Here is a 57,488-nt window from a genome sequence, read left to right as displayed (position 1 = left end):
GCGCCGAATACGAACTGCATCACCGTCAGCCAGAACAGAATCGACAGGACCGTGACATCACGTGCAAGGCGCTTGGTGGCGATATTGGTCGCGGCAAAACAGACCGCCGCCCCGGCGGCCGCCAGAACGCCCAGGTTCAGCGCGTTGAAATCCGGGCGCACCACGATCAGGATGCCGACAAATCCCAGAGCGGCCGCAAAGGCCCGCGGGCCGGTGATCCGTTCGCCCAGCAGCAGCGGTGACAGCAGAATGACCCAGAGCGGCGAGGTGAATTCGATGGCGATCAGTTGCGCGAGGGGGATCAGGGTCAATGCCCAGAACCATAGATTCTGGCCGGTGAAATGCACTGCATTGCGCAGGGCATGCCCGCCCAACCGCGCCCCGCTGATCTCGCGCAGCTTGCCCATGGCCGCTGCCGCCGCGATCACCAGAAAGAAACTGACAAAGGAGCGCGCCGCCATGATCTCGAACGTGTCATGCGCGCCCTGCAACTGCCGACCGGCAATCGCCATGCCGGTAAACGAGACGACAGAGCCCAGCATCCAGAGGACGGCGGCAAGCGGGCGATAGGGGGCGGTTGTGTTCATGCGCCTGTTCTGGCCGCTGGCGTGCCGACTGTCCAGAGCGCTTAGTCGGGCAGATCCTCGACCCGGAAATCGCGCAGGATCTGGCGGGTCGCCTCAAACCAGCGGCTTTCGCGGGTGCGGGTCTGATGGGCATCAAAATCGTCACGGGTGCGGAAGGATTCGTGCACATCCCAGATCAGCGGATCATCGGTCTGGGCCACGTCAAATGACAGACAACCGGGTTCAAGCCGGGTCAGCCGGATATGCTCGGGCAGGTGATCGCGCACGGTCTGCGCCTCGGCCTCGGTCATGCAGATCAGATGGCCTTTGAGCCGGATCATCCCGTCACCCTTTTGGTTCCGGACCAGAGGGTGACGCTGATCGGTGATGCGGGCAAGAGACGATTTTTCGGCGAAAAATCGTGCCTGTCCCCGTCACTCCAGCTCGATGGTGCCCGGTGGTTTGCTGGTGCAGTCGTAGAACACCCGGTTGATGCCCGGCACCTCGTTGATGATCCGGGTTGATGTCTCCCCCAGAAAATCATGGGTGAACGGGTAGTAATCTGCGGTCATGCCATCCACCGATGTCACCGCGCGCAAGGCAAGCGCGAAATCATAGGTGCGCCCGTCGCCCATCACGCCGACGGTGCGCATCGGCAGGATGGCAGCAAAGGCCTGCCAGATCTCATCATACAGCCCGTGCTTGCGGATCTGGTCGATATAGACCGCATCCGCCTTGCGCAGGATGTCGAGCTTTTCGACCGTGATCTCGCCGGGGCAACGGATGGCAAGACCGGGGCCGGGGAAGGGGTGGCGGCCGATGAAGCTGGCAGGCAGGCCAAGCTCGCGGCCCAGGGCGCGAACCTCATCCTTGAACAGCTCGCGCAGCGGCTCGACCAGTTTCAGCCCCATCTTTTCCGGCAGACCGCCGACATTGTGGTGCGACTTGATGGTGACCGAGGGGCCGCCGGAAAAGCTGACCGATTCGATCACATCGGGATAAAGCGTGCCTTGGGCCAGAAACTTTGCGCCGCCGACTTCGGTGGCATGTTTCTGGAACACGTCGATGAACAGCCGGCCAATGGTCTTGCGCTTGATCTCGGGGTCGGAGACCCCTTCAAGCGCGCCGAGGAACAGCTCGGATTCGTCGGCATGGATCAGCGGCATGTTGTAGTTGTCGCGGAACATGGTGACGACCTGTTCCGCCTCACCCAGCCGCAAGAGACCGTGATCGACGAAAACGCAGGTGAGCTGGTCGCCGATCGCCTCGTGGATCAGCACGGCGGCGACCGAGCTGTCGACCCCGCCCGACAGACCGCAGATCACCTTGGCATCGCCGACCTGTTCGCGGATCTTGCGGATGGCCTCCTCGCGGTAGGCCCCCATGGTCCAGTCGCCCTTGAACCCTGCCAGTTTCACGAAATTCTCGTACAGTTTCGCGCCCTTGGGGGTGTGGTGCACCTCGGGGTGGAACTGGACGGCGTAGAAATGCCGCGACGGATCGGCGGTGATGGCAAAGGGCGCATTGGGCGAGGTGCCGAACACCTCAAACCCCGGCGCGATTTTCGACACATGGTCGCCGTGCGACATCCAGACCTGTTCGCGGCCTGCGGTGGTGTTGGGATCAAACCAGCCGTCGAGCAGCGCCAGACCCGTGCCGCTTGGCGTGACATAGGCACGGCCGAATTCGGCGGTGCCATGGCCGCGTTCGACCAGACCGCCCAGGCAATGCATCATCACCTGCTGGCCATAGCAGATCCCCAGGATCGGCACGCCCATGGTAAACACCGTCTGCGGGGGCATCGGCGCACCGGGCGCAAACACCGAAGACGGCCCGCCCGAAAAGATCACGGCCTTTGGCGCAAACGCGGCCAGAAAGGCATCGTCAACCTTGTTGAACGGATGGATTTCGCAATAGACGTTCAGCTCGCGCAGGCGGCGCGCGATCAGCTGCGTTACCTGAGAGCCGAAGTCGATGATCAGAAGGCGGTCATGATGGGTCATGCGCCCGCATACGAAGCGTTGTGCAGAATCGCAAGAGGGGAAAGCGGTGCCAGAGCGGTCTGATGCTGTCGCGGGGTGAGATCAGGAAGATGAGTATTTGGGCCAAGATGAAAGCGGAGGTGCAGGAGCCCTGGAGCGGGCGCATGTCGTTTTTCGGCACGAAGTGACGGAAACGGGGGCCGGGTCGCCCGACAATGGCGGCATAAGTGCGGCAAACAGGCTTTGGAGGGTTCGACATGAGCGAAGTTGCGGGTGAGGGGCGCCGGGCACGCGGCGGCGGCGGGTCGGCACGGCGCGCAGAGCGCACGGCGGTCTCGCTGGAGACGGCAAAGTTCATTCAGCGCAACATTCCGAATTTCGAGATCCTGAACGCCGAGGCGCTGGAGATCATCGAGTGGAATGCCGACACGGTTCTGGAAGAGATCGGCGTCAATTTCGTGGAAAACCCCGGCGCTCTGGCGCTGTGGAAGGCGGCAGGCGCAGATGTTCAGGGCGAGCGGGTGCGGATCCCGCGTGGTCTGGCGCGCAAGCTCTGTGCAACGGCCCCCTCCAGCTTTACCCAGCACGCCCGCAACCCGGCGCGCAATGTCGAGGTGGGGGGGCGCAATCTGGTGCTGGCCCCGGTTTACGGCCCGCCCTTTGTGCGCGATCTGGAAGGCGGACGGCGCTATGCGACGATTGCCGATTTCCAGAACTTCGTGAAGCTGGGCTATATGTCGAAATGGCTGCACCATTCCGGCGGCACGGTCTGCGAGCCGACCGATGTGCCGGTGAACAAGCGCCATCTGGATATGCTGCACGCCCATATGGTGCTGTCGGACAAGCCCTATATGGGCTCGGTCACCGAACCCAGCCGGGCCGAGGATTCGGTCGAGATGTCGAAGATCCTGTTCGGGGCGGATTTCGTTGACCAGAACACGGTGATGACCTCGCTCATCAACATCAACAGCCCGCTGACCTTTGACGGCATTATGATGGGCGCGCTGGAGGTGTTTGCGCGGGCAAATCAGGCGTCGATCATCTCGCCCTTTATCGTCGGTGGCGCCATGGCCCCGGTGACGGTGGCCGGCACGCTGACGCAGGTGCTGGCCGAGGTGCTGGCCGGTGTGGCCTATAGCCAGCTGGTGCGGCCTGGTGCACCGGTGATCTTTGGTGCCTTTGTGACCTCGATCGACATGAATTCGGGCGCGCCAACCTTTGGCACGCCCGAAGCCGCGCATATCACCTATGGCGCGGGTCAGCTGGCACGCCGGCTGAACCTGCCGTATCGCTCGGGCGGGGCGTTTTGCGGATCAAAGCTGCCGGATGCGCAGGCGGCTTATGAGACCGCCAACAGCCTGAACATGGCGCTGCTGGCCGGGGTGAACTTCATGCTGCATTCCTGTGGCTGGCTTGAAGGCGGGCTGGTCAGTTCCTACGAGAAATTCGTGATGGATGCTGATCAGCTGGGCACGCTGCACCATCTGGCGCAGGGCGTGATGATGGACACCAACGGGCAGGCGATGGATGCGCTGCGCGAGGTGGGGCCGGGCGGCCACTTCCTGGGCTGTGAGCACACGCAGGCCAATTTCAAATCAGCGTTCTGGCGGTCGGATCTGTTCGACTACAAACCGTTCGAGACCTGGGCCGAAGAAGGGGCGCGCGACACGCAGGCCCTGGCAGCAGAGCGGGTGAAAAAGCAGCTTGGCGATTATCAGCAACCGGCGCTGGATGCTGGCACGCGCGAGGCGCTGGATGCCTATGTGGCGCAGAAAAAGGCGTCGATGCCCGACGCGTTCATCTGAACGGCAAAGCATCGGCGGGCTGACCGCGATGAAACGGACCAACGGCCCGTCACTTTGGTGACGGGCCGTTTTTCGGTTCAGGCGCGGGGTGTTCAGGCGCGGTCAGGCCCCGCGCAATACCACCGGGATTTCGGCCAGCAGCGCGATCAGCACCTCGATATGACGGGTGATCGAATAGGCCGCATCGCCGCGCTGCCGGTTCTGTTCCAGTTTATCTTCTTGCGTCAGCAGCTGACGCATCGTCGCTTCGGGGGATGCGGGCAGGCTGATCAGCCGTTTCAGATCGCGGTCGCGCCGGTAGTCGGCCACACCGAAACGGGCCGCGTGCATCAGCAGGCGGGGGCGGCGCAGATCGGCCAGCAGGGTGCGGAAATCTGACATGGAACAGCTCCTCATTGTTTCCATGTCAGCATAAATGTCTCAACCTTGCGTTGCGTTTTATGTGGATAACCGCGCGGTCGGTTCGAAATCGTTTCATTTTCTTCATCAATTATCCACAGGTCCGCCGCGATCGACCCGTTACATTAACCAATGCGTAACCGACTCCGTTCAGGTTGTATTAACCATGACTGGGTCAGGAAACCGCACGGCGGCACCGGAAACGCAGATGACATCGAACCTGTCCGCCGACTTCAGTTTGCCCGAGTGGTTGCCCGCCGACGTGAGACACTATCTTGACCACACAGGGGTCGGGGTAACGTTCCGGGAGCTGGCGCGTCGCAGCGGGGGCCACGCCTCCACCGTGATGCGTCAGGTCCGCCGCTGTGAAGCGCGCCGCGAAGACCCGCTGGTGGATGAAGCTCTGGCCCTGTTGGGCGGCAGGACGATGGCTCCAGACAGAGAGGAAGCCACGCCCATGACCGTTAATCCCAGATCACTGCACCTTGACGAAGCCACGCTGTCCCGTGAGGGCCGCCGCATTCTGCGCCGGCTGGCCGAACCGGGGGCGGTGCTGGCCATCGCCCCCGATCTGGAAAAGGCAGTTGTGCTGCGCGAGTTTCCAGACGGCCAGCAGGCGCGGACCGGCGTGCTGGACCGGGCCGTCGCACAGGCCTTTGCGGTCAAAGACTGGATCAGCTGCCGCAAAAAGGGCCGGGTGACGACCTATGAAATCACCACCGCCGGGCGGGCCGCGCTGAAACGGATGATCGACGACAGTGATCTGGCCCGGCAGGCGCATCAGACCGGGCTGGCCGAGGCACCGATGCCCTTTGCCAACCAGCACCGGATCTGGGACGACCGCCAGATCGAAGAGGGCGGTGCCTCGCGCAAGATCCGCTACAATCTTGCCGAAAGCCCGCTGGCCGTGCTGGGGCGGCGGCGCGACAAGGATGGCAAGCCATTTCTGGAAAACGATCTGATCCGGGCCGCCGAACGCCTGCGCGAAGATTTCGAGCTGGCGCAGATGGGGCCGCGCGTGGCGCAGAACTGGGAGCGGTTCCTCACCGCCGGCGACCGGGGCAGCTTTCGCCCCGATGCCGGGCACGGCGAAGGGCCGGGCCGCGCGCGCGATCGGGTGGCGGCGGCGCTGCGCGATCTTGGCCCCGGTCTGGGCGATGTGGCGCTGCGGGTGTGCTGCTTTCTCGAAGGCATCGAGACGGCGGAAAAGCGGATGGGCTGGGCCGCCCGCTCGGGCAAGATCGTGCTGCGCATCGCGCTGCAACGCCTGCGCCGGCATTATGAGGAAAACGGAGGCGAGGGGCGCAATTTCATCGGCTGACCCTGGCGGCATCTTTCGCACGCTGCCATGCACAGCACGCAAGGCCCTGCAGCTGCAGGGCCGGTTGTGCGCGGCCCCGGTTCGGGCTAATTGTGACAAACAGCATGGTTTGGCGGAGGACCCTATGCGCGATCTGACAGTTCCCGATCAGCGGCACCCGGAAAAGGCGCACCGCCCAGACAATGCCCAGCCGAAAAAGCCGGACTGGATCCGGGTGCGCGCCCCCACGTCCGAGGGCTACAAACGCACCCGTGACATCCTGAAAGAGAAAAAGCTGGTGACCGTCTGCGAAGAGGCGGGTTGCCCCAATGTCGGCGAATGCTGGTCGCAGGGCCACGCCACCATGATGATCATGGGCGAGATCTGCACCCGTGGCTGCACCTTCTGCAACGTCGCCACCGGCAAGCCGCAAACCCTTGACGCGTTCGAACCGGGCCGGGTGGCCCATGCGGTCGCCGAATTGGGGCTGAACCATGTGGTGATCACCTCGGTGGACCGCGACGATCTTGATGATGGCGGGGCGGAACATTTCGCGCAAACCATCCGCGCCGTGCGCCACCGCGCGCCCAACACCACGATCGAGATCCTGACCCCCGATTTCCTGAAATGCCCGCCCTCGGCGCTGGAAAAAGTGGTCGAGGCGCGGCCCGACGTGTTCAACCACAATCTGGAAACCGTGCCGGGTCTTTATCTCGAAGTGCGCCCCGGTGCGCGCTATTTCCACAGCTTGCGCCTGTTGCAGCGGGTGAAAGAGCTGGACCCGACCCTGTTCACCAAATCCGGCATCATGGTCGGTCTTGGCGAAGACCGGGCCGGGGTGCTGCAGGTGATGGATGACATGCGCAGTGCCGATATCGACTTTCTGACCATCGGCCAGTATCTGCAACCAACCCCGAAACACCACCGGGTTGATCGCTTCGTCACCCCGGATGAGTTCAAGAATTATGAGACCGCCGCCTATGGCAAAGGGTTCCTGATGGTCTCGGCCACCCCGCTCACCCGGTCCTCCTACCATGCGGGCGATGATTTCGCGCAGCTGCGCGCCGCGCGTCTGGCCAAACTCGGCCGGGCCTGAGTCTGACAGCAACAGCTGCAAAGCCCAACCCGGCTTTGCAGCTTTCCCAAATACTCCCGCGCGGCGCGCTCTTGCCCCGAGGAGACACGCCCCTTGGCGTGCGACGAGATAAAAACAATGCGCCGCAGGCGCTCAATCAGATCAACGTTGGCCCTCAGCGCCGCCCGTACAGCTCTGCCGCCCGGCGTTCAAAGGCCCGCACGATCCGCTGCATCGCCTCGTTGAACACCACGCCGATGATCCCTTGCAGGATTGCGTTGCGGAATTCGAAATCGACAAAGAAATCGACCTCACAGCCGCCCTCTGCCTCGCGGAACCGCCAGGTTGACCGCATGTGGCGGAACGGGCCGTCCAGATATTCGGTCTCGATCCGCTGCTCTGCCGGCCATAGCACCACCCGGCTGCCAAAGCGTTCGCGGAACACCTTGAAGCTGATCACCAGATCCGCCTCCATCACCTCGGACCCGTCGGGCTGCATTTCGCGCGACCGGATGCGCGCCGCGGAATTCCACGGCAGAAACTTCGGATAAGACCCGACATCGGCCACCAGATCATACATCTGGTGCGCGCTATAGGGCAGAAAACGGGTTTCGTTATGGGTTGGCATCAGCAGTATCCGTGACTCGGTCCGTGCTTTTCGATAGAAAGCGCACAGAAATCAAGGGGACGCCATGACGCAACGACCTTATGTGATCGACCAGATGATCAGTGCCAAGTCCATCGCCGCCCGGGTCGAGGCGTTGGCGCGCGAAATCACCACACATTTTGCCGGCACCGACAAGCTGGTGGTGGTCGGTCTGTTGCGCGGATCCTTCGTGTTCATCGCCGATCTGGTGCGCGAACTGGACCTGCCGGTAGAGGTCGATTTCCTGGAGGCCTCCAGCTACGGCGACTCAATGCAGTCGTCGCGAGAAGTGCGCATTCTCAAGGACTTGCGCGGTGAGATTGCCGGGCGCGATGTGCTGTTGGTTGAGGATATCGTCGACACCGGCTTTACGCTCAGCCATGTCATCCACCTGCTCAAGGCGCGCGAACCGGCGCGGCTCAAGGTCTGTGCGCTGCTCGACAAACCCACGCGGCGCGAGGTGGCGGTCAAGGCCGACTGGACCGGATTCGAGATCCCCGATGAATTTGTCGTGGGCTATGGCATCGACTTTGCCCAACGCAACCGCAACCTGCCGTACATAGGCAAGGTGCGCTTTACCGAGGATGCGCCATGAATCCGATCTGGTTCCTGCGCATGGCCAAATGGGTGCGGCATCCGCCGTCCTGGGCGCGGGTCAAGCTGGTGGTGGGCGTGGTGCTGGTCTGCTTCGTGATCTTCGGGTTTGAATATTTCTGGGGCTGGCCCGAGGCGCTGACACCGCAAAGAGTGCGGCCCTGACGGTACTCGCAAAACCGGGTACTGGCAAAAAGGTGATGCCTGCCGGGTCACAAATCCGCTAGCGTGGCCGTTGACCGCCGCAAAGCGAAGGAGTTGCCATGCGCCGCCTGTTCCTCTTTGTCCTCGCCGCTGCTGTGGTCGGGGGGGCTGCGTTCTGGGCCCTGACCCGACCTGCGCCCTTGCCCGCCGATACCTTTGCCGGTCTGACCGGCGATGCGGGCCGGGGCGAAGCGGTGTTTCACGCCACCGGCTGCGCCTCGTGCCACATGGCACCGGGCGCCACGGGTGAGGCGAAACTGGTGCTGGCGGGCGGGCAGGCGTTCCCGTCTGATTTCGGCACCTTCGTGGCCCCCAACATCAGCCCCGACCCGCAGCAGGGCATCGGCGGCTGGTCGCTGATGGACGTGGCCAATGCCCTGCAGCGCGGCGTCTCGCCCGGCGGCGCGCATTACTATCCGGCCTTGCCCTATTGGTCCTATGCCCGGATGCAGCCGCAGGACGTGGTCGATCTTTACGCCTTTCTGCAAACCCTGCCTGCCGATGCCACCCCCAGCCAGCCGCATCAGATCGGCTTTCCGTTCAGCCTCCGCAGGCTGGTTGGCGGCTGGAAGCTCCTGAACAGCGACGCAGAGTTCGTGGTGCAGGGCGATCTGACCGAGGCCGAGACCCGGGGCCGCTACATCGCCGAGGCGATGGCGCATTGCGGCGAATGTCACACGCCGCGCAACGCCCTTGGCGGTCTGGACACCAGCCGCTGGCTGGCTGGCGCGCCCAATCCCTCGGGGCAGGGCACGATTCCCAACATCACCCCGGCAAAGCTGGACTGGAGCGAGGGCGAGATCGTCGCATACCTCACCAGCGGCTTTACCCCCGACTACGATTCGGCGGGGGGCCATATGGTGCCGGTGATCGAGAACATGGCGCAACTGCCCGAAAGCGACCGGGCGGCGGTGGCGGCCTATCTGAAAAAGGTGCCGGGCGTGGAGTAGCTCCGCGCTCCCTGCGGGCGCTTGTCGCAGCGATGACGCCCGGACGGGGGGAAGAGCAGCCCGGTCAGGCCCGCTGCAAGGCCCGTTCCAGCAAGCCCAGCGCATGGGCGACCGTCGCCTGCCGCACCTGCGCCCGCCCTATTGCGCCAAACTCCACCGTTTCCGTCATCACATCGCGCCCTTCCAGCGAGAGGCCAAAGCACACCCGGCCTTCGGGCTTGAACTCTGACCCTCCCGGTCCGGCAATGCCGGTGACCGACACCGCCAGCCCGACGCCCGCCCGCAGCTGCGCGCCGGACGCCATTTCCCGCGCGACCGCTTCACTGACCGCGCCAAAATCGGCCAAGGTCTGCGCCTGCACCCCCAGCATCTCTTGCTTGGCCCGGTTGGAATAGGTGACAAAGCCCCGGTCGAACACATCCGACGACCCCGCCACCTCGGTCAGCGACCCTGCGATCAGCCCGCCGGTGCAGCTTTCTGCGGTGGCGATATGAATGCCCTTTGCCCGCGCCAGTGCCAGAACCCGCTCTGCCGTCATCGCATCAAGACCCCATGCGCCACGCCCGCAGCCGCCAGCACCGCAACACCCGCAAACACGCCGGCCAACAGGTCATCCAGCATCACCCCTGCCGGATCGCCGCGCCGGTCGGCGCGGCCGATGATCCAGGGTTTCCAGATATCGAACAGGCGGAAAAACAGGAACGCCGCCACCCAGCCGGGATAGGCAGCCAGCGCCCAATCCTCCATCCCGCGCGACCAGAACGCGGCGGCGGGGAACAAAAGCGCGATCCATTGCCCCGCCACCTCGTCAATCACGATCTCGGACGGGTCATCGCCGGGCCGGTCGCGCAGCGCCTGTGCGCAGGCCCAGAACCCCAGCAGCGTCACCGCGACCGTGGCCACGACCAGCGCCGGAAACCCCAGCAGATGATCAATCGCAAGGCCCAAGCCCACAGCCACCGCAGATCCCCACGTTCCCGGCGCAGGCCGCAGCAGGCCGACATAGCCGAAGGTGGTGATGGCCCGGATCGCCTGCGCGTTCATGCCCGCACCAATGCGCAGGTGGCCAGCGCCGCGATACCCTCTTCGCGGCCCGTAAACCCCAACCGTTCCGATGTTGTGGCCTTGACGCTGATCCTGTCCATGTCGAGTCCCATGATCGCGGCCAAGGCCGCCCGCATTTCTGCCTGATGTGGCCCGATCTTGGGCCGTTCGCACACCAAAGTCACATCGCAATTGGCCACGCTATAGCCGCGCGCCGTGACCCGGCTCATGGCGTGGCGCAGAAAGATATGACTTTCTGCGCCTTTCCATTGCGGGTCACTGGGCGGGAAATGCACGCCGATATCCCCCTCGGCCAGCGCCCCATAGATCGCATCGGTCAGCGCATGCATGCCGACATCGGCATCCGAATGGCCCAGCAGAGCGCGCGCATGCGGGACCCTGACCCCGCAGAGCCAGACATGATCGCCTGTCGTAAAGGCATGCACGTCATAGCCATTGCCCAGCCGTATATCCATGTCCCGCCCCTTCAGAAGTCTGGCCGCGCGGGTGAAATCCTGCGCGTAGGTCAGTTTCAGATTGTCCTCATCACCCGGCACGATGGCGACGGTGTGACCGGCCCAGCGCGCCACCTCGACATCATCCGCCGCATCGCCCGGATGGGCGCGGTGCGCGGCAAGGATGGCGTCAAAGCGAAAGCCCTGCGGCGTCTGTGCCCGCCACAAGCCATCGCGCGGGGCGGTGCCGTCCACGGTGTCGCCGCCGCGCCACAGCGCATCGGTCACCGGCAGGGCAGGGGCCGCGCCCGTGGCCCGGTCCAGCGCCTGCAGCACCGCGCCGATCACCGCGCCTGACACCAGCGGCCGCGCGCCATCATGGATCAGCACCTTGGTGACGCCCTGACCCTCCAGCCAATCGAGGGCATTGCGCACCGAGCCTGCCCGCGTCGCAGCGCCCTCGACCATCGGCAGGCCAAAGCCGGCGGCGCGAGTGCGGTCGTCGGGGTGGATCACCAGCACCAGACGGTCAACTTGCCCGGCAAAGGCGCGGATGGTATGGGAAAGCACGGGTTCGCCCGCCAGATCCTGCCATTGCTTTGGCAGATCCCCCCCGGCCCGGGTGCCCCGGCCTGCGGCGACAATGATGGCGGCTGTGGTCATGGCACCTCTCTTCGCCTCCTGCTTAAATCAGGGGAAAGACTTGCGCAACGTGCGCAGAAACCACGCGGCAATGCCTAAATTTCAGGCATTGCATGTTTTTCAACCGTTTTATTGACGCTGCGGCTTTGTGATCCCGGTCAAACAGGATTACCTCGTCCTCAGGCGCATAAGGATTGTGCAATTGGCTCTCTCGCTCGACAGTCTTACCATCGACCCTCCGGTGCTGCTGGCCCCTTTGGCCGGGATCACCGATCTGCCGTTCCGCCGGGTTGTCGCCCGGTTCGGGGCCGGTCTTGTCGTATCCGAGATGATCGCCAGCGAAGACGTGATGCGCGCCCAACCCCTGGCGCGGGCCAAGGCCGAGCTGGGATTTGGCGAGGCGGCAACCTCGGTGCAACTGGCGGGGCGCGATCCCTATTGGATGGCCGAAGCCGCGCGCTATGCCGAAGGGCAGGGCGCGCAGGTGATCGACATCAACATGGGCTGCCCGGCCAAGCGGGTGACAGCCGCAGGCGGCAACGGGGCCTGCGGGTCGGCGCTGATGCGCGAGCCGGATCTGGCGGTCGCGCTGATCGAGGCGGTGGTGGGCGCGGTCAAGCTGCCGGTGACGCTGAAAACCCGGCTGGGCTGGGACCATGACCACCTCAACGCGCCCGAGATTGCAGCGCGGGCCGAGGCTGCGGGCATCCGCATGATCACCATTCACGGCCGCACCCGGAACCAGTTTTACAAAGGCAGTGCCAACTGGGCCGCGATCCGCGCGGTCAAGCAGGCGGTGCGTATTCCGGTCATCGCCAATGGCGACATCACCGACGCGGCCTCTGCCGCCCGCGCGCTGGAGCAGTCGGGGGCCGATGGCGTGATGGTCGGGCGCGGGGCCCAGGGCGCGCCCTGGCGGCTGGCCGAGATTGCCCATGCGCTCTACGGCACACCCGCGCCACAGGTGCCGCAAGGCGCTGCGCTGGCCGAGTTGATCGCCGGGCATTACGAGGCGCAACTGTCGTTCTATGGCCGCGCCCTTGGCATCAAGACCGCGCGCAAGCATCTGTCCTGGTATCTGGAAGCGGCGGGCGCGTTGACCCATCGCACCGCCATCGTCACCAGTGACGACCCGGCGCAGGTGATCCGCCTGATCCACGCCAGCTTTGCCGAACACCCGGAAGCCAATGTGCACGGGGCCGCCGCATGACCGGGTATCGCACGCCATACCCGGTGCCGGGGGTGATCTGGGCCAGCCTGCCTATTCCGGCGCTGCTGCTGGGTCTTGACGGGTGCATCACCGAGGTGAACCCGGCGGGCGAGACGTTTTTCAACGCCTCATCCCGCTCGCTGATGGGCCAGCCCGCGCTGGACCGGCTGTCGATAGACGCCCCGATGGAAGAGGCGTTTTCGCGCGCCCGCGCCAATCAGTCGACCATCTTCATCAATGATGTCGATGTGACCACGGGGGAACGCGCGCCGGTGCAATGCAACGTGCAGGTCGCGCCCATGCACGACAATTCCGACTACCTGATGCTGCTGATCAGCCCGCGCGACATTGCCGACCGTCTGGGCCGGTCGATGAGCGTGAAATCAGCCGCCAAATCCGCCATCGGCATGGCCGAGATGCTGGCGCATGAAATCAAGAACCCCCTCGCCGGCATTTCGGGCGCGGCGCAGCTGATCAGCATGAATGCCAATGCCGAAGACCGCGAGCTGACCGATCTGATCGTCGAAGAGACCCGCCGGATCGTCAAACTGCTGGAACAGGTCGAGCAATTCGGCAACCTGCGCCCGCCAGACCGGCGCGCGGTCAACCTGCATGACGCGCTGGACCGGGCCCGCAAATCCGCCATGGTCGGCTTTGCCGCCCATATGCAGATTGTCGAGGATTACGATCCGTCCTTGCCGCTGACGCTGGCCGATCCCGATCAGCTGATGCAGGTGTTCCTGAACCTGATCAAGAACGCGGCCGAGGCCAGCAAGGGCCAGCCGGGCACCATCCGCCTGCGCACCTTTTATGACCTGTCGCTGCGCCTGCGCCGCAAGTCCGGCTCACCTTCGGTGCTGCCGCTGACGGTTGAAATCATCGACGACGGCCCCGGCATTCCGCCGGAAATCGCCACCGATATCTTTGAACCCTTTGTTTCGGGGCGTGAAAACGGCACCGGGCTGGGCCTTGCTCTGGTTTCAAAGATCATTTCCGACCACGAAGGCTGGGTTCAGGTTGACTCGGTGCCAGGGCGCACCGCGTTTCGTGTCTCGCTTCCCGTGGCCCCCAAGAAGATGGAGAGCAACTGATGGACGGCACTGTTCTGGTCGCAGATGACGACCGCACGATCCGCACCGTGCTGACGCAGGCCCTGACCCGGGCGGGCTGCAAGGTTCATGCAACCTCCAGCCTGATGACGCTGATGCGCTGGGTCGAAGAGGGCAAGGGCGATCTGGTGATCTCTGACGTGATCATGCCCGATGGCAACGGTCTGGATGCGCTGCCGCGCATCGGCAAGATGCGCCCCGGCCTGCCGGTGATCGTGATCTCAGCCCAGAACACCATCATGACCGCGATTCAGGCCGCCGAGGCCGAGGCCTATGATTACCTGCCCAAGCCGTTCGATCTGCCCGACCTGATGAAACGCTCGGCCCGGGCGCTGGAGCAGAAACGCCGGGCGCCGAAAATTCCGGTACAGCCGCTGCGCGAGGCGGGCGATGATCTGCCGCTGGTCGGGCGCACGCCTGCGATGCAGGCGCTGTACCGGCTGGTGGCGCGGGTGATGAACACCGATCTGGCGGTGCTGGTCACCGGCGAGTCGGGCACCGGCAAAAGCCTGATATCGCGCGCGATCCACGATTTTTCTGACCGGCGCAGCCAGCCCTTTGTGGTGGCGCAGGCCGGTGATCTGCAAGGCGTCGATGGCCCGTCCACCCTGCTGTCGCGCGCAAGGGGCGGCAGTCTGGTGTTTGACGAGGTGGCCGATTACGACGACGACACTCAGGCCCGGATCGTGCGGATGCTCGATCTGATGGGCGATGGCGCGCCGCGCATCATGGCCACCAGTCAGGTCGATCTGTCGGCGCGGATGGAGGCGGGGGCGTTCCGTCAGGATCTGTATTACCGCCTGTCCGGCGTGACCCTGCATGTGCCGTCGTTGCGCGAACGCGTCGATGACATTCCGCTGCTGGCCGACCACTTCCTGACGCGCGGCGAGCGTGATGTCGGCACGATCCGGCGGCTGTCAAACGAGGCGCGCGATCTGGTGCGCGGCTATTCCTGGCCGGGCAATGTGCGCCAGCTGGAAAACACCCTGCGCCGGCTGATGGTCACCTCTTCCGAGGCCGAGATCACCCGCGCCGAAGTCGAATCGGTGCTGGGCAATCAGCCGGTGATGGAGCCGCTGAAGGGCGGCGGCGAGAATGAAAAGCTGTCGGCATCGGTGGCGCGGCATCTGAAGCGGTATTTCGATCTGCACGGCGGCCATCTGCCCCCCGCAGGCGTTTACCAGAGGATCCTGCGCGAAGTGGAGATGCCGCTTATAGAAATCGCGCTGGATGCCACGGCGGGAAATCAGGCAAAATGTGCCGATCTGCTGGGCATCAACCGCAATACCTTGCGCAAGAAGATCACCGACCTCGATATCCGCGTGACACGGAGGCGCAAGCTGATGTAAAACCGCAACATCAAGCGTGTCGTTCCCGCCCCATGGCGATACGGCACCAGATGTGGCGGAATGGGCACGGATGACGCGCCCGCATCGGGGGTCGGGGACGAGTGCAGCGCGCGTTGGGATCAGCAGCCTGGGAACGGCTGGCGCGCTTGCGCAGGCAGCGGCGCGTGCAGACCGCCACCACGTTCGGGCTGGTGTTTCTGGGGCCGTTGCTGGCGGTATTCACCTTCCTGACACTCGGTCCGTTCAGTCAGGGCTCCAACAGCCCGGCGCTGCGTCTGATCCTGCTGGCCGATCTGGTCTATATTCTGGTGGTTGCCGCCCTGGTGCTGGCGCGGGTGGCGCGGCTGGTGGCAGACCGGCGCAGCCAGTCGGCAGGCTCGCGTCTGCACCTGCGGCTGTCGGGGGTGTTTGCGCTGGTCGCGCTGGTGCCGACGGTGCTGGTCGCGGTGTTTGCGGTGCTGACGGTCAACATCGGGCTGGAGGGCTGGTTTTCCGACCGGGTCCGCTCGGTGGTCGGCACCTCGCTGTCGGCGGCGCAGGCCTATCACCGCCAAAGCCGCGATGACCTGATCGAGGATGCCACCTCGCTGGCGGCCTATCTGAACGTGGCCAAGCAATCGACGTTTTTCCTGCCCGATGACGGGCTGCGCCCCTTGCTGTCGCAGGGACAGGCGGCGGTGCAGCGCGGGCTGAAAGAGGCGTTTCTGATCGACGGCAGCGGCACGTTGCTGACGCGTGGCCAGCGGTCCTATCTGTTTGATTTCGAAACCCCGCCCACCGACGTGCTGACCCGCGCCCGGACCGAAGGGCCGCAGGTGATCGAGGATTGGGAGAACGACGAATTCCGCGCTGTCGTCGCGCTGGAGGCCTATGTCGACCGGTATCTTTACGTCAGCCGCACTGTCGATGGCGAGCTGTTGTCGCTGCTCGATTCCACCCGCGAAACCGTGCGGCTTTATAACCAGCTGGAGGCGGACCGGGGCAGGGTGCTGCTCAACTTTGGCCTGATCTATCTGGGCTTTGCCATCATCCTGATCCTGGCCGCCACCTGGCTGGGCCTGTGGTTTGCCGAGCGGCTGTCGAAACCCGTGGGCCGTCTGGCCGGGGCGGCGCAGCGGGTGGGCGGCGGCGATCTGGATGTGCAGGTCAAGGAAGAGCCGGGCGATGATGAAATCGCCATGCTGGGCCGGTTGTTCAATCAGATGACCCGCCAGCTGAAAGGCCAGCGTGAGGCGCTGGTGGAAAACAACCGCCAGACCGAACGGCGGCGGCGGTTGTTTGATTCCGTGCTGTCGAACGTCACCGCCGGGGTGATCGGGCTGAACCCTGAAGGCCAGATCGACTTTGTGAACCGCGCCGGAGAGCGGTTGCTGGATATGATCAAGGGCGTCGAAGACATGCCGCTGGCCGAAGCGGTGCCCGAATTTGCCCAGGTGTTCGACCGTCTGCGCGACAGCAACAGCGGCGGCGTGCAGGAAGAGGTGCGGCTGACCCGCAAGGGCAAGCTGGAAAGCCTGCTGGTGCGGATGAGCGTGCGGCGCAGCGACACCGGGCGGCTGGAAGGCTATGTGGTGGCCTTTGACGACGTGACCGATCTGGTCAGCGCGCAGCGCATGGCGGCCTGGGGCGATGTGGCCCGGCGCATCGCGCATGAAATCAAGAACCCGCTGACCCCGATTGCGCTGTCGGCCGAACGGATCAAGCGCAAGTTCCGTGATCAGGTGAACGAACCCGCCGATCTGGAGCAGTATACGGACGTTATTGTCAGGCAGACCAATGACTTGCGGCGCATTGTTGATGAATTTTCCAAATTCGCCCGCATGCCCGAACCTGATCGCCGCGAAACCGACCTGACCCGGTTGCTGCGCGATGCGGTGACCCTGCAGGAAAGCGGCCAGCCGCTGGTGCGCTTTGTCTCTGACATTCCCGATGGGCCGCAGGTGATGGAGCTGGATGCGACCATGATCAATCAGGCGCTGACAAACCTGATCAAGAACGCTGGCGAAGCCATTGAAACCTTGCAGGAAAAGGGCGCGCCCGCCGGGCATGTGCCCGAAATCCGCGTGCAGATGGCCCCGGATGACGACGGCGTGACCATCCGCATCATGGACAATGGCATCGGCCTGCCGCCAGACCGCGCCCGCCTGTTCGAGCCCTATGTGACCACCCGTGAAAAGGGCACCGGGCTTGGGCTGCCGATTGTGAAAAAGATCATTGAAGAGCACGGCGGGACGCTGGCACTGCTGGATGCCCCGGTTTTTAAAGGAAATGCCCATGCGGGCGCGATGGCAGAACTGCGTCTGCCGCGCCTGACCCGCAAACGGGCGCGCAACAACATGGTCGCACAGGGCCAGGGAGGCTGAGATGAGCATTCTGATCGTTGATGACGAAAAAGACATTCGCGAGTTGATCGGGGACATTCTGAAGGACGAAGGCTATGCCATTCGTCTGGCAGGAAATTCCGACGATGCCATGGCCGAGATCAACGCCGATCCGCCCAGTCTGATGATCCTCGACATCTGGCTGAAGGACAGCCGGATGGACGGGATCGACATTCTGAAGACCGTGAAACGCGACAACCCCGATGTGCCGGTGGTGATCATTTCGGGGCATGGCAATATCGAGATTGCGGTCGCGGCGATCAAACAGGGCGCCTATGACTTCATCGAAAAGCCGTTCAACATTGATCAGCTGATGGTGGTGGTCAGCCGCGCGATGGAAACCAGCCGGTTGCGCCGCGAAAACTCCGATCTGCGCCGGAGAGAGGTGACGAGTTCGGAAATGCTCGGCTCCAGCCCGGCGTTTCGCGCGCTGAAAGCACAGCTGGAAAAGGTCACCAAGTCGAATGGCCGGGTGATGCTGACCGGGCCATCCGGCAGCGGCAAGGAAATGGCGGCGCGTTTCATCCATTCCAACTCCAACCGTGCGAGCGCGCCCTTTGTCAGCGTGTCCTCGGCGACGGTGGAACCGGACCGGATGGAAGAGGTGTTGTTCGGGCGCGAGACCACCGAGCGTGGTATCGAAAAAGGCCTGTTGGAACAGGCGCATGGCGGCGTTGTCTACTTCGATGAGGTGGCCGATATGCCCGTCGGCACCCAGTCGAAAATCCTGCGCGTGTTGGTGGAGCAGCAGTTCACCCGCGCCGGTGGCACCGACAAAGTGCGGGTGGATCTGCGGGTCATTTCCTCGACAACCCGCGATCTGCGGGCGGAAATTGCGGCGGGGCGCTTCCGGCAGGAACTCTATGACCGGCTGAACGTGGTGCCGATCCCGGTGCCCAGTCTGGAGGAACGGCGCGAGGATATTCCCGAGCTGACCCGGCATTTCATCGACCTGTTCCACCGCACCCAAGGCCTGCCGCTGCGCCAGCTGACGCAAGAGGCCGAGGCGATGCTGCAGACCACCGCCTGGCCCGGCAACGTGCGCCAGTTGCGCAACGTGATCGAGCGGGTGCTGATTCTGGGCGAAGCCCATGGCGCGATCGAGGCCACCGAACTGCCGGGACAAGAGGCGGTGGTGGAGGGCAACGGGCGGCTGGTGCTGGGCGGGGCAATGGCGACCCTGCCGCTGCGCGAGGCGCGCGAAGTGTTTGAACGCGAATATCTGCTGACCCAGATCAACCGCTTTGGCGGCAATATCAGCCGCACCGCCAATTTTGTCGGGATGGAACGCTCTGCCCTGCACCGCAAACTGAAATCGCTGGGCGTGGTCACTACCTCGAAATCCGGCGGCCGGTCGGCGCATTTCGACGAGGTGGAGGACGAAGACGAAGGCTGATCCGGCCATCATTGACCCCGCGATTGACCCCGGCGCCGCCTTCTGCGATGCAGGGGCGGTGTGGCGGGGCCAATGTTTCACCCGCCACCCTATAAGGGGCTGACATGAAGGTCATCATCTGCGGCGCGGGTCAGGTCGGCTGGCAGATCGCGCGTCAGTTGTCCAATGAGCGCAACGATGTGACGGTGGTGGACGTGAACCCCGATCTGGTGCGCCGCGCGACAGATACGCTGGATGTTCAGGGGATTGCGGGCTTTGCCTCCTACCCCGATGTTCTGGAGCGGGCGGGCGCGCGCGATGCCGATCTGATCATCGCCGCCACCCATTCCGACGAGGTGAACATGGTTACCTGTCAGGTGGCGCATTCGGTGTTCTCGGTCCCGCGCAAGATTGCGCGGCTGCGGGCGCAGAATTATCTGGATGCGATCTATTCCGACCTGTACCGCCGCGACCATCTGCCGATTGACGTGGTGATCAGCCCCGAACGCGAGGTGGCCGAGGCCGCCTTGCAGCGGTTGGCGGCACCATCGACCTTTGACACCGAAAGCTTCATGCTGGGCCGGGCGCAACTGTTGGGCATCGCGCTGGACGAAGACTGCCCGGTGCTGAACACGCCGTTGCGCCAGCTGAACGATCTGTTTTCCACCCTGCGCGCCATCGTCGTCGGTGTGCGGCGCGAGGGGCGGCTGTTTTCGCCCGATCCGGGCGATCAGCTGTTTGCGGGCGATCAGATTTACGTCTTCACCCATTCCGAAGATGTGAACCGCACGCTGGAAATCTTTGGCAAGAAAACCAAAAAGCAGGAACGCATCGTCATCATCGGCGGCGGCAATGTCGGCCTTGGCGTTGCCCGCGCGCTGGAGGCGCGCAGCGACCGGGTGCGCGCCAAGATCATCGAGAAATCGCGCCCCACCGCCGAACGCGCTGCCGACGCGCTGGAACGGACGATTGTGCTGCATGGCGACGGCATGGATATGGATATCCTGATGGAAGCGGCGATTGACCGCGCCGATGCCGTGCTGGCGGTCACCGATGATGACAAGACCAACCTGCTGGTCGCGGTGCGCGCCAAACAGGCCGGGTGCCAGATGGCGATTGCGCTGGTCAACGACCCGACCCTCGCGCCGATGATGGGGCCGCTGGATATTGACGCCTATATCAACCCGCGTGCCACCACCGTCAGCTCGATCCTGCGTCATATCCGGCATGGCCGGGTGCGGGCGGTCTATTCCATCGGCGATGCCGAGGCCGAGATGATCGAGGCGCAGATCCTGTCCACCAGCTCGCTGGCGGGCAAGATGATCCGCGAGATCGACTTTCCCGAAGGGGTGCTGGTCGGCGGCGTGATGAAGGCGGACAAGGTGGTGAAACCCACGGCCGAGCTGCGGCTGGAGGCGGGGGATATCATCGCCCTGTTCGCCATGGCCCCGGACGTGCGGGAGGTGGAGCGGCTGTTGCAGGTCTCCATCGACTTTTTCTGATGGCTTTGCGCGATCGGCTGCTGGCGACGCCCTTGCTGGTCACGCTGTCGGCCCTGTCGGGTGTGGCGATGTTCCTGCCTGCGGCCCATGCCACGCTGACCGATGCGCACCGGGTGGCGCAGGGGTTCTTTTATTCGGGCGTGCTGGTGTTGATCGTGACCGGCATGGTCTGGTTGGCCACATCGAACTGGCGGCCGCGCAATGTGGCACGCAGCCAGCTGGCATCACTGGTCGGGGCCTATGCGCTGATGCCGGTGATCTTTGCGATACCCGTCACGCAAGCGGTGCCTGATACCAGTTTCACCAATGCCTGGTTCGAGATGGTGTCGTGTTTCACCACCACCGGCGCCTCTGTCTACGACACGCCGGGGCGGTTGTCGGCGCCCTTGCATCTGTGGCGCGCCACGGTGGGCTGGCTGGGCGGGTTGTTCATTCTGGTGACCGCCACCGCCATTCTGGCGCCGATGAACCTGGGCGGGGTCGAGGTGATGTCGGGCCGCGCGCCGGGGCGGGGAGCGGATGGGCTGAGCCAGATCACCCGTGTGGCCGATCCGTCGCAGCGGTTCCTGCGCTATACGCTGCTCTTGTTCCCGATCTACTCCGGCCTGACGCTGCTGTTGTGGCTGTTGCTGATGATCGCGGGCGAGGTGAACCTGCTGGCGCTGATCCATGCCATGGGCACGCTCTCGACCTCTGGCATCGGCACCGATGGCGATCTGAGCGGGCTGCGCACCGGGCTGGTGGGCGAGGCGCTGATCGTGATCTTCCTGATGCTGGCCATCACCCGGCGGTTTTTGCCCGGCACCCAGTTTGCGCTGATGCAGGGCCCGCTGCGCCGCGACCCTGAGGTGCGGCTGGCGACCATTCTGATTGCCACCACCACCGCCGTGCTGTTCTTTCGCCATTTCATCGGCGCGATTGAGGTCGAGGCGACCGATGACGCGGCCTCGGCCTTGCGGGCGCTGTGGGGCACGTTTTTCATGGCGGTCAGCTTTCTGACCACCACCGGCTACGAATCCGGCGAATGGGCGGCGGCGCGCAGCTGGTCGGGCCTGCCCAGCCCGGGGCTTGTGCTCTTGGGGCTGGCGATCATCGGGGGCGGGGTGGCGACCACCGCAGGCGGGGTCAAGCTGCTGCGGGTTTATGCGCTGTTCCGTCATGGCGAGCGCGAGCTGGAAAAGCTGATCCACCCGTCGTCGATTGGTGGGCAGGGGTCGCAGGCGCGGCGTCTGCGCCGCGAGGGGGCCTATTTTGCCTGGCTGTTCTTCATGTTGTTCGCGCTGTCCATCGCGGTCAGCACCGCCGCCCTGTCGCTGATGAACCTGCCGTTCGAGAATGCGCTGGTGCTGACCCTTGCGGCGCTTTCCACCACCGGTCAGCTGGCCGATCTGGCCGGTGCCGCCCCGATCCGCTATGCCGAGCTGGAGACAGTGGCCAAGGCGTTTCTGGCCATGGTGATGGTGGTCGGACGGCTGGAGACACTGGCGCTGCTGGCGCTATTTGCGCCGTCCAGCTGGCAACGCTGACACATCCATCGGTAAAGGACTGTTTTTTGGGCTGGAATCTCCGCGATTCGCGTCCCATACTGCTTACCAATGCGCCAGCGGCAGGCTTATAAGCCGAGGGACGGATAAAACGCGCAACATTAAGGGCACGAAGAGAATGGCCGGTGATAAACAGAACTTGCAGGATGCTTTCCTGAACCATGTCCGCAAGGCAAAAGTTCCAGTAACGATTTTCCTGATCAACGGGGTGAAGCTGCAAGGCGTCATCACATGGTTTGACAATTTTTGCGTGCTCTTGCGCCGGGATGGTCAATCGCAGCTGGTCTACAAGCATGCGATTTCCACGATCATGCCGGGCGCACCGATCAACCTTTATGAAGGTGAAGACTGATTTCCGATCTTCCTGAAGACGATGAAGACGACGATATCTGGCCCGACACGGGCACAGGTATCGACGCTTATGAAAGCGAAAGCCCCGCGATGCGGGCCTTTGTGCTGCACCCGGATATCAAATCCAGCCCGTCACGTCGCCTGCCCGAACACGGGCTGGCCGAGGCGGTCAGTCTGGCCGCCGCCCTGCCGAAGATGGAGGTGGTCGGGGCCGAGGTGGTGCGCCTGCAACGGCTGCACCCCGGCATGCTGTTCGGCTCGGGCAAGGTCGAAGAGCTGGCCGCCCGGTTCAAGGAACTGGATGTGGGGCTGGTGCTGGTCGATGGCCCGGTCTCGCCGGTGCAGCAGCGCAATCTGGAAAAGGAATGGGGCGTCAAGCTCTTGGACCGGACCGGGCTGATCCTCGAGATTTTCGCCGACCGCGCCCGCACTCGTGAAGGCGTGTTGCAGGTCGAACTGGCGGCACTGTCGTTTCAGCGCACCCGTCTGGTCCGCGCCTGGACCCACCTTGAACGGCAACGCGGCGGCTTTGGCTTTGTCGGCGGCCCCGGCGAGACCCAGATCGAGGCTGACCGTCGCGCCATCGACGACCAGGTGATCCGGCTTAAACGGCAGCTGGCCAAGGTGGTGAAAACCCGTGAGCTGCACCGCGCCTCCCGCAAAAAGGTGCCGTTCCCGATTGTCGCGCTGGTGGGCTATACCAACGCCGGCAAATCGACGCTGTTCAACCGCATCACCGGGGCCGAAGTGCTGGCCAAGGACATGCTGTTCGCCACGCTGGACCCGACCATGCGCGCGATGGTGCTGCCGACCCCGCAGGGCGGGGCGGGGCGCAAGATCATCCTGTCCGACACTGTGGGCTTCATCAGCGATCTGCCGACGCAACTGGTCGCCGCCTTCCGCGCCACGCTGGAAGAGGTGCTGTCGGCGGATCTGATCCTGCATGTCCGCGACATTGCCCATCCGGAATCGGCCGAGCAAGCGGCGGATGTGATGGATATTCTGACCTCGCTTGGCGTGAACAAAGCCACGCCGATGCTGGAAATCTGGAACAAGCTGGATCTGGTCGACGGCTCCGCGCGCGAGGCACTGGCGAGCCAGGCCGCGCAGCGCGACGATGTGCTGGCGGTCTCGGCCCTGACCGGCGAGGGGGTGGACGCGCTTCTTGACCGGGTGTCTCTGGTCTTTGACGAAGAGAAAACCGAACGCACGCTCACATTGCCGTTCAGCGACGGCAGACGCCATGCCTGGCTGCATGCGCAGGGCGTGGTCGAGGAGGAGGCGCAGACCGATGACGGTTGGACCCTGACCCTGCGCTGGACTGCCCGGCAGGAAAAGCAGTACCGCGACCTGTAGGGTCACTTCGCTGCATCAGCGTCGCCGGGGGCTTGCCGCCCCCGCGGCCTTCGGCCTTCCCCCGGCGAGTATTTTTTCCAAGATGAACTGCGGGCAGGTTTTTTTGGCCTTCATCTTGGTAAAAATACTCCCGGGGGTTCAAGGGGGCAGGCAGCCCCCTTGTCGCGGCCAGCCAAAGGCGCTGCCATTTCCGCTTGCATCCCTCTGGCAGAGGTGAAACAGGGAACCGCCAAACGATCACTCCTTTGGAGGCTCCCATGGAGATTCGCGAGGCCCTTACTTTTGACGACGTTCTGCTGGTTCCGGCGGCATCATCGGTGCTGCCGTCAGATGCAGATACGTCTACCTTTGTCACAAAATCCATCCGCATGAACATCCCGCTCTTGTCCAGCGCGATGGACACGGTGACCGAAGGCCGGATGGCGATTGCCATGGCGCAGGCGGGCGGGATCGGCGTGATCCACCGCAATCTGGACCTTGAGGCGCAGGCGACCGAAGTGCGCCGGGTCAAGCGCTTTGAATCCGGCGTGGTCTACAAGCCGATCACCCTGACCCCGGATCAGACCTTGGCGGATGCCAAGCTGTTGATGGGGCGCTACAATATCACCGGCTTTCCGGTGGTGGATGCGCAGGGCAGGGTGCTTGGCATCGTGACCAACCGCGACATGCGCTTTGCCAGCGATGACAAGACGCCGGTGTCGGTGATGATGTCGTCGGACAATCTGGCGCTGCTGCACGAGCCGATCGACCGGGAACAGGCGATCAGCCTGATGAAGGCGCGGCGGATCGAAAAGCTGTTGGTGACTGATGGCACCGGCAAGCTGACCGGGCTCTTGACGCTGAAAGACACCGAAAAAGCCGTGCTGAACCCCAACGCCTGCAAGGACGAGATGGGGCGCTTGCGCGTCGCCGCCGCCAGCACCGTCGGTGATGCCGGGTTTGAACGCTCGCAGGCGCTGATTGATGCGGGCGTTGATATGGTGGTGATCGACACCGCACATGGCCATTCCGAAGGCGTGGCCCGCGCGGTAGAGCGGATCAAGCGGCTGTCCAACACCGTGCAGGTGGTGGCGGGCAATGTGGCGACGGCAGAGGCCACCCGCGCCCTGATCGGCGCAGGCGCTGATGCGGTCAAGGTCGGCATCGGCCCGGGCTCGATCTGCACCACGCGCATTGTCGCCGGTGTGGGTGTGCCGCAGCTGACCGCGATCATGGATGCGGCGAGGGCGGCGGGGGATATTCCGATCATCGCCGATGGCGGCATCAAGTATTCCGGCGATTTCGCCAAGGCCATCGCGGCGGGGGCAAGCTGCGCCATGGTCGGCTCTGCCATTGCGGGCACCGACGAGTCGCCGGGCGAAGTGATCTTGTGGAACGGTCGGTCGTATAAATCCTATCGTGGTATGGGCTCTTTGGGGGCGATGGCGCGCGGCTCGGCTGACCGCTATTTCCAGAAAGACGCCGCCAGCGACAAGCTGGTGCCCGAAGGGATCGAGGGGCAGGTGCCCTACAAGGGATCGGCCGCTCAGGTCATTCACCAGATGGTCGGCGGCCTCAGGGCGGCAATGGGCTATACCGGCTGCGCCACCGTGGCCGAGATGCGCGCAAACTGCGAATTTGTCCGCATCACCGGCGCCGGGCTGAAGGAAAGCCACGTCCATGACGTGCAGATCACCCGCGAAAGCCCGAACTACCGGGTCGGCTGATGCGCGCGCTGATCACAGGGGCAGGGGCGGCGGGCGGCATCGGCCTTGCCTGCGCCCGGGCGCTGGGGGCTGCGGGGTATGAGCTGATCATCGCCGGGGCTTCGGGTCGCATCCACGCGCGTGCGGCGGAGCTGATGGCCGAGGGCTTTGTCGCCACAGCCTTTCAGGGCGACCTGACCGACCCGGTTGACGTTGCGCGTCTGGCGGAGCTGGGGCCGGTTGATGTTCTGGTCAACAACGCGGGCATGGGCACACAGGCAGAGCCTCAGCGCATCCGCACCTTTGTCAAATCCGATGCCGATGCCTGGCGGCGGGAATTTGATCTGTCGCTGACCACCGCCGTTCTGGTGACCCGCGCGTTTCTGCCCGCAATGGTGGATCAGGGCTCTGGCCGCGTGGTGATGATGGCCTCGGTCACCGGGCCTTTGGTCTCGGTTCCGGGCAGTTCGGCCTATTCGGCGGCCAAGGCGGCGATGGTGGGTCTGACCCATGCGCTGGCACTGGAGGTGGCGAAGAATGGTGTGACGGTCAACGCTGTCGCCCCCGGCTGGATCGGCACCGAAGCCACGCAGAAGGGCGAATTTGCCGCCGCCCGGAAATCGCCGATGGGTCGCGCCGGCACTCCGCAAGAGGTCGCGGCCTGTGTCGCCTTTCTGGCGTCACCTGCGGCGTCTTATGTCAACGGGATCACGCTGGTGGTTGATGGTGGAAACATGTTGCAGGAACGCAAATCATGACTCCCGCCGCCCGGCTGTCTGCCGCGATCGAGGTGCTGGACCGTGTTCTGACTGGCGCGCCTGCGGAACAGGTGCTGACCAACTGGGGCCGCGCGAGCCGCTTTGCCGGGTCGGGCGACCGCAATGCGGTGCGCGATCTGGTCTATGACGCGTTGCGCTGCCGCCGGTCCTATGCGGCAATGGGCGGGGCCGAAACCGGGCGGGGGCTGATGCTGGGTGCTTTGCGCGCGGCGGGCACTGATCCGGCCACGCTGTTTACCGGTGAGGGCCATGCGCCGCATCCGGTTACCCCGGGGGAAGAGGGCCGCGCGCCCGACGCGGCGGAGGCGCTCGATCTGCCCGATTGGCTGCTGCCGCAGCTGACGGAGTCGCTGGGCGACGATCTGACCCGTATTGCACAGGCCCTGCGTCAGCGTGCGCCGGTGTTCTTGCGGGTCAATCTGCGGCGGGCAACTGTCGCGCAGGCCATCGCAGCATTGCAGACTGAGGGCATTACGGCAGAGCCACATGCTCTGGCCGATACCGCACTGGAGGTGACGGACGGCGCGCGCAAGATCCAGACCAGTCAGGCCTATCTGTCCGGTCTCGTCGAATTGCAGGATGCCGCGTCGCAGGCCGTGGTCAACGCCCTGCCGTTGCGCGATGGCATGCGGGTGCTGGATCATTGCGCTGGCGGCGGTGGCAAGACGCTGGCGATGGCCGCACGCGCCAGCCTGTCACTCTTTGCCCATGACGCCTTTCCCGCCCGGATGCGCGATCTGACCAGCCGGGCCAGCCGAGCCGGGGCAAAGGTAAAGCTGACTGAAACGCCCGAGGCATTGGCACCGTTTGACCTGATCCTCGCCGATGCACCCTGTTCCGGTTCCGGCAGCTGGCGGCGCGATCCGCAAGGCAAATGGGCGCTGACGCCCGGGCGGCTGGCAGAAATCGGCACGATACAGGACCAAATTCTGGACCGTCTGGCCCCGATGACTGGTCCTGGTGGCATGCTGGCCTATGCCACCTGCTCGCTGCTGCGCGCCGAGAACGAAGACCGGATTGCTGCCTTTCTGACGCGCACCCCCGGCTGGTGCCTGAAAAGCACCCAGCGCTTTACCCCGCTGACGGGCGGCGATGGCTTCTTTCTGGCGTTGTTGACGCAAGGTCAACCGTAACCTACACCCCTATGAGCGGTTTTTCGCAGGCAATGCGACGGCGGTTAAGAACGTCTTAACGATTGCCGTGCTGTGCTGCGCGAGAAACGGGTGCAGATGGGGATGGGTGTGCTGGCTGGCGTTCAGGGAAGCAGCGAAATCATCGCCGTGTTGCGCGGTCTGGCCACCCGGTCGCGGCTTTTGCTGGCCGGTGCGCTGGCGGCGGGGGTGGCGGCGGCGGTTGCGTCTGACCCTTCGGTGCGGGTGGCGGCCTCGGTCGTGGCGCTGACGCTGGGCGCGCTGGTCGGGCTGCTCTGGGCCCTGGTCTTTCTGGCCACCCGGACCGAACGCGCGGCAGAGCGGTCGGTCGCGCTGCTGGTCGGTCAGGATGCGACACCCTGTTTCACCACAGATGCTCAGGGTCAGATCCTGTACCGCAATACGGCTGCGCAGGCGCGGTTCGGGGGCGCAGCGGCCTCTCTGATGTCTGCCCTGCAGGATCATTTCGCAAGCCCGGCCTCGGTGCTCTATCGTCTGCAATCGCGGGCTCAGACCGCCGGCGCCACGCGCGAGGATGTGGTGACACGCCGGGGCCATTCGCGCCTGTCGGTGCATCGCATCGCCGAGGGGCGGTTTCTGTGGCGGCTGGAAGAGTTTGTGGATCGCGCCGTCTCCGGGCGCGGGGCCGAAGGGCTGAGCCTGCCAATGCTGATTGTCAACAAATCAGGGGTGGTGCTGTTCACCAACGAGGCGATGCGCCGCCTGCTCGGTGGCCGCCCCAAACGGCTGGACCGGGTGTTTTCCACCCCCGTCCTGCGCAGCGGCGAAGAGCTGGAGGTGGCAGGGGTCGATGGCCCGGTGCGCGCCATTCTGGCCGAGATTTCCGGCGCGGGTGAGCGGCGCGAGATCTATCTGCTGCCGGTCAGCCACCGACCCGCAGGTGAGCAGATCCTGGAAGATTTTGAGGGGCTTCCGGTCGCCCTGCTGCGCTTTGATGGCGAGGGCCGCTTGATGGCCGCCAACCGTGCCGCCCGCGATGTGCTGGATCTGGCCAGCGACGCGCGGCCGATGTTTCACGACATTTACGAAGGTCTTGGCCGCTCGGTCCTTGACTGGGTTGCCGATGTCGCGTCTGAACGGCAGCTGGTCGGCTCCGAGGTGCTGCGCGCCCGGATCGGTCAGGCCGATGCGTTTCATCAGGTGACCCTTCGGCGCTATGTCGATCACGGCTGCCCCGGCGTTCTGGCCGTGGTGCAGGATGCCACTGCTATGAAGCGGCTGGAGGCGCAGTTTGTTCAAAGCCAGAAAATGCAGGCCATCGGCCAGCTTGCGGGTGGTATTGCCCATGATTTCAACAATCTGCTGACCGCGATTTCGGGCCATTGTGACCTGTTGCTGCTGCGCCACTCGCGCGAGGACAAGGATTTTGCCGATCTGGTGCAGATCAACCAGAACGCCAACCGCGCCGCCGCTCTGGTCGGTCAGCTGCTGGCGTTTTCGCGCAAGCAGACGCTGAAACCGCAACGGATCGACCTGCAGGAGGTGCTGTCGGATATGGCGCATCTGCTCAACCGGCTGGTCGGGGAAAAGGTGCGGCTGCGGCTGGCCCATGCGCCCGATCTTGGCATGATCCGCGCCGACAAGCGGCAGCTGGAACAGGTGCTGATGAATCTGGTGGTCAACGCCCGCGATGCCATGCCGATGGGCGGCACCATCCGGGTCGAGACCGAAGCGTTGACCCTGCAGGATGAATTGCGCCGCAACCGCGCCGTGGTGCCGGTGGGGGACTATGCCGCCATCCGGGTGATCGACACCGGGGTCGGCATCCCTGCGGACCGGCTGGAAAAGATCTTCGAGCCGTTTTTCACCACCAAACGCGCGGGCGAGGGCACCGGCCTGGGCCTGTCAACGGTGTATGGCATCGTCAAACAATCGGGCGGCTTCATCTTTGTCGATTCCACCCCGGGTGAGGGGTCGGTGTTCCACCTCTATTTTCCGATCCACCACCCCACCGAAGACGAGGCGACGGCCCCCGCTGCTGAGCCCGCCCGCAAGATCGTGCTCAAGCAGGGGGAGGGGGTGGTGCTGCTGGTCGAAGATGAGGCGCCGGTGCGCGCCTTTGCCAGCCGCGCCCTGCGCCTGCGCGGCTATACAGTGCTGGAAGCCGATTGTGCCGAAGAGGCGCTGCGCCTGCTTGAAGACCGCAGCCTTGCGATTGATGTCTTTGTGACTGATGTGGTGATGCCCGGCATGGACGGGCCAAGCTGGGTCAAGCTCGCGCGTGAGGCGCGGCCGGATGTGCGTGTGGTGTTCATGTCAGGCTATGCCGAAGATTGCCTGTCCGAAGAACAGGCGAGGATGCCGAATTCGGTGTTTCTGGCCAAACCATTCTCGCTCAACGATCTGGCCATCACCGTACAGGGTCAGCTGCACTGACCTTTGCTCAATCCAGACTGTTGTACAGCGCAAAATCTTCAGCCGCGACCGTTTGCAGCCGCGCCATCGTGTCTGGTGACAGATCCAACGAGGCTTTGGGTGAGACATTCAGCTGCGGCAGGATGATCTGAAAATCCAGCCGATCCTCCAGAAATGCGACGAAAGCGTCAATGTTTTCATAGCGGAACACCCGGTCAGCCGCGCGCCCCTCGCCCCCATGCAAGAACCGCGCCTGCGATCCGACATCGGCAAAGGCCGGGCGCGGCGTGCTGCACCAGGCCTGGACAAATGCATCAAAGCTCATGCCTTGGGTGCTTTTGGCCTCATCCGGAATGTCGTCGCGGCTGCGATAACGATACCAGCTGCCCAGCCAGTCGCGCGGCTCGCGCATCATCGCCACCACGGTAAACGGCCCGCCCGCCGCCGCCGCCAGATAGGGCCCGACAAAGCGGTGAAACCGGGCGACATTGGTGTGCTTCAGCACCGGCGGCCGCTGGATCGACAGCGCGGCCAGCGACTCGAGCGCAGCCTCGATCGCGGTCGAGCCGGTTTTCGGCGTTGCAAGGATCGCCAGACGTTGTTCCCAGAATACCAGCACCGTTTACTGTCCCTTTGAGCATCTCTGTCGGATGCGTTTCATTGCTCCGCGTAAACTATCGCTTAACCAGATTGTGAAAAAGCTGAATTTACCAGAATCTGGTTGATATGTTCTGCATTTGATCTCATATAGATGAGAACACTTGGCGAACACCGGCAATGATTGCCGCCGTGGCGCGGCTGTGAAATAAGGAGCGGGACAATGGCGGTGGCGAACCTCCTCGATTTGAACGGGAAGCGCGAAATGGACAAGTCAAAGGCGCTTGAAAGCGCTCTGGCACAGATCGAACGGCAGTTCGGCAAAGGCTCGATCATGCGGCTGGGGATGAACAGCCCGGCAATGGATATCGAGGCGACATCAACCGGCTCTTTGGGGCTTGATATCGCGCTTGGCATCGGCGGCCTGCCAAAAGGCCGCATCATCGAGATTTACGGCCCCGAAAGCTCGGGCAAGACCACGCTCACGCTGCATGTGGTTGCCGAAGAGCAGAAAAAGGGCGGCGTCTGCGCCTTTGTCGATGCCGAACACGCGCTTGACCCGCAATATGCCAAGAAACTGGGCGTCAATCTGGATGAGCTGTTGATCAGCCAGCCCGACACCGGCGAACAGGCGCTGGAGATTGTCGATACATTGGTCCGCTCCGGCGCGGTCAGCCTTGTGGTCGTCGATTCGGTGGCGGCGCTGACCCCGAAATCGGAAATCGAGGGCGATATGGGCGACATGCAGATGGGCGCGCAGGCCCGTCTGATGAGCCAGGCGATGCGCAAGCTGACCGCCAGTATCGGCCGCAGCAACTGCATGGTGATCTTCATCAACCAGATCCGCATGAAAATCGGCGTGATGTTCGGCTCGCCCGAAACCACCACCGGCGGCAATGCGCTGAAATTCTACGCCAGCGTCCGGCTCGACATCCGCCGCATCGGCTCGATCAAGGACAAGGATGAGGTGGTCGGCAACTCTACCCGCGTCAAAGTGGTCAAGAACAAGGTGGCGCCGCCGTTCAAACAGGTGGAATTCGACATCATGTATGGCGAAGGCATCTCGAAAACCGGCGAGCTGGTCGATCTTGGCGTCAAGGCCGGTGTGATCGAAAAGTCGGGCTCGTGGTATTCCTATGGCGATGAGCGGATCGGGCAGGGGCGTGAAAATGCCAAACTGTTCCTGAAATCCAACCCGACCACCGCGGCCGAGATCGAAGAGCGCATCCGCGCCGCCAACGGGCTGGATTTCCACATGGCCGACGGTGAGGCCGCCGATGATGATGTGATGGACACCTGATACACTTCGCAGAGCAAAAGGCCGGGGCATGTCCCCGGCCTTTTTCATGGCGGCGGCGGGCTTTTTCCGGTGTCGGCCACTGCCGCTGGTGGACAGGCCCTGCGCGCGCGGATAGATGGGAACCAAACCAGATGAATCCCTCAGCCGAAGGGCACTAACATGGCGTCGCTGAACGATATCCGCTCGACCTATCTCGATTTCTTTGCCCGCAACGGCCACAAGGTGGTGGACTCGTCGCCGCTGGTGCCGCGCAACGATCCGACGCTGATGTTCGCCAATTCCGGCATGGTGCAGTTCAAGAACCTGTTCACCGGGGTCGAGACCCGCGATTACACCCGCGCCACCACCGCGCAGAAATGCGTGCGCGCGGGCGGCAAGCACAACGACCTTGATAACGTCGGCTACACCGCGCGCCATCACACGTTTTTCGAGATGCTCGGCAACTTCAGCTTTGGCGATTACTTCAAGGACGATGCCATTGCCTTTGCCTGGGAACTCCTGACCAAGGATTTCGGCCTGAACAAGGACAAGCTGCTGGTCACGGTGTATCACACCGATGACGAGGCGGCGGCGATCTGGAAAAAGGTGGCCGGCTTCAGCGATGACAAGATCATCCGCATCCCGACCGATGACAATTTCTGGCGCATGGGGCCAACCGGCCCTTGTGGCCCCTGCACCGAGATTTTCTATGACCATGGCGATCATATCTGGGGCGGCCCGCCGGGCAGCGCCGATGAGGATGGCGACCGCTTCATCGAGATCTGGAACAACGTGTTCATGCAGAATGAACAATTCGCCGATGGCACCCTGCGCCCGCTGGACATGCAGAGCATCGACACCGGCATGGGGCTGGAGCGGATCGGGGCGCTGTTGCAGGGCAAGCACGACAATTACGACACCGACCTGATGCGCAGCCTGATTGAGGCCAGCGCGCATGCCACCAGCTCTGATCCCGATGGCCCCGGCAAGACCCACCACCGGGTGATCGCCGACCATCTGCGGTCAACCTCTTTCCTGATTGCCGATGGGGTGATGCCCTCCAGCGAAGGGCGCGGCTATGTGCTGCGCCGGATCATGCGCCGCGCCATGCGCCATGCGCATATGCTGGGCTCGCAGGATCCGGTGATGTTCAAACTGGTGCCCGCGCTGGTGCGCCAGATGGGGGCCGCTTACCCCGAACTTGCGCGGGCGCAAAGCCTGATCGAGGAAACGCTGAAGCTGGAGGAAACCCGCTTCAAGACCACGCTGGACCGTGGCCTGAAGCTCTTGGATGACGAACTGGTGCGTCTGCCCGAAGGCGGTGATCTGTCGGGCGCAATCGCGTTCAAGCTCTATGACACTTACGGCTTCCCGCTGGATCTGACGCAGGACGCTTTGCGCGAACGTGGCCGGGCAGTGGATGTGGCGGGCTTTGACTCGGCGATGGCCGAGCAAAAGGCCAAGGCCCGCGCGGCATGGTCCGGCACGGGTGAAGCGGCGGATGGCAAGATCTGGTTCGAGCTGGCCGAAGAGCATGGCGTCACCGAATTCCTCGGCTATGACACCGAAACCGCCGAGGGCGTGATCAACGCGCTGGTGCGCGACGGCGCGGCGATTGATGCCGCCAAAACCGGCGAAAGCGTTCAGATCGTGGTCAACCAGACCCCGTTTTACGCCGAATCCGGCGGGCAGGTCGGCGATACCGGCTTGATCCGCACCGCGACCGGCATGGCCGAAGTGACCGACACCCGCAAAATCGCAGGCGTGTTCCTGCACATCGCCACCGTGGTTGAGGGGAGTGTGACCAAAGGCCAGCCCGCCAAGCTGGAGGTCGGCCACACCCGCCGGGCCCGGATCCGCGCCAACCATTCGGCGACCCACCTGCTGCACGAGGCGCTGCGCCGCGCGCTTGGGAACCATGTCGCGCAAAAGGGCAGCCTCAACGCGCCCGACCGTCTGCGCTTTGATTTCAGCCATTCGGTGGGCTTGACCGCCCGCGAACTGACGTTGGTCGAGGGCGAGGTGAATGAATTCATCCGCCAGAACAGCCCCGTTGAGACCCGTATCATGACGCCAGACGATGCCCGCGCCATCGGGGCGCAGGCGCTGTTTGGCGAAAAATACGGCGATGAGGTCCGCGTGGTCTCGATGGGCGTGCTCGATGGCAGCGCCAAAGGGGCCGATGGCAACACCTACAGTCTTGAGCTCTGTGGCGGTACCCATGTGGCGCGGACTGGCGACATCGGCGCGTTTGTGCTCTTGGGCGACTCCGCGTCGTCGGCGGGCGTGCGGCGGATCGAGGCGCTGACGGGTCAGGCGGCGCTGGACCATCTGCGCCAGCAGGATGCGCGGCTGGCCGATGTGGCGGCGGTGCTGAAAGCCCCGGCGGCCGAGGTGGTGGAACGGGTGAAAGCCCTGTTCGACGAACGCCGCGCGCTGCAGAACGAAGTGGCGCAGTTAAAACGTGACGCAGCATTGGGCGATGAGTTCGCCGAGCCAGTCGAAATCAACGGGCTCAAGCTAATTGCACAAGTCGTTTCCAGTGTGGCCGGCAAAGACCTTCCTCCAATGATCGACGAAATCAAAGCTTTCTTGGGCTCTGGTGTGGTTTTGTTGATCGCTGATACGGGCGGAAAACCTGCTGTCTGTGCTGGAGTTACAGCTGATCTCGTTGACAAAGTGTCTGCAGTCGATTTGGTTCGGGCGGCTGTTGAGGCTCTCGGCGGTAAAGGCGGTGGGGGACGTGCTGACCTTGCCCAAGGCGGCGGGACCGATATTTCGCAAGCATCAAATGCGATCAAAGCCGTTAAAGCTGTTCTAGAAGGATAATCCCATGCCCACCGCTCTCTGGATCACCCATGTCGAAGTGACCGACGCCGACGCCTATGGCCTGTACGCCAAGGCCGCAGGCCCGGCAGTTGCCCTGCATGGCGGCGTTTTTCTGGCCCGTGGTGGCCGCTATGTTCAGCTCGAAGGCAAGGAGCGCGCCCGCAACGTCGTGACCCGCTTCCCCAGTCTGGAGGCGGCTGTGGCCTGCTACCAAAGCCCGGAATATCAGGCGGCGCTTGCCCATGCCAAAGGCGCTTCGGTGCGCGATCTGGTGATCGTAGAAGAAATCGACTGATTTTTCAGCACAAGCCCCCCAAACATCCGCGACGCCGCAAGAACCTCCTTCCGGCGTCGTTTTCTTTCATGCTATTGTCATGAAAAGAAACGTTGGGGCAGAACCATGTTCATCACCACAGGGGCGCGCTGATGTGCCGTTGGGCCGCCTATACCGGGGCGCCGATTTTCCTTGAGGAAATCGTCAGCCGACCCGGCCATTCGCTGATCCACCAGTCGCATTGCGCCACGCAATGCCACACCGCCATCAACGCCGATGGCTTTGGTCTGGCCTGGTATGGCGAGAGGCCGGAACCGGGGCTGTACCGCGATGTGATGCCGGCCTGGTCCGACCCCAATCTGCGCAGCCTGACCGCGCAGGTCCGCTCTGGCCTGTTTCTCGCCCATGTGCGCGCCAGCACCGGCACCGCGACCAGCCGCAACAATTGCCATCCGTTCACCTGGGGGCGGTGGGCGTTCATGCACAATGGCCAGATCGGCGGTTATGACAGTTTCCGCCGTGACGCCGACATGATGATCCCCGATGCGCTGTATCCGTGCCGCAAGGGTGCGACGGATTCCGAGGCGCTGTTCCTGATCGCCATTGCCGAAGGGCTGGGCGATGACCCCAAGGGCGCGATGGAGCGCGCGGCCGCCAAGCTGATCAGCCTTGCCCGCGCCAAAGGGGCGGCCCCGCATCTGCGCCTGACCGGCGCGTTGTCGGATGGCAAGCGGCTGTATGCGATGCGCTATGCCACCGATGACCATGCGCCCACGCTCTATCACCGCTGGTCCGACACGCGGGGCGGCACCGCCGTGGTGTCCGAACCGCTTGAAACCGGCGAAGGTGGTTGGATCGCCGTGCCGCCGTTCAGCTTCTGCACCTTTGAGGGCCGCGATGTGCAGGTCGAGGATTTCCACCCCTGCCGCCTGGCCGTCGCCGCCTGAACCGCAGTTGCGGCCCGACCCGCTTTGCCGATAGCATTGACGGGACAGGGGGGCCGATGCGCAAAACCACACGAAGATGGCTGATCCTCGCCGCCACGCTGGCGGTGCTGGGCTGCTGTCTGGCCGGGTGGCTGACCTGGCGGCACAGTCTTGCGCGGTCACTGGATGACACCGCCCGGCGCGGTGACAATGTGTTGCAGCTCGCCACCACCGCGCTGTCGGGCGAGCTGGACCGGTTCGAGCGTCTGCCGCCGCTGATTGCCGAGCAAACGATTGTCACCCGGCTGGCGGCGGACCCGCGCAATCCGGCACTGGTCATGCAGGCGAATGACTATCTGCGCCGCATCCAGCGCCTGCTGGGAGCGACCGATATTTATCTGATGGATACCAATGGGTTGACCATTGCCGCATCGAATTATGACACCGACACCTCGTTCATCGGCGGCAATTTCGCGTTCCGCCCCTATTTCTACGATGCCCTGACCGGCGCGGCGGGGCAATTTTATGCCCTTGGCACCACCAGCGGCAAGCGCGGCTATTACTTTGGCGCGCCGGTCCGGGTGGCGGGGCTGACCGCAGGGGTATTGGTGTTCAAGGTCGATCTTGACGCCATCGAGGGCACATGGGCGGGGGGCGATTATGCGGTTCTGGTCACCGACCCGGAGGGGGTGAGCTTTCTGTCGTCGCGTCCCGACTGGCGTTTTGCCGCGATGCGCCCGCTGAGCATCGCCGCGCAGGCCAGTATCGAAAGCACCCGGCGCTATGCCGGAACGCCCATCGGTCTGCTGGAGATCATCGGCGAGGGGCGCCACCGCAGCAGCCCGGTGCTGCGCATCGCCGAAGCTCAGGGTGCGCGGGAATATCTGCAACGCGACATGCCGATGGATCGGGCCGGCTGGGTGGTGCATGTGCTGATCGACACCGCCGCCGCGCGGGCATCGGCACTGACGCTCGCCTTTGTCGCCATGCTGGCCTTTGGCGTGCTGGCGATGGTGGGGGCGGTGGTCTGGCAGCGCCGTCTGCGGCTGGATGAGCGGCTGCAGGTACAGGCCGAAGCCCGCGCCGATCTGGAGCGCCGGGTGGAGGAACGCACGCATGAGCTGCGCCAGGCGCAGGCCGATCTGGTGCAGGCGGGCAAGATGGCCGCGCTTGGCCAGATGTCGGCAGCGCTGAGCCATGAGTTCAACCAGCCGCTGGCTGCCGCCCGCACCTATGCCGACAACGCGGGCGTGCTGATGGACCGGGGCCGGCTGGCCGAGGCGCGCGGCAATATCGACCGTATCCTGTCGCTGATCGACCGGCTGACCAGCATCAGCCGCCATCTGCGCAGCTTTGCCCGCGCGCCGGGGCAAAAGCTGTCGCATGTCACCGTGGCCGAGGTGGTGGAAGCTGCGGTAGAGATTGCCGCGCTGCGCATCCGTGCGGCAGATGCGAACCTGACCATCGACCTTGCCAGCGATCTGCCGCAGGTTGTGGCTGGCCCGGTGCGTTTGCAGCAGGTGCTGGTCAACATCCTGACCAATGCCGCCGATGCGGTGGAGGGGTTGGATGACCGCCGCATCACCCTGACCGCCGAAGCCATCGGTGATGATGTGCTGATCCGCATTGCCGATTCTGGCCCGGGCGTGCCCGAGGGGCTGGTCACCCGTATCTTTGATCCGTTCTTTTCGACCAAGGGCGTGGGTAAGGGGCTTGGCCTTGGGCTTTCCATTTCCTACAATATCGTCAAAGACTTCGGCGGCGATCTTTCTGTAACGTCAGGCCCCGGCGCCTGCTTTGTGCTGCGGCTTGCCGCGGCCCAGTCCGCCCAGCAAGAGGCTGCCGAATGACCCCGCTCCGTATTCTTCTGGTCGATGACGAACCCGATCTGCGCGCCTCGACCGCGCAGGCGCTGGATCTGGCGGGCTTTGCGGTGCAGGATTTTGCGATGCCCGAGCGGATCATGGATCTGGTCAGCTTTGGCTTTCCCGGCGTGGTGCTGACCGATATCCGCATGCCCGGCATGGATGGGCTGACGCTGATGAACCGCATCCACGAGATTGACCGTGACATTCCGGTGATCCTGATCACCGGGCATGGCGATGTGCAACTGGCGGTGCGGGCAATGCGCGAAGGCGCTTATGATTTTGTCGAAAAGCCATTTCCGGCCAGCCAGTTGACCGAAATCGTGGCGCGGGCGTCGGATTACCGTCGGCTGGTTCTGGAAAACCGCGTGCTCAAGGCGGCGGCGGGGCAGGTCGATGATATGGAGCAACGCCTGATCGGGCGTTCCACAGTGATGATCGACCTGCGCCGCCGCATCCGCACCCTTGGCCCGACCGAGGCCGATGTGTTGATCGTGGGGGAAACCGGGGCAGGCAAAGAGGTGGTGGCGCGGGCGCTGCATGATCTGTCGCCGCGTGCGCGCAAACCCTTTGTCGCCATCGACTGCGCCGCGATCCCGGCAGCGCTGATCGAATCCGAGCTGTTCGGCCATGAGGCGGGGGCCTTTGCGGGCGCGATCAGAGCGCGCTATGGCAAGTTCGAACATGCGCGCGGCGGCACCATCCTGCTGGATGATATCGCCTCGATGCCATTGGACATGCAGGGAAAACTGGTGCGGGTGATTGAAGACCGCACCGTCACGCGGCTGGGATCGAACGAGTCTCTGCCGCTGGATGTGCGCTTTATGGCCACCTCGCGCGTGCCGCTGGAGGCCGAGGTAGAGGCCGGGCGGTTCCGCGCGGATCTGCTTTACCGGCTGAACGTGGTGACGCTACAGGTGCCGCCGCTGTCGGCCCGGCGCGAAGATATACCGCTCTTGTTTCTGCGTCTTTTGTCCGAGGCCGCCAGCCGTCACCGCTCTGACCCCGCGCCGGTGCCGCCATCGCTGGTGGCGCAACTGACCGCGCGCGACTGGCCCGGCAATGTGCGCGAGTTGCGCAACGCCGCCGACCGCTACGCGCTGGGTCTGGGCGAGGGCGCGCAGACGGTGGAAGAGGCCCCGTCGCGCCTGTCAGAACGGGTTGCCGAGTTCGAGCGGCGCGAGATCGAGGCAGCGCTTGCCGCGCATCGCGGCAACTTGAAACCGGTTTATGAATCACTCGGATTGTCGCGCAAAACCCTGTGGGAGAAGATGCAAAAGCACGGGCTGGACAAGGCCCAGTTCGGGGCCGGGGGCGAGGCAGAGGCGTAACAAGCCACGAAATCCCCCCATGCTTTGCCTGCGATGTTACGAAATCCACCCATCACAGCCGCCTGAACGCCAATTGATTGCGCAAACGGCGAACAACACGGTTGAGTGAAGCGGCGATTAACCGCCTTCTGGACACAGCACGGCCTGCGCAGGAGACGCAGGCCAGTGTCGATTTTTTGGGAGGACTGCATGTTCATCAAGACACTCGCCGCCGCTTGCGCGGCTGGCCTCGTTGCGACCACCGCACTGGCGCAGGACAAAAGCGACTGGCCGTCAGAAATCACCATCGGCACCGCGTCGCAGGGCGGCACCTATTTCGTCTATGGCAACGGCTTTGCCGGGTACATGTCCGAAGCTCTGGGTGTGAACGCCACCGGTGAAGTCACCGGCGGCCCGGTGCAGAATGTGACGCTGGTGGAAACCGGCGATCACCTGATGGGTCTGGTCACCATGGGCCCGGCCTATGACGCCTGGATGGGCAAATCCGAGCTTGCGCCGGGGCTGGAGCACAAGTCGATCCGCGCGCTGTTCCCGATGTATCAGACCCCGTTTCAGGTCGTGGTGCTGAAATCGTCGGGCATCACCTCGGTGTCTGACCTGAATGGCAAGCGCGTCTCGGTTGGTCCTGCTGGCGGTACCCCCGGCACCTATTGGCCGCAGTTCATGAGTGCTGTCGGCGTCGAGGCCAACGTGTCCTATGCCGGGGCTGCCGATGCGGCAGGCCAGTTGCAGGACGGTCTGATCGACGCCTTTGCCTTTGCGGCGGGCGTGCCGATTTCGGCATTTTCCGAACTGGCAGCCCAACAGGACGTGCTGATGTTCGGTCTGACCCCGGAAGAATCCGCCAAGGTGCTGGAAGCCTTCCCGGCGATGGCCCCGTTCAACATCGCAGCGGGCACCTATCCGGGCCATGACTATGACCAGCCCACGGTTGCGCTGTGGAACTTTGCCATCGCGCATTCCGACATGCCGGACAGCCTCGCCTATGAGATCACCAAGCTGGCGCTCGACAACAATGAGCGCATGGTTCAGATCCACGCGACATCGTCGGAAACGCTGATCGAGAACTGGGACAAGAACACCTTCATGACCTTCCATCCCGGTGCGGTGCAGTATTACGAAGAAAAAGGGATCACGATCCCCGATACCCTGAAATAAGGCACGCCGTTCGTGCTTTGCGGGCGTCCGACCTGGATCGGACGCCCTTTTTCAATCATCATTCGGGGACACCAGACCATGACCGCTCCCAGTACGGACGTTCCAGAAAAGGCTATTGCCTCTGGCGTCGACAACGAGATTTTCTCGGCCAACCAGCGCAAACCGATCGGTTCGGTCGGCCTGCTGATCGCCGCAATGTGTATCGCCTATACCGCGTTTCATATCGGGGTGATGAACCTGTATCCGATTGAAACCTGGACCTACCGGCTGCTGCATGTCGGCGGCGGGCTGGTGATCGGGTTCCTGCTGTTCTCGTCACTGAACTTCATGGAAGTCGAGGGCAACCCGCGCGCAGGCCGCATGCTGATGCTGGCCCCGGCGGCGGTGCTGGTGGGCGTGGGCTTTGTGCAGGTGATGCTGTTCTGGATCGGCGGCACGGGGGTCGATCAGGCAGCCCAAGCCACCGCCATGCGCTGGACCTTTGGCGTGCCGCTGCTGATCGGGACGGTCTGGGCGTTGCTGGTGGGCTGGCTGATGCCGGATCCGCGCCGCGGGCAGCTGGATGCGGCTGACATTATCCTGGCCTGTGCCGCCATTGCGGTGACCGCCTATATCATCTTTCACGCGCCGCTGTTGCGCTTGCGCGCGGGCACCGGCCTCGCGAAAGAGGCCGATATGTATGCGGCCCTGATCGGGGCGATCCTGATCCTGGAGCTGACCCGGCGCATGGCGGGTCTGGCGCTGGTGATCATCGCCGGGATCTTCGTGCTCTACAGCTTTGTCGGCCCGTGGTTGCCCGGTATCCTGTATCACCGGGGCTATTCGCTGACCCGGTTCTTTACCTATGTCTTCACCGATCAGGGTATCCTTGGCCCGACGACGGCAATTTCCTCGACCTACATCATCCTGTTCGTGGCCTTTGCCGCCTTTCTGCAAGCCAGCCGCGTGGGTGAGTATTTCGTCAACTTCGCCTTTGCCGCAGCGGGTGACCGTCGCGGTGGACCGGCCAAGGTGGCGGTGTTCGGATCGGGCCTGATGGGCATGATCAACGGCACCTCGGCGGGCAACGTGGTGGCGACCGGGTCGTTGACCATCCCCTTGATGAAAAAGGTGGGCTACAAGCCGCAGACCGCAGCAGCGGTCGAGGCGGCGGCCTCATCCGGCGGGCAGATCCTGCCGCCGATCATGGGGGCGGGCGCGTTCATCATGTCGGAAATCACCGGCATCGCCTATTCCGACATCGTGGTGGCCGCGATCATCCCGGCTTTGCTCTACTTCGTCAGCGTCTATTTCAACGTCGACCTGATGGCGCAGAAGTTCAACATGAAGGGCCTGCCGCGCGAAGAGCTGCCGCAGTTCCGCAAGCTGGCCAAGCAGGTGTTCCTGTTCATCCCGATCCTCATTCTGATCGGCGCGCTGTTCATGGGCTATTCCGTGATCCGTGCGGGCACGCTGGCCATGGCGGCGGCAGCGGTCGTCTCGTGGCTGACGCCGCACAAGATGGGCATCAAGGAAATCCTGTTCGCGCTGGAAATCTCGACCAAGATGACGCTGCAACTGGTCGCGGTCTGTGCCGCCGCCGGGATCATTGTGGGCGTGATTGCACTGACCGGGCTGGGCACGCGGTTCTCGTCGCTGCTGCTGGGGCTGGCGGAGAACAACCAGATGCTGGCGCTGTTCTTTGCCATGGTCGTCTCCATCGTGCTGGGGATGGGCATGCCCACCACGGCGGCCTATGCGGTGGCGGCTTCGGTGATCGCGCCGGGGCTGATCAGCATGGGCATCGACACGCTGACCGCGCACTTCTTCATCTTCTACTTCGCGGTGATGTCGGCCATCACCCCGCCGGTGGCACTTGCCGCCTATGCCGGGGCGGCGATTGCCCGGTCTGACCCGATGAAGACGAGCGTGGAGAGCTTCAAGATGGGGATGGCGGCGTTTGTGGTGCCGTTCATGTTCTTCTCGTCGCCCGAACTCTTGATGCAGGGCGAATGGCTGAACATCATCCACGTTGTTGCCGGGGCGTTGCTGGGGGTGTTCCTGCTGTCTTCAGCGGTGCAGGCCTGGTACTTCGGCCATCTGAACACGATCCTGCGCATCGTTCTGGCGGTGGCTGCGGTGGCGATGATCGACTCCGGCTTCCTGACCGACTTTATCGGCATCGGGACGGCGGTAGCGGTCTGGGCGATCCAGAAGCGGCTGGTAAAGCCGGGCGCGGTTGCGCGTGGTGCCGACTGACAGCACCCTGGCCGCCCGGGAAACCGGGCGGCCTCATACAGAAAACGCGCGCAGGGCCAATGCCTTGCGCGCGTTTTTTATGTCGGTTCTCAGGTTTCCCAAATGAAAACGGCCCCCGAAGGGGCCGCCATCCTCAGGCGCTGCGGCTGTGCCGCTTGCGCTCATGCGGGTCCAGATAGCGTTTGCGCATCCGCACCGATTTCGGCGTCACCTCAACCAGCTCATCATCGTCAATATAGGCGATGCACTGCTCAAGGCTCAGCTTGACCGGGGTGGTCAGGCGCACAGCCTCATCCGTGCCAGAGGCGCGGACGTTGGTCAGCTGTTTGCCTTTCAGCGGGTTCACTTCCAGATCGTTGTCACGGCTGTGCTCGCCGATGATCATGCCGGTGTAAACCGGTTCCTGCACCCCGATGAAGAAGTGGCCACGGTCTTCCAGCTTCCACATCGCGTAAGCGACCGAGATACCGGATTCCATCGAGATCAGCACGCCCTGACGACGCCCCTCGATCGGGCCCTTGTGCGGGGCCCAGCCGTGGAACACGCGGTTCAGAACGCCGGTGCCACGGGTGTCGGTCATGAACTGGCCATGATAGCCGATCAGACCGCGCGACGGCACATGCGCGATGATCCGGGTCTTGCCAGCCCCTGCGGGCTTCATCTCGACGAGATCGCCCTTGCGCGGGCCGGTCAGCTTTTCGATCACCGGGCCGGTGTATTCGTCATCCACGTCGATGGTGACTTCTTCAATCGGCTCGGAGCGCACGCCGTCGATTTCCTGCATCAGCACGCGCGGCCGGCTGATCGACAGCTCGAACCCTTCGCGGCGCATGTTCTCGATCAACACGCCCATCTGCAATTCGCCCCGGCCTGCGACTTCAAACGCGTCGCCGCCGGGGGTGTCGGTGACCTTGATCGCGACGTTGATCTCGGCTTCCTTCATCAGACGCTCGCGGATTACGCGCGACTGCACCTTGGAGCCTTCTTTGCCTGCCAGAGGCGAGTCGTTGATGCCAAAGGTGATCGAGATCGTCGGCGGGTCAATCGGCTGCGCGGGCAGGGCGGTATCCACCTCCAGCGCGCAGAGCGTATCGGCCACGGTGGCTTTGGTCATGCCGGCAAGGGTCACGATGTCGCCTGCTTCGGCGGCGTCGATCGGGGTCATCACCAGACCACGATAGGCCAGAACCTTCGACACGCGGAACTGTTCGATCCGGTCGCCATTGCGGCTCAGCGCCTTGATGGTCTCGCCAGCGCGCAGCGTGCCCGCCTCTACCCGGCCGGTCAGGATACGGCCGATGAACGGGTCAGCCGACAGCGTGGTGGCCAGCATCTGGAACGGCTCGGCCCGGCGCGCGATTTGCGCCGGTGCAGGCACATGGCTCAGCACCAGGTCATAGAGCGCCGACAGATCCTTGCGCGGCCCGTCGAGTTCGACATCGGCCCAGCCAGAGCGGCCCGAAGCGTAAAGCACCGGGAAATCAAGCTGATCGTCATCGGCGCCAAGGTTGGCGAACAGATCGAACACCTCATTCAGGGCGCGCGATGGTTCGGCATCGTGCTTGTCGACCTTGTTCAGCACCACAATCGGGCGCAGGCCAAGTGCCAGCGCCTTGGAGGTCACGAATTTGGTTTGCGGCATCGGGCCTTCGGCCGCGTCGACCAGCAGCACAACCCCGTCGACCATCGACAGGATCCGCTCCACCTCGCCACCGAAATCGGCGTGGCCGGGGGTGTCAACGATGTTGATCCGGGCACCGGCCCATTCCAGCGAGGTACATTTCGCCAGAATGGTGATGCCGCGCTCACGCTCGATATCGTTGCTGTCCATGGCACGTTCAGCGACGGCCTGGTTGTCGCGGAAAGACCCCGACTGTTTCAGAAGCTCATCAACGAGCGTGGTTTTGCCATGGTCAACGTGCGCGATGATGGCAATGTTGCGAAGCTCCATCGGGAGGGGTCACTTTCAATAGGGTCTGATGATTGTTGGCCAGCCCTTACAGGGTTTCGGCCTGATTGGCCAGTGCCGATCACACACAGGGTCATGTGGCGATATAGCGGTCGCGGCGATGGTTGATCGCAATGATGATATTCAGCACCAAGGCGCCCAGCAAAGACCAGATCACCACGATGAACGGGAACAAAAACAGCGCCACGCCAAAGATTACGGCATCGGCGCAGAGCTGCACGTAGCCGGCGCGAAATCCGGTCTTGTCCTGCACGATCAGCGCCACCACGCCAAGACCACCCAGGGATCCGTTGTGGCGGAAGATCACCAGCAGGCCCACCCCGGCCATCGCGCCAAAGGTGAGGGCGGCCATCGGGGCAGACAGCTGCGCGAATGAGATATGGTCGGGAAGGATCAGCGTCAGCGCCGACAGGGCGGTGACAGAGATCAGCGATTTGGCGGTAAACTGCGGCCCCAGCCGCATGTAGGCCAGAATATAGAATGGCAGGTTGATCACAAAGAATACCAGACCAAAACTCCATCCGGTCAGATAGGAGATAATCACCGCTATTCCCGTCGTCTGCCCGGTGATCAGCCCGGCATGTGTCAGGAATTGCAACGACAGCGCGCAGAGAAACACCCCGAGCGCAAAGCCCTGGGCGTCTTCGGTCAAGGTGTGTTTGTCGGCGGCTTTCATGGCGCGTAGGTATGGCAGGCATCCTGACCTGTCCAGCCCTTTTCCTGCCTTATATTGGCCCTGATGCTCTTGTTTCATGGGGTCAAGGTCAGATGACCGCAACAAGAAACGATGAGGCAAATCATGCAGGCACACCGCGCATTGGGCATCGTTCCCACCCAAACGGCCGAGGATGCGGCCGACCCTTCGGCGGCGCTGTCCGCCAAACTGGATCAGATGATCCGGTTGAGCGAGGAAGCGATCCATCTGCAACGGGTGGCCCTGCTGGAGCCGGGCCATATCCTGCGCTTTCACGCCGGGTTGACCCCGGTTGCGATGTCACTGCCCGACGCGCAAGAAGATTATGTCCAGCGGATGATGCTGCGCAACCGCCAGTTCTTTGAGGCCAAGCTGCTGGCCACGCTGCAGGATCTGGCCCTGATCAAGCCGACCGACACGGTCTGCGACATTGGCGCCAACATTGGCAGCACCTCGGTGTTTTTCGGCAAGGTGCTGGGGGCAAAGCGGGTGCTGGCGTTCGAGCCGCTGCCGCAGGCCTATGCCACGCTGTGCCGCAATCTGGAACTCAACGGCCTGACCGATGCGCTGGCCTATAACTGCATGGTCGGCCCGACCTCGGGCCGGGGCGATCTTGCCCGGTTCAACCCGCGCAATCTGGGGGCCACGTCCTTTGCTCCGGCAAAAAGCGGCCCGATCCCGATGGTGGCGCTGGATGATCTGATCGAGGCCGAGGAATTGCAGGGCCTTGGCTTCATCAAGGTTGATGTCGAAGGCATGCATATGGATGTGCTGAGCGGTGCCAAACAGGTGATCAAGGCGTTCAAGCCGGTGATCTGGGTCGCGCTGACCAACCACAACGCCGATTACGCGGCGACGGCAAAGCTGCTGGGCGGGCTTGGCTATACCGCCGTGCGGATCGGGCCGAACGACCACATCTTCAAACCCGGCGCATAAAAAAAACGGGGGGTGCAGTTGCACCCCCCGATCTGTTCCGACGGTCGGACCTCAGCCCTTGAGGGCTTTGTTCAGATATTCGTCAACCTTTTCCAGATACCCCATCGTGGTCAGCCACTTCTGATCGGGGCCGACCAGCAGCGCCAGATCCTTGGTCATGTGGCCATCTTCGACCGCATCCACGGTGACCTTTTCCAGCGTCTGGGCAAAGCGCATCAGCGCATCGTTGTTGTCCAGCTTGGCGCGGTGCTTCAGACCACCGGTCCAGGCAAAGATCGACGCGACCGAGTTCGTGCTGGTCTGCTGACCCTTCTGATGCTGGCGGTAGTGGCGGGTCACGGTGCCATGCGCCGCCTCTGCCTCAACCACCTGACCATCGGGCGTCATCAGAACGCTCGTCATCAGGCCCAGCGAGCCAAAGCCCTGCGCCACGGTATCCGACTGCACATCGCCGTCATAGTTCTTGCAGGCCCAGACATAGCCGCCCGACCATTTCATCGCCGAGGCGACCATATCGTCGATCAGGCGGTGCTCATAGTGGATGCCCGCGGCCTTGAACTTGTCTTCAAATTCTTCGGCATAGACCTTGGCGAACAGATCCTTGAACCGGCCGTCATAGGCTTTCAGGATCGTGTTCTTGGTTGACAGATACACCGGCCAGCCCTTGAGCAGGCCATAGTTCATCGACGAGCGCGCGAAGTCGATGATGGAGTCGTCAAGGTTATACATCGCCATGTAAACGCCCGAAGACGGGGCGGAATACACGTCTTTTTCGATCACGGTGCCGTCTTCGCCGACGAATTTCATCGACAGCTTGCCAGCCCCCGGAAAGCGGAAGTCGGTTGCGCGGTACTGGTCGCCAAAGGCATGACGGCCCACGACGATCGGCTGGGTCCAGCCCGGTACCAGACGCGGCACGTTCTTGCAGATGATCGGCTCGCGGAAGATCACGCCGCCCAGAATGTTGCGGATGGTGCCGTTGGGCGACCGCCACATCTGTTTCAGGCCGAATTCCTCAACCCGCTGCTCGTCGGGGGTGATGGTCGCGCATTTGACGCCCACACCGTATTTCTTGATGGCTTCGGCAGAATCGATGGTGATCTGGTCGTTGGTGCGGTCACGCTCCTCGATTCCCAGATCGTAATATTTCAGATCAATGTCGAGATAGGGCAGGATCAGTTTTTGCTTGATAAAATCCCAGATGATCCGGGTCATCTCGTCGCCGTCGAGTTCGACAACGGGATTTGCCACCTTGATTTTGGTCATAATCGCCCTTTCGGTGTTGGTTGAGGTTGGGGCTGCTATAGCGTAAAGTCGGAGCTCTGGCTAGTGCGGTATGCGATTGCATACCGAATTGCGCCGATCAGGGAAAGAATGTCGCAGCGCGGGCTTTGACCCAATCCCACAGGGCAGGGGCCCCGCGCGCAATCTTGACCCCGACCCGGTGTTCAAGCTGCTCGGCGGTGACATTATAGGTGGTCCACGTGCCGCCACCCGACATCAGATTGGCCATCACCGGCTGCACCCGGTCAAGACTTTTGGCAAAGACGGCATCGGGGGTCTGGGCGGCCTCAAACTCTTCCCACAGCGCCCGCAGCTCATCGCGCAGATCCGAGGGCAGCAGCTCGAAAATCCGGTCCGCCGCGCGCTGTTCTGCCGCTATGGTCTCGGCCGAGCCATGCGCCAGACCATTCGCCGCGTGAATCGGCACATCGCCGACATCAATCTCGACCAGATCATGGATCAAGAGCATCCGGATCACCCGGTTGATATTCACGCCGGGTGCCGCCTGATCGGCCAGCACCAGCGCATAAAGCGCCAGATGCCAGGAGTGTTCGCCCGAGTTTTCCACCCGCGAGCCGTCGACCAGCGTGGTGGCGCGCAGCACCGATTTCAGCCGGTCAGCCTCATTGAGAAACGCGAACTGCGCCTCAAGCCGTGCGTCGGACCGATCAGACGGATTGCGCGCACCGTCCACGCTAATGCCCGCCTTTTTCCGCCTCACGCGGGGCGTCGGGCAGTCTGGCCCCGGCACGTTTGGCGGCCAGAGCCTTTTCCAGAAACTCGCGCCCGCGCCGTTCTGCCAGCCGGATGCGGATCGAGGTCATGAAGGCCTCTTGCAGGGTGGGCGACGACGCGCCCACCACCTTGGCCACTTTTTCGTAGAAATAGGGATCATCCAGATCAACCGACCCTGCCAGCACATCGCGGGCAAGGCCATCGGCCAGATCCTGAATGAAATCGCTCACCGCGACACTTCGCCCAACCGGCGACGGACATAATCCGACACGGTTCCGATCATCGGCTTCATATGGGTTTCTTCATCCTTGAAGAAATGGTCCGCGCCCTCAATCTCGGTATGGGTGATGGTGATGCCCTTCTGCTCATGCAGCTTGCCCACCAGCGTCTTGGTATCCTTTGGCGGGGCCACCTTGTCGGCAGAGCCGTTGATGATCAGACCGGAGGAGGGGCAGGGGGCGAGGAAGGAGAAATCATACAGGTTCGCCGGTGGTGCCACCGAAATGAACCCGGTGATTTCCGGACGCCGCATCAACAGCTGCATCCCGATCCACGCGCCAAAACTGAACCCCGCAACCCAGCAATGCTTGGCATTCTGGTTCATCGACTGCAGGTAATCCAGCGCGGATGCCGCATCGGACAACTCACCAATGCCCTGATCATATTCGCCCTGAGACCGCCCGACACCGCGGAAGTTGAACCGCAGGACGGTAAAGCCCAGATTGTAAAAGGCATAGTGCAGGTTATACACCACCTTGTTGTTCATCGTCCCGCCATAGGCAGGATGCGGATGCAAAACGATGGCAATGGGCGCGTCGCGATCCTTTTGCGGGTGGTAACGGCCTTCAAGGCGGCCTTCTGGGCCTGCGAAGATCACTTCGGGCATGTGTTTCCTGCCTGTACTTTCCCGCGAGCATTCTTGACGGTAACGCTCGGCTTATCTAGAACCGTTCTAAGCATGACGTGTCAACAACTGACGGTGCCAGCCTACGGGTCAAATGCAGGTAATGGTCCCTGTGTTCCGCGTCAATCCATTTGCGGGCGGTATTCCCGCCATTCAGGGGTCTGTCTATGAAACTCTCGACCAAAGGGCGCTATGCGATGGTCGCTCTGGCCGATCTGGCGCTGATGGAGGCCAAGGCCAAGGCAGAAGAGCTGGTCTCGCTGGCCGCCATTGCCAAGCGGCAGGATATTTCCTTGCCCTATCTGGAGCAGCTGTTTGTCAAACTACGCCGCGCCGGTCTGGTCGAGGCGGTGCGCGGACCTGGCGGCGGCTATAAACTGGCGCGCGCGCCGTCCGAGATCCGCGTCTCCGAGGTGATGGAGGCGGTCGAGGAAACCGTGGATGCGCTGCACACCGGGGCCGGGGCCAGCGGTGGCGTGTCGGGCACCCGCGCCCAAAGCCTGACCAACCGGCTGTGGGAGGGGTTGAGCGCCAACGTCTATGTATTCCTGCACCAGACCCGGCTATCAGACGTGATCCGCAACGAGATGCAGCCCTGTCCGGCGGTGCCTGCGCTGTTCCGCGTGGTGGATGAGGAATGACCCGCCTGTATCTCGACTGGAACGCCACCACGCCCTTGCGCCCCGAAGCGCGCGCCGCGATGATTGCGGCCATGGATCTGGTCGGCAACCCGTCCAGCGTGCATGCCGAAGGGCGCGCCGCCAAAGCGCTGATCGAGAAATCCCGCGCCCAACTCGCCGCCGCTCTGGGCGCGGACGGGGCCGATATCGTCTTCACCTCCGGCGCTACTGAGGCCGCCGCGCTCGCCTCGGCAGGTCGCGATCTGGCTTGTTCCGAGGTGGAGCATGATGCGGTGCTGGCGTGGTGCGAACCATTGTTGCCGGTCGATGCGGCGGGGCGGATTGAGGCACATGTGCCGCGCGAATCTGCGATGCAGCTGGCCAATTCCGAGACCGGAATAATGCAGACCCTGCCGCAAGGGCTGGCGCTGTCAGACCTGACGCAAGCCTTTGGCAAGGTGCCGCTGGCGTTCAACTGGCTGGGCTGCGACATGGGCATGGTCTCGGCGCACAAGCTGGGCGGGCCAAAGGGCGTGGGCGCACTGGTGCTGCGTCAGGGCCTTGAAACCTCGGCACAAATGCGCGGCGGCGGTCAGGAAATGGGCCGCAGAGCAGGGACCGAGAATCTGATCGGCATTGCAGGCTTTGCCGCAGCAGCCGAAGCGGCGGCGCGCGATCTGGCCAATGGCGTCTGGGACGAGGTCGCTGAAATTAGAAATATTCTAGATTCAGCATTGTCCGGGCTAGCAAACAATACTATTTCAGTCGGGAAAGAAGCGTCCCGGCTGCCCAATACGATCTGCCTGATCGCACCCGGTTGGAAGGGTGAGACGCAGGTGATGGCGATGGATCTGGCGGGCTATGCCGTCTCGGCAGGTTCGGCCTGTTCCAGCGGCAAGGTCCGGGCAAGCCGGGTGCTGCGGGCGATGGGGTTTGACGACGGATTGGCTGCTCAGGCGATCCGGATTTCAATCGGCCCCGGCATCACGCGCGACGATGTGTTGCGCTTTGCCGAAGGTTGGGCGGCCGCTTACGCCCGTGCGCTGGCGCGCGCTGCGTGAACAACGGGTCGCAAGACCCTGATAGAATAAAGGAATAGTCCGATGGACGTTGTTGAGACAGAAGTGCGCGAAGGTGTGGATCGCGAAACGATCGAAACCGTGCAGGCGATGTCCGGCAAGTATAAACACGGCTGGGAAACCGATATCGAGATGGATTATGCCCCCAAAGGCCTGTCCGAAGATATCGTGCGGCTAATCAGCTCGAAAAACGAAGAACCCCAATGGATGCTCGACTGGCGCCTCGCCGCTTATCGCCGCTGGGTCAAGATGGAAGAGCCGCGTTGGGCGATGCTGAACTATCCTGAAATCGACTATCAGGATCAGTATTACTATGCGACGCCCAAAAGCATGGCCGTCAAACCGAAGTCTTTGGATGAGGTCGACCCCAAGCTGCTGGCCACCTATGCCAAGCTTGGTATTCCGCTGAAAGAACAGGCACTTCTGGCCGGTGTCGAAGCTCCCGAGGGCGGCGAGCGCAAGGTCGCGGTGGATGCGGTGTTCGATTCCGTCTCGCTTGGCACCACGTTCAAGAAAGAACTGGCCAAGGCCGGCGTGATCTTCTGCTCGATCTCCGAGGCGGTGCGCGAGCATCCGGAGCTGGTGCAGAAATATCTGGGCACGGTCGTGCCGCAGTCGGACAACTTCTTTGCCACGCTGAATTCTGCTGTGTTTTCCGATGGTTCGTTTGTCTACATCCCGCCGGGCACCCGCTGCCCGATGGAGCTGTCGACCTATTTCCGCATCAATGCCGAAAACACCGGCCAGTTTGAGCGTACGCTGATCATCTGCGACCGCGGCGGCTATGTCTCGTATCTCGAAGGCTGCACCGCGCCGAAACGCGACACCCACCAGTTGCACGCGGCGGTGGTGGAAATCGTGATCCTGGAGGATGCCGAGGTCAAATATTCGACCGTGCAGAACTGGTATCCGGGCGATGAAAACGGCGTTGGCGGCATCTACAACTTTGTCACCAAACGCGCCGATTGCCGCGAAGACCGGGCCAAGGTGATGTGGACGCAGGTGGAAACCGGCTCGGCGATTACATGGAAATACCCGTCCTGCATCCTGCGCGGCGACGATTCCCAGGGCGAGTTCTATTCGATTGCCATCGCCAACAACGCCCAGCAAGCCGATACCGGCACCAAGATGATCCATCTGGGCAAGCGTACCAAGTCGCGTATCGTGTCCAAGGGCATTTCGGCCGGTCGGGCGCAGAACACCTATCGTGGCCTCGTGTCAATGCACCCCCGCGCCACCGACAGCCGCAATTACACCCAGTGTGACAGCCTGCTGATCGGCGACAAATGTGGCGCGCACACGGTGCCGTATATCGAGGTCAAGAACAACTCCAGCCGGGTGGAGCATGAGGCCACCACGTCCAAGGTGGATGAAGATCAGCTGTTCTATTGCCGCTCGCGCGGGATGGATGAGGAAGAGGCTGTCGCTTTGGTCGTGAACGGGTTCTGCAAGGATGTGCTGCAGGCCCTGCCGATGGAATTCGCGATGGAAGCGCAGGCGCTGGTGGCGATCTCGCTCGAAGGCTCTGTCGGATAACGGCTGCGGAACAATGGCTTATGGAACCATCCTCACGAACGAAACGGCGGCACAGGATCGCTTAACCTTGGCGGTGTGCCATGGTTAAGCTGACCGACCGTCCGATTGTGACCCTGCCTGAGGTCGAGGCGGCAGCACTCGCCGCTGCGCTGCGCAAGGCGCAGGTGGTGCTGGAATACGGCTCTGGCGGCTCGACCGTGATGGCGGCCGAGATGGGCAAGACCGTGCTTTCGGTCGAAAGCGATGCCGAATGGCTGGGCGGGATGCGCGACTGGTTCGCCCGGAACCTGCCCAAGGCCGAAGTGGTGCTGCACCACGCCGATATCGGTCCGACCGGCAAATGGGGCATGCCGACCGGGCAAAAGGCGTTTCGCAAGTTCCCCGGCTATGCCCTTGATATCTGGGATCATCCCCGCTTTCGCCACCCCGATCTGGTGCTGATCGACGGTCGCTTTCGCCCGGCCTGTCTGCTGGCCGCAGCCTTCCGCATCACCCAGCCTGTGACCGTGCTGTTCGACGACTATGCCGAGCGGGAACCCTATCATGCCATCGAGGCGATGTTCCGCCCGGTGACGCTCCATGGTCGTATGGCCGAATTTCATCTGGAACCCAGCTCCATTCCCGCCGACAAACTGGCCTGGGTAATGGGCTGGTTTTTGAAACCGCAATAAGGGCGCACAGCGCCGGACAGAATACCAAGAGGCCGAAAAATGTTGGAAATCAAAAACCTGCACGTCAAACTTGAGGAAGAGGATAAAGTCATCCTGAACGGCGTCGATCTGAAGATCGGGCCGGGCGAAGTGCATGCCATCATGGGGCCGAACGGGTCGGGCAAATCCACGCTGTCTTATGTACTGGCGGGCCGTGACGGGTACACCGTGACCGAAGGCAGCGCCACGCTGCAAGGCGAAGAACTGCTGGAGATGGAACCCGAAGCGCGCGCGGCGGCGGGGCTGTTTCTGGCGTTCCAGTATCCGGTCGAGATTCCCGGCGTCGGCAACATGACCTTTCTGCGCACCGCGGTGAACGCACAGCGCAAAGCACGCGGCGAGGACGAGCTGTCGGCAGGCGATTTCCTGAAAACCGTGCGCGCCAAGGCCAAGGATCTGAAGATCGACGCCGACATGCTGAAACGCCCGGTCAACGTCGGCTTTTCCGGCGGTGAGAAAAAGCGCAACGAGATTTTGCAGATGGCGATGCTGGAACCCCGGATGTGCATCCTGGACGAGACCGACTCGGGCCTTGATGTCGATGCGATGAAACTGGTGTCCGAAGGCGTGAACGCGCTGCGCGATGCCGGGCGGTCTTTCCTTGTTATCACGCATTATCAACGGCTTCTGGACCATATCAAACCTGATGTCGTACACATCATGGCCGCTGGCCGCATCATCAAATCCGGCGGTCCTGAACTGGCGCTGGAGGTGGAACACAACGGTTACGCCGACCTGTTGGCGGAGGCGGAATGATGGCACTGGCGCAGACCAAAACTGATGCGCTGACGGCACGCACGGCGGCGCTGACCGCAGGCGGCAGCGGTTGGCTGGGCGCGGCCCGGCGCGATGCCGTGGCCCGGCTGGCAGCGATGGGCCTGCCGACAAAGCGCAATGAATACTGGCGCTACACCGATCCGGCCAGCCTGACCTCGGCCACGCCGACCCCCGCCGCGCTGTTCGATGCGGGCGATGAAGCCCCGGCTTTTGACGGGATCGAGGCACTGAAGCTGGTGTTTGTCGATGGCGTGTTTGATCCGTCGCAGTCGGATGACCCGACGCTGGCCGGGGTGGAAATCACCGCGCTTTCGCAAGCTGACGGCGTCGATATCCACTGGGCGCGCGACATTTATGGCGTGCTGGAAACCCGCGGCCAGACCCCGGTGCAGCGCCCGCTGGCAACGCTGAACACCGCCTATGCATCCGAGGGCTTTCTGATCCGTGCGACCGCAAAGGCCGCCCGGCCGATTTCTCTGATTTATCACCATACATCAGTGACTTCTGATGCCTTGATCCATCATTGCATCAAGCTGGAAAAAGGCGCCGAGCTGACCATTCTGGAAAACGGTCCCGCCGCCGCGCGGGTGACGAAGGTGATGGAGGTCGAGGTCGCCGATGGCGCGCGTTTCCACCACATCCGCGCGCAGGGTCGTGACCACGAACGCCGCGCGGTGACGCATGTGTTTGCGCGCGTCGGGGCAGGGGCGTTGTTCAAGTCTTTCACCCTGACCGCCAATGGCTGCCTGACCCGCAACGAGCAGATCATCGAGCTGGTTGGCAATGATGGCGTGGCCCATGTCGCGGGCGCGGCGGTGGGCGACGGCACGTTTCACCATGACGACACCGTGTTCATGACCCATGAAGGCCAGCGCTGCGAAAGCCGTCAGGTGTTCAAGAAGGTGCTGATGAATGGCGCGGTCGGGGTGTTTCAGGGCAAGATCCTGGTGAAACAGGGCGCGCAAAAGACCGATGGCTATCAGATCAGCCAGAGCCTTTTGCTGGACGGCGACAGCCAGTTCCTGGCCAAGCCAGAGCTGGAAATCTATGCCGATGACGTGAAATGCAGCCACGGCAGCACTTCGGGCGCGATTGACGATACCGCCTTGTTCTACCTGCAATCGCGGGGCGTGCCCAAGCGCATGGCGCAAAGCCTGCTGGTGTTGGCGTTTCTTGCCGAAGCCATTGGCGAGATCGAGGATGAGACCATCGCTGACGACATCCGCAGCCGTCTGGAAGGCTGGCTGCAACGCCATGAACACTGATGTCGATCACCGCCGACATCGTTGAAAGCTGGCGGCGTCCGCGCGTTGTGGTGCGCAGGCATCTGGCGCGCGGGCGGTCAGAACCCTTTGCCTTCAGCCTGTTGGTGGCGTTTCTTGTGTTGGCCTTTGTCGCGCAATGGCCAGCCGCCTCGCGCGCTGCCTTTGCCGATGGCACGCCGGTGGCACCGCGACTATTGGCCATAGGGCTGGCGCTGTTGGCAACGGTGCCGCTGTGGTATGGACTGGCTGCGGCCAGCCGTCTGCTGGCGCGGCTGTTTGGCGGCACGGGCAGCTGGTATGGCGCGCGCATCGCGCTGTTCTGGTCGCTGGTGGCGGTGACGCCGCTGATGCTGCTGCAAGGGCTGGTGGCGGGCATGATCGGCCCCGGTCCGGCGCTGACGGCGGTGGGGGTCATCGCGGGGCTGGCCTTTGTGATTTTCTGGGCGCAGGCCCTGATCGAAGTGGAACGTTGAATGGACCTGTCGCTGTCATCCCTGCTGTCACTGGCGCGCTTTACCGTGCAAAACCCGCGGATGGGCGCGCGGATGGTGATGCAGGCCGATCTGCCGATGGCGGCGCGCTGGGTGGCGCTGGCGCTGATGGCGGTGGCTTCGGCCATTCTCGCGCATCTGGCCTTTGCGCTGATGCCGGCAGAGGTGCGGCAGGCGATGGCGGGCGCGATGTCCAGCCCGCTGACCAGTGCGGTGATGCAGGGCGGGTTGATGCTGGCGGCGGTGTTCGTGATCCATTGGGTCGGGCGCTGGCGCGGCGGCACCGGCCGGTTCGAGGATGCGCTGATCCTGATGATCTGGCTGCAGTTCATCCTTTTGATCCTGCAGGTGGTGCAGATCGTAAGCCAGGTGCTGCTGCCCCCGGTCTCGGTGCTGGTCGGCTATATCGCGGTCGGGATTTTTCTGTGGCTTCTGAGTAACTTCGTGGCCGAACTTCACGGGTTCAAATCCGTACTGCTGACGTTTCTGGGCGTGCTGCTGACCCTGATCGCGGTCGGCTTCATTCTGGCGCTGGTGCTGATCCCGTTCATGGGGCCGATGATCCAATGACCCTTGATATCGCATCCCTCCGCGCCGATTTTCCGATCCTGTCGCGGCAGGTCAACGGCAAGCCGCTGGTCTATCTGGACAACGGCGCATCTGCACAAAAGCCCCAATGCGTGATCGACGCGGTGACCACGGCTTATTCGATGGAATATGCCAATGTTCACAGGGGCTTGCACTATCTGTCGAACCTTGCCACCGACAAGTATGAAACGGTCCGGGGCATCATCGCGCGGTTCCTGAACGCGGGGTCCGAAGACGAGATCGTGTTTACCACTGGTACGACCGAAGGCATCAATCTGGTGTCCTATGCCTGGGCCGCGCCGCGGCTGCAGCCGGGTGACGAGATCGTGCTCAGCATCATGGAGCATCACGCCAATATCGTGCCCTGGCACTTCCTGCGCGAACGGCAGGGCGTGGTGCTGAAATGGGTCGACTGCGATGCCAATGGAGATCTGGATCCGCAAGCGGTGATCGACGCCATCGGCCCACGCACAAAGCTGGTCGCGATCACCCAGATGTCGAATGTCACCGGCACCGTGGTGGATGTCGCCAGCATCTGCCACGCCGCCCGCGCGCGGGGGGTGGCGACGCTGGTGGATGGCTCGCAATCGGCGGTGCATATGCCGGTCGATGTGCAGGCGATGGGCTGTGATTTCTTTACCATCACCGGACATAAGCTATACGGACCAAGCGGTTCCGGTGCGATCTTCATCCGCCGTGACAGGATGGATGAGATGCGTCCCTTCCTTGGCGGCGGCGACATGATCCGTGAGGTCACGCGCGATGCCATCAGCTACAATGCCCCGCCGATGAAGTTCGAGGCGGGCACTCCGGGCATCGTGCAGCAGACCGGGTTGGGCGTTGCGCTGACCTATCTGATGGAGATCGGGATGGACCGGATCGCCGCGCATGAACGCCGGTTGCGCGACTATGCGCAGACGCGACTTTCGGGCCTCAACTGGCTGAATATTCAGGGCAATTCGGCAACCAAGGGCGCGATTTTCAGCTTTACGCTGACCGGCGCCGCCCATGCGCATGACATCAGCACGATCCTTGACAAACGCGGCATTGCCGTGCGCGCGGGCACGCATTGTGCCATGCCGCTGATGGCGCATATGGGGGTGGGCGCGACCTGCCGGGCCTCATTTGCGATGTACAACACCGAAGCCGAGGTTGATGTGCTGATCAACGCTCTGGAGTTCTGCCATGAGATTTTTGGCTAAGGACGGGCGCAGCATTCCTTTCTCGTTGCAGCCTCGCGTCAAGGCCGCTATAGAACCCCGCAGGCACCCATAGCTCAGCTGGATAGAGCGTTGCCCTCCGAAGGCAAAGGTCGCACGTTCGAATCGTGCTGGGTGCACCAAATCCCCGATTTCAGTTGATTCCCCCGGTAGAAGGGGCTTTCTCGGACGCTCATTTTGTCTGTTCTTTTGTTGTCACCAAGTTTATGCGTCGGCTGATCTGCAAAGTAGAACTGTCGTTCAGTGTGTCTGAGCAGAACCGGGCAGGGCGGAGACCACCGATATCGCAGGCCTGACCGGTCCTGCGGTCAGGCTCACTCTGCGGCATGAGATGCCGTTTTAGCACGGAGCAG

52 protein-coding genes and 1 tRNA gene (1 of these 53 running past the window's edge) are annotated in these 57,488 nt (G+C 63.2%); 38 read left to right on the top strand and 15 right to left on the bottom strand.

Features of this window, described 5'->3' with window-relative positions:
- The 3 genes from J2X53_RS10455 to guaA form a co-directional block, all read right to left on the bottom strand.
- Positions 1-587, bottom strand: the 5' portion of a protein-coding gene (locus J2X53_RS10455; protein WP_349037437.1) for a DMT family transporter. It extends 298 nt beyond the left edge of the window; the window shows 587 of its 885 coding nt (coding positions 1-587); its start codon is at positions 585-587; the stop codon falls past the left edge of the window.
- Positions 588-628: 41 nt separating this feature from the next.
- Positions 629-907, bottom strand: coding sequence for an antibiotic biosynthesis monooxygenase (locus tag J2X53_RS10450; RefSeq protein ID WP_349037436.1), 279 nt, complete (start codon positions 905-907; stop codon positions 629-631).
- Positions 908-1,000: 93 nt separating this feature from the next.
- Positions 1,001-2,569 (bottom strand): glutamine-hydrolyzing GMP synthase, encoded by a 1,569-nt coding sequence (guaA, locus tag J2X53_RS10445; protein WP_349037435.1) that lies wholly within the window; start codon positions 2,567-2,569, stop codon positions 1,001-1,003.
- Between the two features lie 236 nt (positions 2,570-2,805).
- On the opposite strand from guaA, the gene J2X53_RS10440 reads away from it, so the two are divergent.
- Positions 2,806-4,353, top strand: coding sequence for a trimethylamine methyltransferase family protein (locus J2X53_RS10440; RefSeq protein WP_349037434.1), 1,548 nt, complete (start codon positions 2,806-2,808; stop codon positions 4,351-4,353).
- 102 nt (positions 4,354-4,455) lie between these two features.
- On the opposite strand, the gene J2X53_RS10435 is transcribed toward J2X53_RS10440, so the two are convergent.
- The gene (locus J2X53_RS10435) at positions 4,456-4,734 is read right to left on the bottom strand and encodes a DUF6477 family protein (RefSeq protein WP_349037433.1); all 279 of its coding nucleotides are present in this window, start codon (positions 4,732-4,734) and stop codon (positions 4,456-4,458) included.
- Between the two features lie 226 nt (positions 4,735-4,960).
- Between J2X53_RS10435 and J2X53_RS10430 the strand changes: the two genes are divergently transcribed.
- A complete protein-coding gene (locus J2X53_RS10430) occupies positions 4,961-6,073 on the top strand; it encodes a DUF6456 domain-containing protein (RefSeq protein ID WP_349037432.1) in 1,113 nt (370 codons plus the stop codon).
- Between the two features lie 124 nt (positions 6,074-6,197).
- Positions 6,198-7,148 (top strand): lipoyl synthase, encoded by a 951-nt coding sequence (gene lipA / locus J2X53_RS10425; RefSeq protein ID WP_349037431.1) that lies wholly within the window; start codon positions 6,198-6,200, stop codon positions 7,146-7,148.
- A 154-nt stretch (positions 7,149-7,302) separates the two neighbouring features.
- Here the strand turns inward: lipA and J2X53_RS10420 are convergent, their stop codons facing one another.
- Positions 7,303-7,755 (bottom strand): type II toxin-antitoxin system RatA family toxin, encoded by a 453-nt coding sequence (locus J2X53_RS10420; RefSeq protein ID WP_349037430.1) that lies wholly within the window; start codon positions 7,753-7,755, stop codon positions 7,303-7,305.
- A 64-nt stretch (positions 7,756-7,819) separates the two neighbouring features.
- Between J2X53_RS10420 and hpt the strand changes: the two genes are divergently transcribed.
- The 3 genes from hpt (at position 7,820) to J2X53_RS10405 (ending at position 9,521) form a co-directional block, all read left to right on the top strand.
- Positions 7,820-8,368 (top strand): hypoxanthine phosphoribosyltransferase, encoded by a 549-nt coding sequence (hpt, locus tag J2X53_RS10415; RefSeq protein WP_349037429.1) that lies wholly within the window; start codon positions 7,820-7,822, stop codon positions 8,366-8,368.
- A complete protein-coding gene (locus tag J2X53_RS10410) occupies positions 8,365-8,532 on the top strand; it encodes a hypothetical protein (protein WP_349037428.1) in 168 nt (55 codons plus the stop codon). Before hpt ends, J2X53_RS10410 begins: the two co-directional genes overlap by 4 nt.
- Before the next feature lie 98 nt (positions 8,533-8,630).
- Positions 8,631-9,521: a cytochrome c gene (locus J2X53_RS10405; protein WP_349037427.1), complete on the top strand. Its 891-nt coding sequence runs from the start codon at positions 8,631-8,633 to the stop codon at positions 9,519-9,521.
- A 64-nt stretch (positions 9,522-9,585) separates the two neighbouring features.
- On the opposite strand, the gene J2X53_RS10400 is transcribed toward J2X53_RS10405, so the two are convergent.
- From J2X53_RS10400 to J2X53_RS10390, 3 genes are read right to left on the bottom strand one after another with little or no spacing between them, the layout of a single operon-like run.
- The gene (locus J2X53_RS10400; RefSeq protein WP_349037426.1) at positions 9,586-10,059 is read right to left on the bottom strand and encodes a CinA family protein; all 474 of its coding nucleotides are present in this window, start codon (positions 10,057-10,059) and stop codon (positions 9,586-9,588) included.
- Positions 10,056-10,565, bottom strand: coding sequence for a phosphatidylglycerophosphatase A (locus tag J2X53_RS10395; RefSeq protein WP_349037425.1), 510 nt, complete (start codon positions 10,563-10,565; stop codon positions 10,056-10,058). Before J2X53_RS10395 ends, J2X53_RS10400 begins: the two co-directional genes overlap by 4 nt.
- Positions 10,562-11,683: a bifunctional 2-C-methyl-D-erythritol 4-phosphate cytidylyltransferase/2-C-methyl-D-erythritol 2,4-cyclodiphosphate synthase gene (locus tag J2X53_RS10390; protein ID WP_349037424.1), complete on the bottom strand. Its 1,122-nt coding sequence runs from the start codon at positions 11,681-11,683 to the stop codon at positions 10,562-10,564. The genes J2X53_RS10395 and J2X53_RS10390 overlap by 4 nt, the downstream gene beginning before the upstream one ends.
- A gap of 181 nt (positions 11,684-11,864) precedes the next feature.
- Here J2X53_RS10390 and dusB point away from each other — a divergent pair, with 181 nt between their 5' ends.
- The 13 genes from dusB to J2X53_RS10325 all read left to right on the top strand — a co-directional run bounded on the left by dusB (position 11,865) and on the right by J2X53_RS10325 (position 29,851).
- Positions 11,865-12,872 carry a tRNA dihydrouridine synthase DusB gene (dusB, locus tag J2X53_RS10385; protein ID WP_349037423.1) on the top strand — a complete coding sequence of 336 codons (1,008 nt, stop codon included), beginning with the start codon at positions 11,865-11,867 and terminating at the stop codon, positions 12,870-12,872.
- Entirely contained in the window at positions 12,869-13,963 is a 1,095-nt protein-coding gene (locus J2X53_RS10380) for an ATP-binding protein (RefSeq protein ID WP_349037422.1), read from the top strand. Before dusB ends, J2X53_RS10380 begins: the two co-directional genes overlap by 4 nt.
- Complete coding sequence (locus tag J2X53_RS10375) at positions 13,963-15,330, top strand: response regulator (RefSeq protein WP_349037421.1); 1,368 nt, start codon at positions 13,963-13,965, stop codon at positions 15,328-15,330. Before J2X53_RS10380 ends, J2X53_RS10375 begins: the two co-directional genes overlap by 1 nt.
- Before the next feature lie 101 nt (positions 15,331-15,431).
- Entirely contained in the window at positions 15,432-17,693 is a 2,262-nt protein-coding gene (locus tag J2X53_RS10370; protein ID WP_349037420.1) for a PAS domain-containing sensor histidine kinase, read from the top strand.
- Between the two features lies 1 nt (position 17,694).
- A complete protein-coding gene (locus J2X53_RS10365; protein WP_349037419.1) occupies positions 17,695-19,107 on the top strand; it encodes a sigma-54 dependent transcriptional regulator in 1,413 nt (470 codons plus the stop codon).
- Positions 19,108-19,211: 104 nt separating this feature from the next.
- On the top strand, positions 19,212-20,588 hold the full coding sequence (gene trkA, locus J2X53_RS10360) for a Trk system potassium transporter TrkA (RefSeq protein WP_349037418.1): 1,377 nt from the start codon (positions 19,212-19,214) through the stop codon (positions 20,586-20,588).
- On the top strand, positions 20,588-22,114 hold the full coding sequence (locus J2X53_RS10355) for a potassium transporter TrkG (protein ID WP_349037417.1): 1,527 nt from the start codon (positions 20,588-20,590) through the stop codon (positions 22,112-22,114). Before trkA ends, J2X53_RS10355 begins: the two co-directional genes overlap by 1 nt.
- Positions 22,115-22,250: 136 nt before the next feature.
- Positions 22,251-22,484 (top strand): RNA chaperone Hfq, encoded by a 234-nt coding sequence (gene hfq / locus J2X53_RS10350; RefSeq protein ID WP_023664101.1) that lies wholly within the window; start codon positions 22,251-22,253, stop codon positions 22,482-22,484.
- Between the two features lie 89 nt (positions 22,485-22,573).
- Positions 22,574-23,839 carry a GTPase HflX gene (hflX, locus tag J2X53_RS10345; protein ID WP_349037416.1) on the top strand — a complete coding sequence of 422 codons (1,266 nt, stop codon included), beginning with the start codon at positions 22,574-22,576 and terminating at the stop codon, positions 23,837-23,839.
- Positions 23,840-24,096: 257 nt separating this feature from the next.
- Positions 24,097-25,545 carry an IMP dehydrogenase gene (guaB, locus tag J2X53_RS10340; protein ID WP_349037415.1) on the top strand — a complete coding sequence of 483 codons (1,449 nt, stop codon included), beginning with the start codon at positions 24,097-24,099 and terminating at the stop codon, positions 25,543-25,545.
- Positions 25,545-26,282: an SDR family oxidoreductase gene (locus J2X53_RS10335; protein WP_349037414.1), complete on the top strand. Its 738-nt coding sequence runs from the start codon at positions 25,545-25,547 to the stop codon at positions 26,280-26,282. Before guaB ends, J2X53_RS10335 begins: the two co-directional genes overlap by 1 nt.
- Positions 26,279-27,436, top strand: coding sequence for an RsmB/NOP family class I SAM-dependent RNA methyltransferase (locus J2X53_RS10330; RefSeq protein WP_349037413.1), 1,158 nt, complete (start codon positions 26,279-26,281; stop codon positions 27,434-27,436). The genes J2X53_RS10335 and J2X53_RS10330 overlap by 4 nt, the downstream gene beginning before the upstream one ends.
- A 96-nt stretch (positions 27,437-27,532) precedes the next feature.
- Positions 27,533-29,851, top strand: a complete 2,319-nt coding sequence (locus J2X53_RS10325; protein ID WP_349037847.1) for an ATP-binding protein — start codon at positions 27,533-27,535, stop codon at positions 29,849-29,851.
- A gap of 7 nt (positions 29,852-29,858) precedes the next feature.
- Here the strand turns inward: J2X53_RS10325 and J2X53_RS10320 are convergent, their stop codons facing one another.
- Positions 29,859-30,449, bottom strand: coding sequence for a hypothetical protein (locus tag J2X53_RS10320; RefSeq protein ID WP_349037412.1), 591 nt, complete (start codon positions 30,447-30,449; stop codon positions 29,859-29,861).
- A gap of 201 nt (positions 30,450-30,650) precedes the next feature.
- Here J2X53_RS10320 and recA point away from each other — a divergent pair, with 201 nt between their 5' ends.
- From recA to J2X53_RS10280, 8 genes are all read left to right on the top strand, one after another.
- On the top strand, positions 30,651-31,727 hold the full coding sequence (gene recA, locus J2X53_RS10315; RefSeq protein ID WP_349037411.1) for a recombinase RecA: 1,077 nt from the start codon (positions 30,651-30,653) through the stop codon (positions 31,725-31,727).
- Between the two features lie 159 nt (positions 31,728-31,886).
- Complete coding sequence (alaS, locus tag J2X53_RS10310; protein WP_349037410.1) at positions 31,887-34,535, top strand: alanine--tRNA ligase; 2,649 nt, start codon at positions 31,887-31,889, stop codon at positions 34,533-34,535.
- A gap of 4 nt (positions 34,536-34,539) precedes the next feature.
- Positions 34,540-34,830, top strand: coding sequence for a DUF1330 domain-containing protein (locus J2X53_RS10305; protein ID WP_349037409.1), 291 nt, complete (start codon positions 34,540-34,542; stop codon positions 34,828-34,830).
- 131 nt (positions 34,831-34,961) lie between these two features.
- Entirely contained in the window at positions 34,962-35,756 is a 795-nt protein-coding gene (locus J2X53_RS10300; protein WP_349037408.1) for a class II glutamine amidotransferase, read from the top strand.
- A gap of 56 nt (positions 35,757-35,812) precedes the next feature.
- Entirely contained in the window at positions 35,813-37,585 is a 1,773-nt protein-coding gene (locus tag J2X53_RS10295; RefSeq protein WP_349037407.1) for an ATP-binding protein, read from the top strand.
- A complete protein-coding gene (locus J2X53_RS10290; protein WP_349037406.1) occupies positions 37,582-38,931 on the top strand; it encodes a sigma-54 dependent transcriptional regulator in 1,350 nt (449 codons plus the stop codon). Before J2X53_RS10295 ends, J2X53_RS10290 begins: the two co-directional genes overlap by 4 nt.
- A gap of 189 nt (positions 38,932-39,120) precedes the next feature.
- Positions 39,121-40,089, top strand: a complete 969-nt coding sequence (locus J2X53_RS10285; RefSeq protein WP_349037405.1) for a TAXI family TRAP transporter solute-binding subunit — start codon at positions 39,121-39,123, stop codon at positions 40,087-40,089.
- Between the two features lie 78 nt (positions 40,090-40,167).
- Positions 40,168-42,327 carry a TRAP transporter fused permease subunit gene (locus J2X53_RS10280; protein ID WP_349037404.1) on the top strand — a complete coding sequence of 720 codons (2,160 nt, stop codon included), beginning with the start codon at positions 40,168-40,170 and terminating at the stop codon, positions 42,325-42,327.
- 133 nt (positions 42,328-42,460) lie between these two features.
- Here the strand turns inward: J2X53_RS10280 and typA are convergent, their stop codons facing one another.
- The gene (gene typA / locus J2X53_RS10275) at positions 42,461-44,278 is read right to left on the bottom strand and encodes a translational GTPase TypA (protein ID WP_349037403.1); all 1,818 of its coding nucleotides are present in this window, start codon (positions 44,276-44,278) and stop codon (positions 42,461-42,463) included.
- Between the two features lie 91 nt (positions 44,279-44,369).
- Entirely contained in the window at positions 44,370-44,972 is a 603-nt protein-coding gene (locus tag J2X53_RS10270) for a YitT family protein (protein ID WP_349037402.1), read from the bottom strand.
- 123 nt (positions 44,973-45,095) lie between these two features.
- Between J2X53_RS10270 and J2X53_RS10265 the strand changes: the two genes are divergently transcribed.
- Complete coding sequence (locus J2X53_RS10265; protein ID WP_349037401.1) at positions 45,096-45,926, top strand: FkbM family methyltransferase; 831 nt, start codon at positions 45,096-45,098, stop codon at positions 45,924-45,926.
- 51 nt (positions 45,927-45,977) lie between these two features.
- Here J2X53_RS10265 and J2X53_RS10260 read toward each other — a convergent pair whose 3' ends face one another.
- From J2X53_RS10260 to J2X53_RS10245, 4 genes are all read right to left on the bottom strand, one after another.
- Entirely contained in the window at positions 45,978-47,192 is a 1,215-nt protein-coding gene (locus J2X53_RS10260; RefSeq protein WP_349037400.1) for an NADP-dependent isocitrate dehydrogenase, read from the bottom strand.
- A gap of 97 nt (positions 47,193-47,289) precedes the next feature.
- The gene (locus J2X53_RS10255; protein WP_349037399.1) at positions 47,290-47,904 is read right to left on the bottom strand and encodes an HD domain-containing protein; all 615 of its coding nucleotides are present in this window, start codon (positions 47,902-47,904) and stop codon (positions 47,290-47,292) included.
- A 1-nt stretch (position 47,905) separates the two neighbouring features.
- Positions 47,906-48,175: a hypothetical protein gene (locus J2X53_RS10250; RefSeq protein ID WP_349037398.1), complete on the bottom strand. Its 270-nt coding sequence runs from the start codon at positions 48,173-48,175 to the stop codon at positions 47,906-47,908.
- Positions 48,172-48,831, bottom strand: a complete 660-nt coding sequence (locus tag J2X53_RS10245) for an alpha/beta hydrolase (RefSeq protein ID WP_349037397.1) — start codon at positions 48,829-48,831, stop codon at positions 48,172-48,174. The genes J2X53_RS10250 and J2X53_RS10245 overlap by 4 nt, the downstream gene beginning before the upstream one ends.
- 185 nt (positions 48,832-49,016) lie before the next feature.
- Here J2X53_RS10245 and J2X53_RS10240 point away from each other — a divergent pair, with 185 nt between their 5' ends.
- From J2X53_RS10240 to J2X53_RS10195, 10 genes are all read left to right on the top strand, one after another.
- A complete protein-coding gene (locus J2X53_RS10240) occupies positions 49,017-49,490 on the top strand; it encodes an Rrf2 family transcriptional regulator (protein WP_349037396.1) in 474 nt (157 codons plus the stop codon).
- A complete protein-coding gene (locus J2X53_RS10235; RefSeq protein WP_349037395.1) occupies positions 49,487-50,530 on the top strand; it encodes an aminotransferase class V-fold PLP-dependent enzyme in 1,044 nt (347 codons plus the stop codon). Before J2X53_RS10240 ends, J2X53_RS10235 begins: the two co-directional genes overlap by 4 nt.
- A 42-nt stretch (positions 50,531-50,572) precedes the next feature.
- On the top strand, positions 50,573-52,084 hold the full coding sequence (sufB, locus tag J2X53_RS10230; RefSeq protein ID WP_349037394.1) for a Fe-S cluster assembly protein SufB: 1,512 nt from the start codon (positions 50,573-50,575) through the stop codon (positions 52,082-52,084).
- An 80-nt stretch (positions 52,085-52,164) separates the two neighbouring features.
- On the top strand, positions 52,165-52,755 hold the full coding sequence (locus J2X53_RS10225; RefSeq protein WP_349037393.1) for a hypothetical protein: 591 nt from the start codon (positions 52,165-52,167) through the stop codon (positions 52,753-52,755).
- Between the two features lie 39 nt (positions 52,756-52,794).
- Entirely contained in the window at positions 52,795-53,550 is a 756-nt protein-coding gene (sufC, locus tag J2X53_RS10220) for a Fe-S cluster assembly ATPase SufC (RefSeq protein WP_349037392.1), read from the top strand.
- A complete protein-coding gene (gene sufD / locus J2X53_RS10215; protein WP_349037391.1) occupies positions 53,550-54,836 on the top strand; it encodes a Fe-S cluster assembly protein SufD in 1,287 nt (428 codons plus the stop codon). The genes sufC and sufD overlap by 1 nt, the downstream gene beginning before the upstream one ends.
- Positions 54,836-55,309, top strand: a complete 474-nt coding sequence (locus tag J2X53_RS10210) for a YIP1 family protein (RefSeq protein ID WP_349037390.1) — start codon at positions 54,836-54,838, stop codon at positions 55,307-55,309. The genes sufD and J2X53_RS10210 overlap by 1 nt, the downstream gene beginning before the upstream one ends.
- Positions 55,310-55,897: a Yip1 family protein gene (locus J2X53_RS10205; protein WP_349037389.1), complete on the top strand. Its 588-nt coding sequence runs from the start codon at positions 55,310-55,312 to the stop codon at positions 55,895-55,897.
- Positions 55,894-57,117: a cysteine desulfurase gene (locus J2X53_RS10200; protein WP_349037388.1), complete on the top strand. Its 1,224-nt coding sequence runs from the start codon at positions 55,894-55,896 to the stop codon at positions 57,115-57,117. Before J2X53_RS10205 ends, J2X53_RS10200 begins: the two co-directional genes overlap by 4 nt.
- Positions 57,118-57,180: 63 nt before the next feature.
- Positions 57,181-57,257 (top strand) — tRNA-Arg (locus tag J2X53_RS10195).
- Positions 57,258-57,488: the final 231 nt, after the last annotated feature.

Source organism: Pseudotabrizicola sp. 4114 (assembly GCF_031457365.1).
Lineage (GTDB): Bacteria > Pseudomonadota > Alphaproteobacteria > Rhodobacterales > Rhodobacteraceae > Pseudotabrizicola.
The sequence above is the reverse complement of the archived record's forward strand: the minus strand, read 5'-3'. Positions and strand labels throughout refer to the sequence as shown.

Excerpts from the sequence above, each read along its gene's own strand:
- J2X53_RS10205 (WP_349037389.1), top strand. The coding sequence starts at position 55,310 with ATGGACCTGTCGCTGTCATCCCTGCTGTCACTGGCGCGCTTTACCGTG.
- J2X53_RS10245 (WP_349037397.1), bottom strand. The coding sequence starts at position 48,831 with ATGCCCGAAGTGATCTTCGCAGGCCCAGAAGGCCGCCTTGAAGGCCGT.
- trkA (WP_349037418.1), top strand. The coding sequence starts at position 19,212 with ATGAAGGTCATCATCTGCGGCGCGGGTCAGGTCGGCTGGCAGATCGCG.
- lipA (WP_349037431.1), top strand. The coding sequence starts at position 6,198 with ATGCGCGATCTGACAGTTCCCGATCAGCGGCACCCGGAAAAGGCGCAC.
- guaA (WP_349037435.1), bottom strand. The coding sequence starts at position 2,569 with ATGACCCATCATGACCGCCTTCTGATCATCGACTTCGGCTCTCAGGTA.
- J2X53_RS10435 (WP_349037433.1), bottom strand. The coding sequence starts at position 4,734 with ATGTCAGATTTCCGCACCCTGCTGGCCGATCTGCGCCGCCCCCGCCTG.
- sufC (WP_349037392.1), top strand. The coding sequence starts at position 52,795 with ATGTTGGAAATCAAAAACCTGCACGTCAAACTTGAGGAAGAGGATAAA.
- J2X53_RS10390 (WP_349037424.1), bottom strand. The coding sequence starts at position 11,683 with ATGACCACAGCCGCCATCATTGTCGCCGCAGGCCGGGGCACCCGGGCC.
- hfq (WP_023664101.1), top strand. The coding sequence starts at position 22,251 with ATGGCCGGTGATAAACAGAACTTGCAGGATGCTTTCCTGAACCATGTC.
- J2X53_RS10235 (WP_349037395.1), top strand. The coding sequence starts at position 49,487 with ATGACCCGCCTGTATCTCGACTGGAACGCCACCACGCCCTTGCGCCCC.
- J2X53_RS10440 (WP_349037434.1), top strand. The coding sequence starts at position 2,806 with ATGAGCGAAGTTGCGGGTGAGGGGCGCCGGGCACGCGGCGGCGGCGGG.
- J2X53_RS10375 (WP_349037421.1), top strand. The coding sequence starts at position 13,963 with ATGGACGGCACTGTTCTGGTCGCAGATGACGACCGCACGATCCGCACC.
- J2X53_RS10330 (WP_349037413.1), top strand. The coding sequence starts at position 26,279 with ATGACTCCCGCCGCCCGGCTGTCTGCCGCGATCGAGGTGCTGGACCGT.
- J2X53_RS10405 (WP_349037427.1), top strand. The coding sequence starts at position 8,631 with ATGCGCCGCCTGTTCCTCTTTGTCCTCGCCGCTGCTGTGGTCGGGGGG.
- hflX (WP_349037416.1), top strand. The coding sequence starts at position 22,574 with ATGCGGGCCTTTGTGCTGCACCCGGATATCAAATCCAGCCCGTCACGT.
- guaB (WP_349037415.1), top strand. The coding sequence starts at position 24,097 with ATGGAGATTCGCGAGGCCCTTACTTTTGACGACGTTCTGCTGGTTCCG.
- J2X53_RS10395 (WP_349037425.1), bottom strand. The coding sequence starts at position 10,565 with ATGAACGCGCAGGCGATCCGGGCCATCACCACCTTCGGCTATGTCGGC.
- J2X53_RS10410 (WP_349037428.1), top strand. The coding sequence starts at position 8,365 with ATGAATCCGATCTGGTTCCTGCGCATGGCCAAATGGGTGCGGCATCCG.
- J2X53_RS10225 (WP_349037393.1), top strand. The coding sequence starts at position 52,165 with ATGGTTAAGCTGACCGACCGTCCGATTGTGACCCTGCCTGAGGTCGAG.
- J2X53_RS10380 (WP_349037422.1), top strand. The coding sequence starts at position 12,869 with ATGACCGGGTATCGCACGCCATACCCGGTGCCGGGGGTGATCTGGGCC.
- J2X53_RS10430 (WP_349037432.1), top strand. The coding sequence starts at position 4,961 with ATGACATCGAACCTGTCCGCCGACTTCAGTTTGCCCGAGTGGTTGCCC.
- J2X53_RS10325 (WP_349037847.1), top strand. The coding sequence starts at position 27,533 with ATGGGGATGGGTGTGCTGGCTGGCGTTCAGGGAAGCAGCGAAATCATC.
- J2X53_RS10265 (WP_349037401.1), top strand. The coding sequence starts at position 45,096 with ATGCAGGCACACCGCGCATTGGGCATCGTTCCCACCCAAACGGCCGAG.
- J2X53_RS10450 (WP_349037436.1), bottom strand. The coding sequence starts at position 907 with ATGATCCGGCTCAAAGGCCATCTGATCTGCATGACCGAGGCCGAGGCG.
- sufB (WP_349037394.1), top strand. The coding sequence starts at position 50,573 with ATGGACGTTGTTGAGACAGAAGTGCGCGAAGGTGTGGATCGCGAAACG.
- J2X53_RS10210 (WP_349037390.1), top strand. The coding sequence starts at position 54,836 with ATGTCGATCACCGCCGACATCGTTGAAAGCTGGCGGCGTCCGCGCGTT.
- J2X53_RS10260 (WP_349037400.1), bottom strand. The coding sequence starts at position 47,192 with ATGACCAAAATCAAGGTGGCAAATCCCGTTGTCGAACTCGACGGCGAC.
- J2X53_RS10280 (WP_349037404.1), top strand. The coding sequence starts at position 40,168 with ATGACCGCTCCCAGTACGGACGTTCCAGAAAAGGCTATTGCCTCTGGC.
- J2X53_RS10285 (WP_349037405.1), top strand. The coding sequence starts at position 39,121 with ATGTTCATCAAGACACTCGCCGCCGCTTGCGCGGCTGGCCTCGTTGCG.
- J2X53_RS10270 (WP_349037402.1), bottom strand. The coding sequence starts at position 44,972 with ATGAAAGCCGCCGACAAACACACCTTGACCGAAGACGCCCAGGGCTTT.
- alaS (WP_349037410.1), top strand. The coding sequence starts at position 31,887 with ATGGCGTCGCTGAACGATATCCGCTCGACCTATCTCGATTTCTTTGCC.
- typA (WP_349037403.1), bottom strand. The coding sequence starts at position 44,278 with ATGGAGCTTCGCAACATTGCCATCATCGCGCACGTTGACCATGGCAAA.
- J2X53_RS10290 (WP_349037406.1), top strand. The coding sequence starts at position 37,582 with ATGACCCCGCTCCGTATTCTTCTGGTCGATGACGAACCCGATCTGCGC.
- J2X53_RS10200 (WP_349037388.1), top strand. The coding sequence starts at position 55,894 with ATGACCCTTGATATCGCATCCCTCCGCGCCGATTTTCCGATCCTGTCG.
- sufD (WP_349037391.1), top strand. The coding sequence starts at position 53,550 with ATGGCACTGGCGCAGACCAAAACTGATGCGCTGACGGCACGCACGGCG.
- J2X53_RS10355 (WP_349037417.1), top strand. The coding sequence starts at position 20,588 with ATGGCTTTGCGCGATCGGCTGCTGGCGACGCCCTTGCTGGTCACGCTG.
- J2X53_RS10365 (WP_349037419.1), top strand. The coding sequence starts at position 17,695 with ATGAGCATTCTGATCGTTGATGACGAAAAAGACATTCGCGAGTTGATC.
- J2X53_RS10300 (WP_349037408.1), top strand. The coding sequence starts at position 34,962 with ATGTGCCGTTGGGCCGCCTATACCGGGGCGCCGATTTTCCTTGAGGAA.
- J2X53_RS10335 (WP_349037414.1), top strand. The coding sequence starts at position 25,545 with ATGCGCGCGCTGATCACAGGGGCAGGGGCGGCGGGCGGCATCGGCCTT.
- J2X53_RS10295 (WP_349037407.1), top strand. The coding sequence starts at position 35,813 with ATGCGCAAAACCACACGAAGATGGCTGATCCTCGCCGCCACGCTGGCG.
- J2X53_RS10400 (WP_349037426.1), bottom strand. The coding sequence starts at position 10,059 with ATGACGGCAGAGCGGGTTCTGGCACTGGCGCGGGCAAAGGGCATTCAT.
- recA (WP_349037411.1), top strand. The coding sequence starts at position 30,651 with ATGGCGGTGGCGAACCTCCTCGATTTGAACGGGAAGCGCGAAATGGAC.
- J2X53_RS10305 (WP_349037409.1), top strand. The coding sequence starts at position 34,540 with ATGCCCACCGCTCTCTGGATCACCCATGTCGAAGTGACCGACGCCGAC.
- hpt (WP_349037429.1), top strand. The coding sequence starts at position 7,820 with ATGACGCAACGACCTTATGTGATCGACCAGATGATCAGTGCCAAGTCC.
- J2X53_RS10420 (WP_349037430.1), bottom strand. The coding sequence starts at position 7,755 with ATGCCAACCCATAACGAAACCCGTTTTCTGCCCTATAGCGCGCACCAG.
- J2X53_RS10240 (WP_349037396.1), top strand. The coding sequence starts at position 49,017 with ATGAAACTCTCGACCAAAGGGCGCTATGCGATGGTCGCTCTGGCCGAT.